This window comes from Citrobacter sp. Cb028 (assembly GCF_030336705.1).
GTDB lineage: Bacteria > Pseudomonadota > Gammaproteobacteria > Enterobacterales > Enterobacteriaceae > Citrobacter > Citrobacter braakii.
The window spans coordinates 56,460-110,174 of the sequence record NZ_JAOWCZ010000030.1 but is presented as its reverse complement, the minus strand read 5'-3'; the positions used below and the strand labels follow the sequence as shown (position 1 = coordinate 110,174).

Annotated in this window: 50 protein-coding genes (1 of these 50 cut by a window edge); 30 read left to right on the top strand and 20 right to left on the bottom strand. The window is 52.3% G+C overall.

All coding sequences use genetic code 11. The annotated features are described in order from the left end of the window. Positions 1 to 215 precede the first annotated feature (215 nt). On the top strand, positions 216 to 920 hold the full coding sequence (locus OGV75_RS07530; RefSeq protein ID WP_016157828.1) for a FadR/GntR family transcriptional regulator: 705 nt from the start codon (positions 216 to 218) through the stop codon (positions 918 to 920). Position 921: 1 nt separating this feature from the next. Beyond that, positions 922 to 2,349: a multidrug transporter subunit MdtD gene (gene mdtD, locus OGV75_RS07525; protein WP_047358449.1), complete on the top strand. Its 1,428-nt coding sequence runs from the start codon at positions 922 to 924 to the stop codon at positions 2,347 to 2,349. Here the strand turns inward: mdtD and rbsR are convergent. The 7 genes from rbsR to kup all read right to left on the bottom strand — a co-directional run bounded on the left by rbsR (position 2,315) and on the right by kup (position 10,261). After that, entirely contained in the window at positions 2,315 to 3,307 is a 993-nt protein-coding gene (gene rbsR, locus OGV75_RS07520) for a ribose operon transcriptional repressor RbsR (RefSeq protein WP_016155093.1), read from the bottom strand. The two genes, mdtD and rbsR, sit on opposite strands and share 35 nt — an antisense overlap. A 3-nt stretch (positions 3,308 to 3,310) precedes the next feature. After that, a complete protein-coding gene (gene rbsK, locus OGV75_RS07515; protein ID WP_181598714.1) occupies positions 3,311 to 4,240 on the bottom strand; it encodes a ribokinase in 930 nt (309 codons plus the stop codon). Between the two features lie 141 nt (positions 4,241 to 4,381). Continuing rightward, positions 4,382 to 5,272, bottom strand: a complete 891-nt coding sequence (rbsB, locus tag OGV75_RS07510; protein ID WP_003023760.1) for a ribose ABC transporter substrate-binding protein RbsB — start codon at positions 5,270 to 5,272, stop codon at positions 4,382 to 4,384. Positions 5,273 to 5,296: 24 nt separating this feature from the next. After that, entirely contained in the window at positions 5,297 to 6,262 is a 966-nt protein-coding gene (rbsC, locus tag OGV75_RS07505) for a ribose ABC transporter permease (protein ID WP_003023762.1), read from the bottom strand. Between the two features lie 5 nt (positions 6,263 to 6,267). Then, positions 6,268 to 7,773, bottom strand: a complete 1,506-nt coding sequence (gene rbsA / locus OGV75_RS07500; RefSeq protein WP_003023764.1) for a ribose ABC transporter ATP-binding protein RbsA — start codon at positions 7,771 to 7,773, stop codon at positions 6,268 to 6,270. A gap of 7 nt (positions 7,774 to 7,780) precedes the next feature. Beyond that, positions 7,781 to 8,200, bottom strand: coding sequence for a D-ribose pyranase (rbsD, locus tag OGV75_RS07495; protein ID WP_016155090.1), 420 nt, complete (start codon positions 8,198 to 8,200; stop codon positions 7,781 to 7,783). A 192-nt stretch (positions 8,201 to 8,392) separates the two neighbouring features. After that, positions 8,393 to 10,261 carry a low affinity potassium transporter Kup gene (gene kup, locus OGV75_RS07490; protein WP_003023768.1) on the bottom strand — a complete coding sequence of 623 codons (1,869 nt, stop codon included), beginning with the start codon at positions 10,259 to 10,261 and terminating at the stop codon, positions 8,393 to 8,395. Positions 10,262 to 10,591: 330 nt separating this feature from the next. Between kup and ravA the strand changes: the two genes are divergently transcribed. After that, the gene (gene ravA, locus OGV75_RS07485) at positions 10,592 to 12,088 is read left to right on the top strand and encodes an ATPase RavA (RefSeq protein ID WP_047358450.1); all 1,497 of its coding nucleotides are present in this window, start codon (positions 10,592 to 10,594) and stop codon (positions 12,086 to 12,088) included. Continuing rightward, positions 12,082 to 13,533, top strand: a complete 1,452-nt coding sequence (gene viaA / locus OGV75_RS07480) for an ATPase RavA stimulator ViaA (protein WP_016155088.1) — start codon at positions 12,082 to 12,084, stop codon at positions 13,531 to 13,533. Before ravA ends, viaA begins: the two co-directional genes overlap by 7 nt. Before the next feature lie 3 nt (positions 13,534 to 13,536). Here the strand turns inward: viaA and asnA are convergent, their stop codons facing one another. Further along, a complete protein-coding gene (asnA, locus tag OGV75_RS07475; RefSeq protein ID WP_016155087.1) occupies positions 13,537 to 14,529 on the bottom strand; it encodes an aspartate--ammonia ligase in 993 nt (330 codons plus the stop codon). Positions 14,530 to 14,680: 151 nt separating this feature from the next. Here asnA and asnC point away from each other — a divergent pair, with 151 nt between their 5' ends. The 20 genes from asnC to phoU all read left to right on the top strand — a co-directional run bounded on the left by asnC (position 14,681) and on the right by phoU (position 35,297). Then, positions 14,681 to 15,139 carry a transcriptional regulator AsnC gene (gene asnC / locus OGV75_RS07470; RefSeq protein WP_003023780.1) on the top strand — a complete coding sequence of 153 codons (459 nt, stop codon included), beginning with the start codon at positions 14,681 to 14,683 and terminating at the stop codon, positions 15,137 to 15,139. A gap of 88 nt (positions 15,140 to 15,227) precedes the next feature. After that, on the top strand, positions 15,228 to 15,677 hold the full coding sequence (mioC, locus tag OGV75_RS07465; protein ID WP_185654888.1) for an FMN-binding protein MioC: 450 nt from the start codon (positions 15,228 to 15,230) through the stop codon (positions 15,675 to 15,677). A gap of 372 nt (positions 15,678 to 16,049) precedes the next feature. Next, the gene (gene mnmG / locus OGV75_RS07460; RefSeq protein ID WP_016155085.1) at positions 16,050 to 17,939 is read left to right on the top strand and encodes a tRNA uridine-5-carboxymethylaminomethyl(34) synthesis enzyme MnmG; all 1,890 of its coding nucleotides are present in this window, start codon (positions 16,050 to 16,052) and stop codon (positions 17,937 to 17,939) included. A 103-nt stretch (positions 17,940 to 18,042) separates the two neighbouring features. Continuing rightward, a complete protein-coding gene (rsmG, locus tag OGV75_RS07455; RefSeq protein ID WP_047358453.1) occupies positions 18,043 to 18,666 on the top strand; it encodes a 16S rRNA (guanine(527)-N(7))-methyltransferase RsmG in 624 nt (207 codons plus the stop codon). Between the two features lie 614 nt (positions 18,667 to 19,280). Then, positions 19,281 to 19,661 (top strand): F0F1 ATP synthase subunit I, encoded by a 381-nt coding sequence (gene atpI, locus OGV75_RS07450; protein ID WP_003023790.1) that lies wholly within the window; start codon positions 19,281 to 19,283, stop codon positions 19,659 to 19,661. A gap of 7 nt (positions 19,662 to 19,668) precedes the next feature. Then, positions 19,669 to 20,484, top strand: coding sequence for a F0F1 ATP synthase subunit A (gene atpB / locus OGV75_RS07445; RefSeq protein ID WP_003023792.1), 816 nt, complete (start codon positions 19,669 to 19,671; stop codon positions 20,482 to 20,484). 46 nt (positions 20,485 to 20,530) lie between these two features. Further along, positions 20,531 to 20,770, top strand: coding sequence for a F0F1 ATP synthase subunit C (gene atpE / locus OGV75_RS07440; protein ID WP_003023794.1), 240 nt, complete (start codon positions 20,531 to 20,533; stop codon positions 20,768 to 20,770). Between the two features lie 59 nt (positions 20,771 to 20,829). Next, positions 20,830 to 21,300, top strand: a complete 471-nt coding sequence (gene atpF, locus OGV75_RS07435; protein ID WP_003827022.1) for a F0F1 ATP synthase subunit B — start codon at positions 20,830 to 20,832, stop codon at positions 21,298 to 21,300. Between the two features lie 14 nt (positions 21,301 to 21,314). Continuing rightward, positions 21,315 to 21,848, top strand: coding sequence for a F0F1 ATP synthase subunit delta (gene atpH, locus OGV75_RS07430; protein WP_006687767.1), 534 nt, complete (start codon positions 21,315 to 21,317; stop codon positions 21,846 to 21,848). 12 nt (positions 21,849 to 21,860) lie between these two features. Further along, positions 21,861 to 23,402 (top strand): F0F1 ATP synthase subunit alpha, encoded by a 1,542-nt coding sequence (gene atpA, locus OGV75_RS07425; RefSeq protein WP_003023802.1) that lies wholly within the window; start codon positions 21,861 to 21,863, stop codon positions 23,400 to 23,402. A gap of 50 nt (positions 23,403 to 23,452) precedes the next feature. Beyond that, entirely contained in the window at positions 23,453 to 24,316 is an 864-nt protein-coding gene (gene atpG / locus OGV75_RS07420) for a F0F1 ATP synthase subunit gamma (RefSeq protein WP_016155083.1), read from the top strand. Between the two features lie 26 nt (positions 24,317 to 24,342). Continuing rightward, complete coding sequence (gene atpD / locus OGV75_RS07415; RefSeq protein ID WP_003023806.1) at positions 24,343 to 25,725, top strand: F0F1 ATP synthase subunit beta; 1,383 nt, start codon at positions 24,343 to 24,345, stop codon at positions 25,723 to 25,725. 20 nt (positions 25,726 to 25,745) lie between these two features. Further along, positions 25,746 to 26,165, top strand: coding sequence for a F0F1 ATP synthase subunit epsilon (locus OGV75_RS07410; RefSeq protein ID WP_003023809.1), 420 nt, complete (start codon positions 25,746 to 25,748; stop codon positions 26,163 to 26,165). A gap of 672 nt (positions 26,166 to 26,837) precedes the next feature. Next, on the top strand, positions 26,838 to 28,208 hold the full coding sequence (glmU, locus tag OGV75_RS07405) for a bifunctional UDP-N-acetylglucosamine diphosphorylase/glucosamine-1-phosphate N-acetyltransferase GlmU (RefSeq protein ID WP_019077996.1): 1,371 nt from the start codon (positions 26,838 to 26,840) through the stop codon (positions 28,206 to 28,208). A 223-nt stretch (positions 28,209 to 28,431) separates the two neighbouring features. After that, positions 28,432 to 30,261 carry a glutamine--fructose-6-phosphate transaminase (isomerizing) gene (gene glmS / locus OGV75_RS07400; protein WP_016155081.1) on the top strand — a complete coding sequence of 610 codons (1,830 nt, stop codon included), beginning with the start codon at positions 28,432 to 28,434 and terminating at the stop codon, positions 30,259 to 30,261. 333 nt (positions 30,262 to 30,594) lie between these two features. Beyond that, positions 30,595 to 31,635, top strand: coding sequence for a phosphate ABC transporter substrate-binding protein PstS (pstS, locus tag OGV75_RS07395; protein ID WP_016155079.1), 1,041 nt, complete (start codon positions 30,595 to 30,597; stop codon positions 31,633 to 31,635). Between the two features lie 192 nt (positions 31,636 to 31,827). Then, positions 31,828 to 32,787, top strand: a complete 960-nt coding sequence (gene pstC / locus OGV75_RS07390; protein ID WP_016155078.1) for a phosphate ABC transporter permease PstC — start codon at positions 31,828 to 31,830, stop codon at positions 32,785 to 32,787. Further along, on the top strand, positions 32,787 to 33,677 hold the full coding sequence (gene pstA, locus OGV75_RS07385) for a phosphate ABC transporter permease PstA (RefSeq protein ID WP_016155077.1): 891 nt from the start codon (positions 32,787 to 32,789) through the stop codon (positions 33,675 to 33,677). The genes pstC and pstA overlap by 1 nt, the downstream gene beginning before the upstream one ends. A gap of 106 nt (positions 33,678 to 33,783) precedes the next feature. Then, complete coding sequence (gene pstB, locus OGV75_RS07380) at positions 33,784 to 34,557, top strand: phosphate ABC transporter ATP-binding protein PstB (protein ID WP_003023821.1); 774 nt, start codon at positions 33,784 to 33,786, stop codon at positions 34,555 to 34,557. 14 nt (positions 34,558 to 34,571) lie between these two features. Continuing rightward, complete coding sequence (phoU, locus tag OGV75_RS07375) at positions 34,572 to 35,297, top strand: phosphate signaling complex protein PhoU (RefSeq protein WP_003023824.1); 726 nt, start codon at positions 34,572 to 34,574, stop codon at positions 35,295 to 35,297. A gap of 83 nt (positions 35,298 to 35,380) precedes the next feature. Here phoU and yieH read toward each other — a convergent pair whose 3' ends face one another. Next, positions 35,381 to 36,046 carry a 6-phosphogluconate phosphatase gene (gene yieH / locus OGV75_RS07370; RefSeq protein ID WP_047358455.1) on the bottom strand — a complete coding sequence of 222 codons (666 nt, stop codon included), beginning with the start codon at positions 36,044 to 36,046 and terminating at the stop codon, positions 35,381 to 35,383. Between the two features lie 167 nt (positions 36,047 to 36,213). Here yieH and adeP point away from each other — a divergent pair, with 167 nt between their 5' ends. Beyond that, on the top strand, positions 36,214 to 37,551 hold the full coding sequence (gene adeP / locus OGV75_RS07365; RefSeq protein WP_016155075.1) for an adenine permease AdeP: 1,338 nt from the start codon (positions 36,214 to 36,216) through the stop codon (positions 37,549 to 37,551). Between the two features lie 115 nt (positions 37,552 to 37,666). Here adeP and OGV75_RS07360 read toward each other — a convergent pair whose 3' ends face one another. The 10 genes from OGV75_RS07360 to OGV75_RS23635 form a co-directional block, all read right to left on the bottom strand. Beyond that, positions 37,667 to 38,233 carry an NADPH-dependent FMN reductase gene (locus tag OGV75_RS07360; protein WP_003827046.1) on the bottom strand — a complete coding sequence of 189 codons (567 nt, stop codon included), beginning with the start codon at positions 38,231 to 38,233 and terminating at the stop codon, positions 37,667 to 37,669. 30 nt (positions 38,234 to 38,263) lie between these two features. Next, a complete protein-coding gene (locus tag OGV75_RS07355) occupies positions 38,264 to 39,010 on the bottom strand; it encodes a 4'-phosphopantetheinyl transferase family protein (RefSeq protein ID WP_016155074.1) in 747 nt (248 codons plus the stop codon). Between the two features lie 166 nt (positions 39,011 to 39,176). Further along, positions 39,177 to 40,136 carry an HTH-type transcriptional regulator YidZ gene (gene yidZ / locus OGV75_RS07350; protein ID WP_016155073.1) on the bottom strand — a complete coding sequence of 320 codons (960 nt, stop codon included), beginning with the start codon at positions 40,134 to 40,136 and terminating at the stop codon, positions 39,177 to 39,179. Further along, on the bottom strand, positions 40,105 to 41,286 hold the full coding sequence (locus tag OGV75_RS07345) for an MFS transporter (RefSeq protein ID WP_049271660.1): 1,182 nt from the start codon (positions 41,284 to 41,286) through the stop codon (positions 40,105 to 40,107). Before OGV75_RS07345 ends, yidZ begins: the two co-directional genes overlap by 32 nt. Before the next feature lie 180 nt (positions 41,287 to 41,466). Then, positions 41,467 to 42,831 carry a tRNA uridine-5-carboxymethylaminomethyl(34) synthesis GTPase MnmE gene (gene mnmE / locus OGV75_RS07340; protein WP_016157817.1) on the bottom strand — a complete coding sequence of 455 codons (1,365 nt, stop codon included), beginning with the start codon at positions 42,829 to 42,831 and terminating at the stop codon, positions 41,467 to 41,469. Between the two features lie 136 nt (positions 42,832 to 42,967). Next, on the bottom strand, positions 42,968 to 44,614 hold the full coding sequence (gene yidC / locus OGV75_RS07335; RefSeq protein WP_003023844.1) for a membrane protein insertase YidC: 1,647 nt from the start codon (positions 44,612 to 44,614) through the stop codon (positions 42,968 to 42,970). A 2-nt stretch (positions 44,615 to 44,616) separates the two neighbouring features. Further along, positions 44,617 to 44,874: a membrane protein insertion efficiency factor YidD gene (gene yidD / locus OGV75_RS07330; protein ID WP_003023846.1), complete on the bottom strand. Its 258-nt coding sequence runs from the start codon at positions 44,872 to 44,874 to the stop codon at positions 44,617 to 44,619. Beyond that, a complete protein-coding gene (gene rnpA, locus OGV75_RS07325; protein ID WP_003844432.1) occupies positions 44,838 to 45,197 on the bottom strand; it encodes a ribonuclease P protein component in 360 nt (119 codons plus the stop codon). The genes yidD and rnpA overlap by 37 nt, the downstream gene beginning before the upstream one ends. Positions 45,198 to 45,214: 17 nt before the next feature. After that, on the bottom strand, positions 45,215 to 45,355 hold the full coding sequence (gene rpmH, locus OGV75_RS07320; RefSeq protein ID WP_003023858.1) for a 50S ribosomal protein L34: 141 nt from the start codon (positions 45,353 to 45,355) through the stop codon (positions 45,215 to 45,217). A 228-nt stretch (positions 45,356 to 45,583) separates the two neighbouring features. Further along, positions 45,584 to 45,664 (bottom strand): hypothetical protein, encoded by an 81-nt coding sequence (locus OGV75_RS23635; protein ID WP_420361643.1) that lies wholly within the window; start codon positions 45,662 to 45,664, stop codon positions 45,584 to 45,586. Between the two features lie 297 nt (positions 45,665 to 45,961). Between OGV75_RS23635 and dnaA the strand changes: the two genes are divergently transcribed. From dnaA to yidA, 5 genes are all read left to right on the top strand, one after another. After that, the gene (gene dnaA / locus OGV75_RS07315) at positions 45,962 to 47,365 is read left to right on the top strand and encodes a chromosomal replication initiator protein DnaA (protein ID WP_016155069.1); all 1,404 of its coding nucleotides are present in this window, start codon (positions 45,962 to 45,964) and stop codon (positions 47,363 to 47,365) included. 4 nt (positions 47,366 to 47,369) lie between these two features. Further along, positions 47,370 to 48,470, top strand: a complete 1,101-nt coding sequence (dnaN, locus tag OGV75_RS07310; protein WP_016155068.1) for a DNA polymerase III subunit beta — start codon at positions 47,370 to 47,372, stop codon at positions 48,468 to 48,470. Next, the gene (gene recF, locus OGV75_RS07305) at positions 48,470 to 49,543 is read left to right on the top strand and encodes a DNA replication/repair protein RecF (RefSeq protein ID WP_016155067.1); all 1,074 of its coding nucleotides are present in this window, start codon (positions 48,470 to 48,472) and stop codon (positions 49,541 to 49,543) included. The genes dnaN and recF overlap by 1 nt, the downstream gene beginning before the upstream one ends. Positions 49,544 to 49,571: 28 nt before the next feature. Continuing rightward, positions 49,572 to 51,986 (top strand): DNA topoisomerase (ATP-hydrolyzing) subunit B, encoded by a 2,415-nt coding sequence (gyrB, locus tag OGV75_RS07300; protein WP_016157816.1) that lies wholly within the window; start codon positions 49,572 to 49,574, stop codon positions 51,984 to 51,986. Between the two features lie 130 nt (positions 51,987 to 52,116). Further along, positions 52,117 to 52,929 (top strand): sugar-phosphatase, encoded by an 813-nt coding sequence (gene yidA, locus OGV75_RS07295; protein WP_016155065.1) that lies wholly within the window; start codon positions 52,117 to 52,119, stop codon positions 52,927 to 52,929. 4 nt (positions 52,930 to 52,933) lie between these two features. On the opposite strand, the gene cbrA is transcribed toward yidA, so the two are convergent. After that, positions 52,934 to 53,715, bottom strand: the 3' portion of a protein-coding gene (gene cbrA / locus OGV75_RS07290; RefSeq protein ID WP_049271669.1) for a colicin M resistance lipid reductase CbrA. The gene runs 337 nt beyond the window's last position; 782 of the gene's 1,119 nt are visible here — the last part of the coding sequence; the start codon falls outside the window, past its right edge — the gene reads right to left on this strand; it ends in the stop codon at positions 52,934 to 52,936.

Below are 53,715 nucleotides of genomic sequence, written 5' to 3'. Positions count from 1 at the left end.
GTTTGTAATCCGTTGTTCCGTGTCAGTGGAGGCGCATTATAGGGAGTTATTTCAGGCTGACAAGGGGAAATTTAAAATAACTTTCCGAGTGCGTGTTTTTTCAGCAAAACCACCATTAACATGCCATAAAATAAGCAAATTGCCGCTTTTGCAGCCGCAATAACGCTTCCAGGTGGCATACTAATGAATAGGAAATAAAGTAAGGAAAACCATTCATGCCGTTAAATGCCCAACAGCTAGCCGCACAGAAAAACCTGTCCTACGTTCTGGCCGAAAAGCTGGCTCAGCGAATATTAAAAGGTGAATACGCACCGGGCGCTATATTGCCTGGCGAAATAGAGCTGGGCGATCAGTTTGGCGTGAGTCGTACCGCGGTAAGAGAAGCGGTAAAGACGTTAACGGCAAAAGGTATGGTATTACCGCGCCCGCGTATTGGTACACGCGTCATGCCGCAGGCAAACTGGAACTTCCTCGACCAGGAGCTGCTCACCTGGTGGATGACAGAAGATAATTTCTCTCAGGTCATTAAACATTTTCTGGTGATGCGTATCAGCCTGGAGCCTCAGGCGTGTTTACTAGCGGCGACTATAGGTACGGCAGAACAGAAAGCGCATCTCAACACGCTGATGGAAGAAATGGTCGAGCTGAAAAGAAACTTCAGACGCGAGCGTTGGATTGAGGTTGATATCGCCTGGCATGAACACATCTATGAAATGAGTGCGAACCCGTTCCTTATCTCCTTCGCATCACTCTTCCATTCCGTTTACCAGACCTACTTTACCTCTATTACCTATAACGACGTGGTCAAGCTGGATTTACACCAGGCCATTGTCGACGCAATAGATGAGAGCGATGGCGATCGCGCCTTCGCTGCCTGTCAGGCATTGCTGATAGCACCGAACGTGCTACCGGATAAATAATATGTCAGAAAAGAAATCACGCAGTATGGCCGGGCTACCGTGGATAGCAGCCATGGCCTTTTTTATGCAGGCACTAGACGCCACGATCCTAAATACCGCCTTACCCGCAATAGCACACAGCCTTAACCGCTCTCCGCTCGCCATGCAGTCGGCCATTATCAGCTACACCCTGACGGTCGCGATGCTGATCCCGGTGAGTGGATGGCTGGCAGACAGGTTCGGTACCCGGCGCGTCTTTATGATAGCTGTTAGCCTGTTTACGCTGGGTTCGCTGGCCTGTGCGCTGTCCAGCACCCTAAGCGAACTGGTGATTTTCCGCGTCATTCAGGGCATTGGCGGCGCCATGATGATGCCCGTTGCCCGTCTGGCATTATTACGTGCTTACCCCCGCAGCGAACTGCTTCCGGTGCTTAACTTCGTAACCATGCCTGGACTTGTGGGGCCGATTTTAGGTCCGGTATTGGGCGGTGTACTGGTCACGTGGGCCAGTTGGCACTGGATCTTCCTGATTAATATTCCAATTGGGGTTGCCGGTATCTTCTATGCCCGCAAATATATGCCGAACTTCACCACGCCGCGCCGCGGTTTTGATATGACCGGTTTCTTTCTGTTTGGTTTGAGCCTGGTGTTGTTTTCCAGCGGGGTAGAGCTGTTCGGTGAGAAGCTTGTCGAGACCTGGATAGCGCTCAGCATTATTCTTGCCAGCATTCTGTTACTGCTCGCCTACATTCGCCACGCGCGTCGTCACCCAACGCCGCTAATATCGCTTCCTATATTTAAGACCCGAACTTTTTCCGTCGGGATCGCCGGAAACCTTGCCACTCGTCTGGGTACAGGGTGCGTGCCCTTCTTAATGCCGCTAATGTTGCAGGTAGGCTTTGGATACCCGGCGCTGATAGCCGGTTGCATGATGGCGCCAACGGCGCTGGGATCAATACTGGCGAAATCAATGGTGACGCAGGTGCTGCGCCGGCTCGGCTACAGAACCACACTGGTGGGTGTTACGGTATTTATCGGCCTGATGATTGCGCAGTTCGCATTGCAATCTCCCGCCATGCCGGTCTGGATGTTGATCCTGCCGTTGTTCATTTTGGGTATGGCGATGTCCACCCAGTTTACCTCCATGAATACCATCACTCTGGCGGACCTGACCGATGAAAACGCCAGCAGCGGCAACAGTGTGCTGGCCGTTACTCAGCAGTTATCAATCAGTTTAGGGGTCGCCATCAGCGCTGCCGTTCTGCGTATCTATGAAGGTATGGAAGGAACCAATACGGTCGAGCAGTTCCACTACACCTTTATGACGATGGGCGCTATCACGGTAGTGTCTGCGCTGATGTTCATGCTGCTAAAAGCAAAAGATGGACGTAATCTGATTAAAGAGCGACATAATCCTAAACCGACCCCCGCTCCATCAAAACAGGAGTAAGTTGCAGGCGCTGTTGCTGTAATGCGGGCTGCGCCATCCGGTGGATTAATACATCGATGGCCAGTTCGCCCAGTTCATCTTTTGGTTGATGGATGGTCGTCAGCGGCGGCGTCATATAGCGCGCTAGCTCGATATCATCATAACCCACCACCGCCATATCCTGCGGAATGCGCAATCCCGATTGGTACAGAGCCTGATACGCGCCAACCGCCATGGCATCATTGCCGGTAAAAACGGCCTGCGGTCGCTGTTTATGCGACAGCAACGTTTGCATTGCTTCAAAGCCGCCGCCGAACTCAAAGTCACCGGTAATCTCGTAACCTTCCGGGACCGGCAACCCCGCCCGCTTCATTGCCGCCCGATATCCTTCCAGACGTAAACGCGCTGGAGTTTTATCCAGCGGCCCGGTGATGCAGGCAATGCGCGTAAAACCTTTTTCGATAAGATGTTGAGTGGCTAAATCCCCGCCCAACAGGGAGTTATCCTGGATCAGATCGCTTTCACCATCAAAAGGCGACCAGTCCATCATGACGGTCGGTATAGAAGGATAGCGTTGCATGATCTCCCTGGAAGGTTGATGAGTTTCCGTGCAGAGCAGCAGCAAGCCGTCCACCCGTTTTTGCATTAACGTTTCCAGATTACGGTTCATGCGCTGTTCATCACCTTCGGTATTGCACAGCACCAGACTGTAGCCGCGTTCAAAACAACTACGTTCAACGCCGCGCACCAGCTCGGAATAAAAGGGGTTGGTACTGGCAGTGATTAACATGCCAATAGTGTGGGTCTGGTTTAACTTGAGACTACGCGCCAGCGCTGAGGGCGCGTAGTTAAGCTCTTTAATCGCCGCTTCAACTTTGTCAGTGACAGACTCACTGACAAAGCGATCTTTATTAATGACGTGAGAAACCGTCGACGTGGAAACCCCCGCCAGGCGGGCGACGTCCTTCATTGTAGCCAAGCGTTACCTCTGTTGACTTAAAAAAGCTTCTATTTCTTCGCGCCATGGAACGGAAGGCTGTGCGCCCTTACGGGTGACCGCAATAGCCGCAGCGGCATGTGCAAATCGGATAGCTTCAGGCAGCGGAGTATCTTCCAGTAACGCTGTAATTAACGCGCCGTTAAAGGTATCCCCAGCGGCGATGGTATCAACGGCGTCCACTTTAAACCCAGGCACACGCTGACCTTCACCATTTACGCTGGCCCACACCCCGCGACTGCCTAAGGTAATCAGTACAGTATGGATCCCCTTCGCGTGCAATGCCTGCGCAGCTTTGGCCGCGTCTTCATCGTTTTCAACCCGGATTCCCGTGAGCTTTTCAGCCTCGGTTTCATTCGGGGTAATAATATCCACCAGCGCCAGCAGTTCGTCAGAAAGTTCACGTGCCGGGGCCGGGTTAAGGGCTACCGTGGTTTTATTTTGATGTGCAATCTTTGCCGCAGCCAGTACGCTTTCGATCGGCGACTCTAACTGCATCAGTAAGGCAGACGCCTGGGCAATACGCTCATGCTGAGCTTCCACCAGCGCAGGCGAAAGTGCCGCGTTCGCACCAGCATGAATGCCGATGACGTTCTCACCTTCACCATTCACAAAAATCAACGCCACACCGGTCGATTCCCCCGAAATTACGCTAATCGGCGCAATATCGATATTATCTTTGGCTAACTGTTTACGAACACTTTCGCCAATATCATCATCACCCGTACAGGCAATAAATGCGATATTCGCGCCACTACGCCCCGCAGCAACAGCCTGATTCGCGCCTTTACCACCAAATGCAACCTGATAATGGTTACCGGTTACGGTTTCACCAGGTGTCGGGAAAGAGTTAAGGTTGAGGATGTGATCGGCATTGATACTGCCAAGAACAACGAGGTTGCCTGCGGTTTTCATATTTGGTGTTCCAAGTCAAAGTGCGCCACCGGATTAGGGTGGCGCGTGCCCTGCTTTTCTTTTTACGCTTTCATCCCCAAAACCCGATACGGGGATGGCGTCTTTATGTCTCCATCAGGCCGCGAGCGACCTGAATCGGTATTACTGCTTGATGACCAGCTTCAGGTCAACCGGATATTTAGCCTGAACCTTCTCGCCTTTCAGGACTTTATCCGCAGTCTCAACGCCTTTCGCGCCGATCTGATCCGGCAACTGAGCAATGGTCGCAGCCAGTTTGCCATCATTTACTGCTTTTTCGCCATCTGGAGTACCGTCAAATCCAACCACCATCACATCAGATTTACCCGCAGTTTGCAGTGCGCGCAGCGCACCCAACGCCATTTCATCGTTCTGGGCAAATACGGCCTGCACGTCAGGATGCGCAGTCAGCAGGTTCTGCATGACGTTCAGACCTTTGGTGCGGTCGAAGTCGGCCGGCTGGCTGGCCAGTACGTTAAATTTGTGTGCCGCAACAGCCTGCTGGAAACCTTCGCCACGCTCACGCGCCGCTGAAGTACCGGCAATACCCTGCAGTTCGATAACCTTCGCGCCTTCACCCGCTTTCTTCGCGATGTAATCGCCCGCAATCTTACCGCCCAGCACGTTATCAGATGCAATATGGCTTACTACTTCGCCTTTGGACGCAACGCGGTCAAGGGTGATAACCGGAATTTTCGCCTGGTTAGCCATCTTCACAGCGTTACCAACAGCATCGGAGTCCGTCGGGTTAATCAGCAGAATTTTAGTTCCACGAACCGTTAAATCCTGAACGTTAGCCAGCTCTTTCGCCGGGTTGTTCTGTGAGTCCAGAATCACCAGGTTGTAGCCCAGCTTATCGGCCTCTTTTTGCGCCCCATCCTTCAAAGAAACAAAGAACGGGTTGTTGAGGGTGGAGACCACCAGCGCAATGGTATCTTTCGCCATCGCATTCGCGCTCACGGTGGCGCTCAGCGCAACAGCAGAAACCAGGGTAGCCAGTTTTTTCATGTTCATATTTAAGATGTCCTGTAATCGTTGTTACTGCTTTTTGTTGTCTACCAGTACCGCCAGCAAAATCACCACCGCTTTGACGATCATCTGGTAATAGGAGGATACACCTAACAAATTCAAACCATTATTGAGGAAACCAAGAATCAATGCGCCGATCAGCGTCCCAACAATACGTCCTTTACCACCCGCCAGGCTGGTACCACCTAACACCACCGCGGCGATAGCATCCAGCTCATAGCCAGTACCTGCCGTCGGTTGCGCAGAGGAGAGGCGCGCTACTTCAATGATGCCCGCCAGCGATGCCAGTAGACCACACAGGGAGTAAACGATAATTTTGATTTTACTTACGCTGATACCGGACAGGCGCGTTGCCGCTTCGTTACCGCCCAGCGCATAGATATAACGACCCAGACGAGTGTGGTGCAGCATGTACCACGCCGCGAGGAAGACAATCCCCATAATCCACACAGGCGTAGGGACGCCTAACGGACGACCAATACCAAACCAGCCAAACAGATCGGCATTGTCAGTAAACCCGGTATTAACCGGACTGCCGTTGGTGTATACCATGGTCACACCACGCAGCAGCAGCATCATCACCAGGGTCGCGATAAACGCCTGTACCCGGCCTTTCGCGACAATCACCCCGGTTACCGCGCCAATAGCAGCACCGAGCGCCAGAGCCGCAGCGACAGCCACCAGCGCATTGACTTCAATCCCTACAATGGAAGCCGCAACCGCACCGGTAAGCGCCAGCAAAGAACCGACAGACAGATCGATCCCCGACGTCAGGATAACCAGCGTCATGCCAACGGCCATGATGGCGTTCACCGACGTTTGCTGGAGAATGTTGAACAGGTTATTAACGGTAAAAAAGTTAGGGCTCATGGTGGAAACAATCGCGATCAGCACTAACAGAGCGATGAGCGACTTTTGCTCCAGAAGCCATGCTTTAGTGAAATAACGGCGACCAGAAACAGCCTGGGTAGTCATCTTTTTTACTCCTGATTCACGCGATTAAGCTTGCCCACAGCGGCAGCCATTAATACTTCCTGAGTGGCCTGCTCGCGAGTGAACTCACCGCCGAGATGCCCTTCATGCATAACGATAATTCGATCGCTCATGCCCAATACTTCTGGCATCTCAGAGGAGACCAGAATGATGCTCAGCCCATCGGCCTTAAACTGGTTGATAAGCTGATAGATTTCTTTCTTAGCCCCAACGTCAACGCCGCGCGTTGGTTCATCGAGGATCAGGACTTTTGGTCGGGTCATCAGACCGCGCGCAATCGCCACTTTCTGCTGATTACCGCCAGAAAGCAGGCCGATAGCCTGTTCCATCGATGGCGTTTTAACATTGAACAGACGAATAAAATCACCTACCGCCTGCTGCTCGTCTTTATGTTTAAGGCTTCCACCAGCGCGACTGAAATAACGCAGCGCGGTTAGTGACATGTTCTCTTTCACCGACATGCCCAGCACTAAACCATCGCGTTTACGGTCTTCAGAAATATAGACGATGCCGTTAGCCAACCCATCCTGCGGCGAACGGGTGACCACTTCATGGCCATCAAGCGTGACGTAACCGCTGGTGCGCGGCAATGCGCCGTACAACACTTTCATCAGCTCGGTACGTCCGGCACCCATCAGCCCCGATACGCCAAGGATCTCGCCTTTACGTAGCGTGAATGAAACATCGTTTACGCCAGGGCCGCACAGGTTATCGACCTTCAGGCGAATATCACCCGGCGCTTTTTCCAGGCGCGGGTATTGATCTTCCAGCTTACGTCCCACCATCATTTCAATCAGCGAGTCTTCGGTCAGCGAGGCGACTTCACGCTCGGCAATAAACTGCCCGTCGCGAAAAACGGTCACGTCGTCACAAATCTCGAAGATCTCTTTCATGCGGTGAGAAATATAGACAATGCCGCGTCCCTGGGATTTCAGTTCGCGAATGACGCGGAACAGGGATTCGGTTTCGGTATCGGTGAGCGCATCCGTCGGTTCATCCATAATGATGACCTTCGATTCAAAGCTCAGCACTTTGGCAATTTCAACCATCTGCTGATCGCCAATCGACAGTTCACCGACCAGTCTGTCGCTTTTAAAGCGCAGATTCAGTTTGGCAAGCAGCAGATCGGCTTCGGCGTACATCTTCTTCCAGTCAATTTTGCCAAAGCGATTAACGAACTCACGGCCAAGAAAAATGTTCTCGGCGATAGTGAGTTGCGGGATCAAATTCAGCTCCTGGTGGATGATACCGATTCCGGCTTCCTGGGAGGATTTAGGGCCGTTAAAGGTGGTCTCTTTTCCCAACCACAATAAAGAACCGGCATCACGGGTATAGATCCCGGTCAGCACTTTCATCATGGTGGATTTGCCCGCGCCGTTTTCGCCCACCAGCGCCATTACGCGGCCTGGGTAGACATTCAGCGCGGCGCCGGATAGCGCTTTTACGCCCGGGAACGCTTTATCGATCCCTTTGAGTTGCAGTAATGCGTTCATGATGGCCTCAGAACGTGACGCCAGCACAGAGAATGATATTCGCATACGGAGAACACTCTCCGCTGCGAATTACCGCCTGACTGTCTGCGGTTTGTTTTTTGAATTGTTCATGCGTGGTGTAACGAATTTCTATGGTGTTTCCCTGGTGTTGTTGCAGTTGCTCAATGTGGCTGAGCAACGTTTCGTGGAGTTGCGGATTATGTTGTTTAATTTCCGTCGCGAGAATGGCCGCCTCGACCTGCATTTCACGTGTCACCACATCCAGTACCTGCATAAAAGAAGGTACGCCCTGGGTTAATGCCATATCGATACGCGTTGTGCTATTCGGGATGGGTAAACCTGCATCACACACCACCAGCGTATCGGTATGCCCCAGACGGGAGATCACCGATGAAATTTCAGAGTTGAGTACCGTGCCTTTCTTCATTTTCTTTCCCCACTAGCGAAACGTTTCGCTGAAGATAAGTGTAGAGCGAAGAGTGGAGATAAAACCACCGCAAAGTTACGAAAATGTGATCGCCATCGAAACGTTTCGCAAGAATTATCATTCGATAAAATGAAAACTGGGAGGGACAAAACAAAACGCCCCCTTTCGCGATGAAAGAGGGCGTCGATGAGATTAAATCTCGACCTGAGTACCGAGCTCAATAACCCGGTTCGGTGGGATTTCAAACTGGTCCGGGGCGCGCAGCGCATTGCGTTGTAGTAACAGATACAGCTTGCCGCGCAGACGCAGATACCATGGTCGTTTGCCAACAATCAACGACTCATGCGACATGAAGAACGAGGTTTCCATCATCCGACAGCTTAAGCCTTCCAGACCGCAGCGATGGAACACTTCTTCAACGTTCGGCGTTTCGCGCCAACCGTAGCTGGCCACCACGCGCCAGAAGGTGGGCGATAACTGCTCAATCTGCACCCTACGCACATTGTGAACATATGGCGCATCTTCCGTGCGCAGCGTCAGCAGAATAACGCGTTCATGCAGGACCTTGTTATGTTTGAGGTTATGCAGTAGCGCAAACGGGATGACGTTCAATGCACGAGACATGTACACCGCCGTTCCCGGCACGCGTACCGGTGGTGATTTCTCCAGAGAGGCAATCATCGCCTCCAGAGAGTTGCCGTGCTCATGCATGCGACGCAGCAGACGGAAACGCTCGCTTTTCCAGGTGGTCATGATGGTGAACATCACCAGACCCAGCGTCAGAGGCAGCCAACCGCCGGAAATCAGTTTATCGAGGTTCGCGGAGAACAGCGGAACATCGACGCACAAGAACGCCACCAGGATCAGGAAGACGAAGTATTTATTCCAGTGCCAGTTTTTGCGCGCCACGGTGGTCGACAGAATTGAGGTCAGCACCATTGTCCCCGTCACCGCAATCCCGTACGCCGCAGCCAGATTGCTGGAGTGTTCAAAGCTCACAATCACAATCACCACTGCAAAATAGAGCATCCAGTTAACGAAAGGAATGTAGATCTGGCCCGATTCCATTTCCGAGGTATGGATGATACGCATCGGCGATAAATACCCCAGACGCACGGCCTGACGCGTCAGTGAGAAGACGCCGGAGATAACCGCCTGTGAAGCGATAACCGTTGCCAGCGCGGCGAGGATCAGGAGCGGTATCAACGCCCAGTCCGGCGCCAGCAGGAAGAACGGGTTTTTAATCGCTTCAGGATGCTTTAACAGCAACGCCCCCTGACCAAAATAGTTCAGTACCAGCGAAGGCAATACCACGGAGAACCATGCCAGGCGAATCGGCAACTTACCGAAGTGGCCCATATCCGCATACAGCGCTTCAACACCGGTAATCGACAACACCACCGCACCCAGCGCAATAAAGGACAACGTTTTGAATTCGAGGAAGAAATGCACCGCCCAATACGGATTGAGCGCCTGCAGCACTTCCGGATTGCCAATAATACTGCGCACGCCTAACACCGCCAGCGTCAGGAACCACAACAGCATAATCGGCGCAAACAGCTTACCGACCATGCCGGTACCGTGTTTTTGAATCAAAAACAGCAGGGTCAGTACGATTATCGAGAGCGGAACAATCCAGGTATCCAGTTGCGGGGCAATGATCTCCAGACCTTCAATCGCCGACATCACCGAGATAGCAGGCGTTATCACCACTTCTCCATAGAAGAAGCTGCCGCCAATCAACCCCATAATCACCAGCATGGAGGTTGTTCGTGCTGAAGTATTACGCCCGGCCAATGACATCAGCGTCAGGATCCCGCCTTCTCCGGCGTTATCCGCGCGCATGACAAACGTCAGGTATTTAATGGAGACAACAAAGATCAGCAGCCAGAAAATCAGCGAGAGAAAGCCAAATACGGCGTCACGTTCAACGCCAAAACCAAACTGGCCGGACAAACATTCACGAAGCGTATAAAGTGGGCTGGTACCAATATCACCGTAGACAACCCCAATGGCTGCAAGGGTAATCGCAGACAATGATTGTTTATTATCAGTGCTCATAGACTCGTCTTTCGTTTATACACATCATCTTTCAAGCCACCTCCGCGTGGGCTGCATTCGTTATTCCCCCCATCCCAGAAGAAAACTCCATTGCCGCCTTGGTGCAGCTTGATTGATTTGGTGTATATATAAGAAATGTGTGCGTCGTCCCTTGGCCCACAAAAAGGCGCACAGTATGCACGATTAATCGCAAAATCGTACCCCTAAATGAGACCAGATTAATCTGGCTCAAAGAAAAATAAGCGCACCTTCAGTCTATTACTGCACTGGTGTGAAGCATCTATACTCGCTGTTTATGCAGTACATTTGGCGAAAGGACGCCACTTCATTATGGCTCACCCACATTTATTAGCGGAAAGAATTTCCCGTCTGAGCAATGCGCTGGAAAAGGGACTTTATGAACGTAGCCACGCCATTCGTCTGTGTCTGCTGGCTGCGCTTAGCGGCGAGAGCGTTTTCTTATTAGGTCCTCCCGGGATCGCGAAAAGCTTAATTGCCCGCAGACTGAAATTTGCCTTTCAAAATGCTCGCGCCTTCGAATATCTGATGACGCGCTTCTCTACGCCGGAAGAGGTTTTCGGCCCGCTGTCCATTCAGGCGTTAAAAGACGAAGGTCGCTATGAACGCTTAACGGCAGGCTATCTCCCTGAAGCTGAAATCGTCTTTCTCGATGAAATCTGGAAGGCGGGACCGGCGATTCTTAACACCCTGCTGACCGCCATCAACGAACGCCACTTCCGCAACGGCGCGCATGAAGAGAAAATCCCGATGCGCCTGCTGGTGGCAGCCTCCAACGAACTGCCTGAAGCAGACAGCAGCCTGGAAGCGCTGTACGACCGTATGCTGATTCGTCTGTGGCTGGATAAAGTCCAGGACAAGGCCAACTTCCGCTCGATGCTGTTAAGTCAGCAGGATGAAAGCGACAATCCGGTCCCGGCATCGTTACAGGTGACGGATGAAGAGTATTACCAGTGGCAAAAGGACATTGGCGCCATCACGCTTCCCGATCGCGTGTTTGAGCTTATTTTCATGTTGCGCCAGCAGCTGGACACGCTACCGAATGCCCCCTACGTGTCCGATCGTCGCTGGAAAAAAGCCATTCGTTTACTCCAGGCCAGCGCCTTCTTTAGCGGACGTGATGCGGTAGTTCCCATCGACCTGATCCTGCTGAAAGATTGCCTGTGGTACGACGCACAAAGCCTGAATCTAATGCAGCAGCAGCTGGAAATATTGATGACCGGACACGCATGGCAACAGCAAGCCATGCTGACCCGTCTGGGCAGTATTGTGCAGCGCCGCATTCAGCTCCAGCAGCAGCAAAGCGATAAAACAGCATTCACCGTGATCCGTCAGGGCGGCATGTTCAGCCGTCGTCCTCATTATGATTTACCGCCGGAGGCCACGTCTTCCGTCGTGACATTACTACTGCAAAAGCCCTTAAAGCTGCATGATATGGAAGTAATCCATATTGCTTTCGAACGTAGCGCGCTGGAACTGTGGTTAACCAAAGGTGGTGAGATCCGCGGAAAATTAAACGGCATCGGTTTTGCCCAGACGCTGAACATGGAAGTGGATAGCGCGCAGCACCTGGTTGTACGCGACGTCAGCTTACAAGGCTCTCGCCTGGCATTGCCCGGAACATCACAAGAGAGTATGCCCGCTGAAATAAAACAGGAGCTTGAAGCGCTCGATAATGAGTGGCATCAGCAGCACAGCGCATTTAGCGAGCAGCAAAAATGTCTGTTTATTCATAGCGACTGGTTAGGCCGCATTGAGGCCAGTCTGCAGGATGTCGGGGCACAAATCCGCCAGGCGCAACAATGCTGACCCTTGATACGCTCAACATCATGCTGGCAGTCAGTGAAGAAGCGATGATCGAAGAGATGATCGTCGCCCTGCTGGCTTCTCCAAAGATGGTGGTATTTTTTAACAAATTCCCTCGCCTTAAAAAAGCGATCACTGACGATATTCCCCGCTGGCGTGAATCTTTGCGTAGCCGCCTCAAAGATACCCATGTACCGCCGGAGTTAGCGGAAGAGGTTATATGCTATCAACAAAGCCAGCTCCTCTCTCATGCGCAGTTTATCGTCCAGCTACCGCAAATATTGTCGCTATTGCACCACCTCCATTCGCCATGGGCCGGACAAGCGCAGCAACTGGTCAATGACAACAGCGCGTTTACGCCTGCCCTACATACGCTTTTTCTCCAGCGCTGGCGCCTGAGCCTGGTGGTGCAAACCACAACGCTGAATCAGCAACTGCTGGAAGAAGAGCGCGAGCATTTGCTCAGTGAAGTACAGGAACGGATGACCCTCAGCGGGCAACTGGAACCCGTACTGGCAGAAAATGACAACGCAGCAGGCCGGTTGTGGGATATGAGCGCAGGTCAAATCAAGCGCGGTGATTATCAGTTGATGGTGAAATATGGCGAATTCCTGACGCAACAACCTGAACTCCAGCGTCTGGCTGAGCAGTTAGGCCGTTCCAGAGAAGCGAAATCCGTACCGCGTAAAGATGCGCCAATGGAAACCTTCCGCACCCTGGTGCGCGAACCGGCAACCGTCCCGGAGCAAGTAGATGGCATCCAGCAAAGCGACGATATCCTGCGCCTGCTGCCGCCGGAACTGGCCACGCTGGGCATTACCGAACTGGAATACGAGTTCTACCGACGACTGGTGGAAAAGCAGCTGTTGACCTATCGCCTGCACGGCGAAGCATGGCGTGAGAAAGTCACGGAACGCCCCGTGGTGCATCAGGATTTTGACGAGCAACCGCGCGGACCTTTTATCGTCTGCGTTGATACTTCGGGATCGATGGGCGGCTTTAATGAGCAGTGTGCGAAAGCCTTTTGCCTGGCGCTAATGCGCGTCGCCCTTGCCGATAACCGACGCTGTTTCATCATGCTGTTTTCAACAGAAGTAGTGCGCTATGAGCTATCCGGCCCGGAGGGCATCGAACAGGCGATCCGTTTTTTAAGTCAGCGCTTTCGCGGCGGTACCGATATTGCCAGCTGTTTTCGCGCCATTACTGAGCGCATGCAGGGTCGGGAATGGTTTGATGCTGATGCGGTGGTGATCTCAGATTTTATCGCTCAGCGATTGCCCGATGAGGTTGTCAGCAAAGTGGGGGAATTACAGCGGGTGCACCAACACCGTTTTCACGCGGTGGCGATGTCAGCACATGGTAAACCCGGCATCATGCGCATTTTCGATCATATCTGGCGCTTTGATACCGGGATGCGAAGCCGCCTGCTCAGACGCTGGCGGCGTTAATTCTTACAACAGAGAGGCGACGCTTTCACGTACCTGTGCCGGCCATACGCCACACTGAACCTGACCAATGTGTGGTAATTGCAGCAACAGCATGGTCAGACGCGACTGCCCAATTCCTCCACCAATCGTCTGTGGCATTTCACCGCGCAGCAGCGCCTGGTGCCATTCCAGACTCAGACGATCTTCATCTCCGGTCAGAGACAGCTGATGTTTCAGAGCGTCAGCATCCACACGGATCCCCATAGAAGACAGCTCAAACGCATCCTCCAGTACCGGGTTCCAGACCAAAATATCACCGTTCAGACCGGCGTGACCCAGCTCGGACGCTGAACTCCAGTCATCATAATCCGGCGCACGTACATCATGGCGGTGACCGTCGCTGAGCTTGCCGCCGATCCCCACTAGGAATACCGCGCCCAACTCTTTAGCAATCGCACGTTCACGACCTTTTGCGTCAAGACCAGGATAACGAGATAACAGTTCCTGGCTATGAACAAAGTGAATCTGCTCTGGCAGGAACGGTGCCAGACCAAACTCTTTGCTCACCGCAGCTTCGGTAGCCTTAATTCCCGCCCAGATAGCCTCTACCGTGCTTTTCAGAGTGGAGAATTGACGCTCGCCGTCGCCCATCACGCGCTCCCAGTCCCACTGGTCAACATACACTGAGTGCAGCGGGGAAAGGCGATCTTCATCGGGACGCAGGGCCTTCATATGCGTGTACAGCCCTTCGCCTGCGCTAAAGTCGTGTTGTCCTAATGTTTGACGCTTCCACTTCGCCAGTGAATGAACCACTTCGAATTGAGCGTCTGGCAATGCTTTAACCTTCACCTGCACCGCTTTTTCACAGCCCGACAAGTTATCTTGCGTGCCATCTCCTACGCGGCTGAGGATCGGAGCCTGAACTTCGATCAGACCTAAACGCTCTTCCAGCTGACGAGAAAAATGAGATTTTACGAAGCTAATTTGACGTTGTTTGGCAATGTAAGCGGTTTTCATTATGTGTACTCCTGTGTCCTGTTGCCTATGATTAAGCAACAGAATGTAGGTAATATTCAATAATCAACAAACAAAAAGCCGTCTTCGATTTTGATTCGTTAAAATTAACGTCTAAAATAGAGGGAATCATTAATCTACATAAGAAAAACCTATGGAAAATTATCAGATCGACAATCTGGACCGCGGCATTCTTGACGCCCTGATGGAAAATGCCCGAACGGCCTATGCCGAATTGGCCAAACAGTTCGGCGTTAGCCCGGGGACAATTCACGTTCGCGTAGAGAAGATGAAGCAGGCCGGGATTATTACCGGCGCACGGATTGATGTTAGTCCCAAACAGTTGGGCTATGACGTCGGCTGCTTTATCGGCATCATCCTGAAAAGTGCGAAAGACTATCCGTCAGCGTTGGCCAGACTGGAAAGCCTCGATGAGGTGACCGAAGCGTATTACACCACCGGGCACTACAGCATCTTTATAAAGGTGATGTGCAAGTCGATCGACGCGTTACAGCAGGTACTTATCAACAAGATCCAAACAATTGATGAAATTCAGTCCACGGAGACCCTGATCGTCCTGCAAAACCCGATCATGCGTACCATCAAGCCATGATCGCTTTTTTTAATCCCCTATTTTTCCACAGGTAGATCCCAGCTCGCTCACAGCGTACAATACGCCCTCTTTATAAAGGTGGGCGATCATGGCAGAAATCACTCTTATCAGCGGCAGCACGCTTGGCAGTGCGGAATATGTAGCAGAGCATCTGGCTGAAAAACTGGACGACGCGGGTTTTTCCAGCGAAATACTGCATGGGCCAATGCTTGAAGAGGTCCCGACTGATGGGATCTGGCTGATTATTAGCTCCACGCACGGTGCGGGAGACATTCCTGACAACCTGCAGCCTTTATATGATGCCTTATGCGAGCAAAAACCGGACTTTTCACAAGTGCATTTTGGTGCAATCGGGATCGGCAGTCGTGAATATGACACCTTTTGCGGCGCAATCGACAAGCTGGAAGCCGAACTGAAAGCCTGCGGGGCAAAACAGATCGGCGAAACGCTCAGGATCAACGTACTGGAACATGAAATTCCGGAAGATCCGGCTGAAATTTGGCTGGGATCCTGGCATCCATTGCTCAGAGATTTGTAAAGATCGTACTTTTTTATGTGGATAACTCTGGTTAAAAGCTTGGATCAACCGGTAGTTATCCCAAGAACAACCGTTGTTCAGTTTTTGAGTTGTGTATAACCTTTCATTCTGCTCCCAGCTTATACGGGCCAGGATCACCGATCATTCACAGCTAATGATCCTCAACAACCTGTTGATCTTATTCAAAGGATCGCCCTTATCCACAGAAAGTTGCGATCCTAATAAGAGATCACAATAAAACAGATCTCTAAATAAAAAGATCTTCTTTTTAATACCCAGGATCCCAGGGCTTTCTCGATCGACTAAAGTTGAGTAGAATCCACGGCCCGGGCTTCAATCCACTTTCACACCGCGTTATGCGAGGCAATTACCATGTTTTATCAGGATCCTTTTGACGTCATCATCATTGGCGGGGGTCATGCAGGCACCGAGGCCGCAATGGCCGCGGCGCGAATGGGTCAACAGACTCTGCTTTTGACACACAATATCGACACACTGGGACAGATGAGTTGCAACCCGGCGATCGGCGGTATTGGGAAGGGACACCTGGTAAAAGAAGTGGATGCGCTTGGTGGGTTGATGGCAAAAGCGATCGACCATGCAGGTATTCAGTTTAGGATACTAAACGCCAGCAAAGGGCCAGCCGTTCGTGCTACCCGAGCTCAGGCCGACCGCGTGCTCTATCGCCAGGCTGTACGCACCGCACTCGAGAATCAACCCAATCTGATGATCTTCCAACAGGCGGTTGAAGATCTGATTGTTGAAAACGATCGTGTTGTGGGTGCAGTGACCCAAATGGGACTGAAGTTCCGTGCCAAAGCGGTTGTATTAACCGTAGGGACTTTTCTTGACGGCAAAATTCATATTGGTCTGGACAACTACAGCGGCGGCCGTGCTGGCGATCCGCCGTCTATCCCGCTGTCACGCCGTCTGCGTGAACTGCCTTTGCGCGTCAGCCGCCTGAAAACCGGTACGCCGCCGCGTATCGATGCACGCACTATTGATTTCAGCGTGCTCGGCCAGCAAAACAGCGATAACCCGATGCCGGTCTTCTCATTCCTGGGCGATGCTTCTCAACATCCGCGTCAGATGCCGTGTTACATCACGCATACCAATGAGAGAACCCATGACGTGATCCGCAATAACCTCGATCGTAGCCCGATGTACGCAGGCGTGATCGAAGGTATCGGTCCGCGCTACTGCCCGTCGATCGAAGACAAAGTGATGCGCTTTGCCGATCGTAATCAGCATCAGATCTTCCTCGAACCGGAAGGACTGACGTCTAATGAAATTTATCCGAATGGTATCTCCACCAGCTTGCCGTTCGATGTGCAGATGCAAATTGTCCGCTCCATGCAGGGAATGGAAAATGCCAGAATCGTCCGTCCTGGCTACGCGATTGAGTATGATTTCTTCGATCCGCGCGACCTGAAACCCACTCTGGAAAGTAAATTCATCCAGGGTCTGTTCTTTGCGGGCCAGATTAACGGTACTACCGGTTACGAAGAAGCTGCCGCGCAAGGGATGCTGGCGGGTCTGAACGCCGCACGCTTGTCTGCTGAGAAAGACGGTTGGGCACCGCGTCGCGATCAGGCTTATCTTGGTGTACTGGTGGACGATCTGTGTACGCTTGGCACCAAAGAACCGTATCGCATGTTCACCTCACGCGCAGAATACCGTTTGATGCTGCGCGAAGATAACGCCGACCTGCGTCTGACCGAAATTGGGCGTGAACTGGGTCTGGTGGACGACGAGCGCTGGGCTCGTTTCAACGAGAAGCTAGAGCGTATCGAACAGGAACGTCAGCGTCTTAAATCAACCTGGGTAAATCCGTTAGCGGAATCTGCAGCAGAAGTGAATGCTCACCTGGCTACGCCTTTGTCTCGTGAAGCCAGCGGTGAAGATCTCCTGCGCCGCCCGGATATGACCTATGCTCAATTGACCTCTTTATCTGCTTTCGCACCAGCGCTCGACGATGCTCAGGCCGCGGAACAGGTTGAGATTCAGGTGAAATACGAAGGGTATATCGCCCGTCAGCAGGAAGAAATCGAAAGACAACAGCGTAATGAGAACACCCTGTTGCCTGCAACGCTGGATTATCGTCAGGTCTCAGGCTTGTCGAATGAAGTTATCGCCAAGCTGAACGATCACAAACCGGTATCGATCGGCCAGGCATCGCGTATTTCTGGCGTAACGCCTGCCGCCATTTCCATTCTGCTGGTATGGCTGAAGAAACAAGGTATGCTGCGCCGCAGCGCTTGATAACACTATTTTGGCGGCGGGCGCTTCGCCTGCCCGCCCTACAAATTTGTAGTCCCGATAAGCTATAGCGCATCGGGAAATTGATTATGAACAGGTAACGACCGTGCTCAACAAACTCTCTCGTCTGCTGGCTGATGCTGGTATTTCTCTTACCGATCACCAGAAAAATCAGCTGATTGCGTATGTCGATATGCTGCACAAATGGAACAAAGCGTACAACTTGACGTCGGTACGGGATCCCAACGAAATGCTGGTGCGCCATATTCTGGACAGTATTGTCGTCGCGCCGTATCTGAAGGGGGAGCGTTTTATTGACGTGGGTACGGGACCGGGCCTGCCGGGTATTCCTCTCTCTATCGTGCGCCCAGAAGCGCATTTCACACTGCTGGATAGTCTGGGAAAACGCGTCCGTTTCTTGCGTCAGGTGCAGCATGAGCTTGCGCTTACTAACATCACTCCTGTGCAAAGTCGCGTTGAAGAATTCCCTTCAGAGCCGCCGTTCGATGGGGTCATTAGCCGTGCGTTCGCGTCACTTACTGATATGGTGAGTTGGTGCCATCATTTGCCTGGCATGGATGGGCGTTTTTATGCGCTAAAAGGGCAGTTGCCAGAAGACGAAATTGCTTCGTTGCCTGCAGAATTCAGCGTCGAGTCGGTCGAAAAATTACGCGTTCCGCAACTGGATGGTGAACGTCATCTGGTGGTTATTAAGCCAAACAAAATTTAATTTTTATCAAAAAAAATAGAAAAAAAACGGCTATTCAGGTGTTAAAAGTCATAGGGAATAGTGTGGTTAAATGTCGTTACAATTCACTAGCGCCTTACGGTTTTGCATCATAACTATAACGTACCGTTTTTTGTTAAAAGCGAAACAAGTCAGCTGTGAAAATATCAGTCTGCTAAAAATAGAACGTAAGAACCACTCGTTATGTTAATTTTTTATTATAAATGTCAATGCGTGGTTTTTTTGTTGTTAGCTGTTGTTTTTGAAAAAGTGGCTATTTTTACGCTTAAATATCAAAAAGATGAAAAGGCATCATTTGCCACGTAAATAAATTATGCGAAGGTGAATATGTTCAATATGTGATCTGGTGCACGCTTTGCCGCCAGTATTTACGCGGCATTTGCAGTTTTGCATGATCGTTCACAGTTTGCTTAAAAGTGATAAATGTGGGGTAGCGAAAAATATTTAAACATTTATTCACTTTTTAGCTACTTATTGTTTGAAATCACGAAGGCGCACCGTATAATTTGACCGCTTTTTGATGCTTGACTCTAAGCCATAAAGAACGTTTTATACGACACGCGGCATACCTCGAAGGGAGCAGGAGTAAAAACGTGATGTCTATGTCGCTCTTGAGTCGAAACGTTGCTCGTAAGCTTTTGCTCACACAGTTTCTGGCGGTAATAGCAAGTGGATTGCTGTTTAGCCTCAAAGACCCTTTCTGGGGCATCTCCGCATTGTGCGGTGGATTGGCAGTGTTACTGCCTAATGTGTTGTTTATGATATTTGCCTGGCGTCACCAGGCGCATACACCAGCTAAAGGCCGAGTAGCCTGGACGTTCGCCTTCGGCGAAGCCTTCAAGGTGTTAGCTATGCTGGTTTTGCTGGTGGTGGCGTTGGCTGTTTTGAAAGCGGTATTCATGCCGCTGATCGTTACGTGGGTTTTGGTGCTGGTGGTTCAGATACTGGCGCCGGCTGTAATTAACAACAAAGGGTAAAGGCATCATGGCTTCAGAAAATATGACGCCGCAGGATTACATAGGACACCATCTGAATAACCTTCAGTTGGACCTACGTACATTCTCGCTGGTGGATCCGCACAACCCCCCAGCCACCTTCTGGACGCTCAATATTGACTCCATTTTCTTCTCGGTGGTTCTGGGTCTGTTGTTCCTGCTTATGTTCCGTAGCGTAGCTAAAAAGGCGACCAGCGGCGTACCAGGTAAATTTCAGACCGCGATTGAGCTGGTAATCGGCTTTGTGCATGGTAGCGTGAAAGACATGTACCATGGCAAAAGCAAGCTGATTGCTCCGCTGGCCCTGACGATTTTCGTCTGGGTATTCCTGATGAACTTGATGGATTTACTGCCTATCGACCTGCTGCCGTACATCGGTGAGCATATCTTTGGCCTGCCGGCTCTGCGTGTGGTTCCGTCTGCTGACGTAAACATCACCCTGTCGATGGCGCTGGGCGTATTTATCCTTATTCTGTTCTACAGCATCAAAATGAAAGGCATCGGCGGCTTCGCGAAAGAGTTGACGCTGCAGCCGTTCAATCACTGGGCGTTCATCCCTGTCAACTTAATCCTTGAAGGGGTAAGCCTGCTGTCCAAACCAATTTCTCTTGGTCTGCGACTGTTCGGCAACATGTATGCCGGTGAGCTGATTTTCATTCTGATTGCTGGTCTGTTGCCGTGGTGGTCACAGTGGATCCTGAATGTGCCATGGGCCATTTTCCACATACTGATTATCACGCTGCAAGCCTTCATATTTATGGTTCTGACGATTGTCTATCTGTCGATGGCATCTGAAGAGCATTAATTTACCAACACTACTACGTTTTAACTGAAACAAACTGGAGACTGTCATGGAAAACCTGAATATGGATCTGCTGTACATTGCTGCCGCTGTGATGATGGGTCTGGCGGCAATCGGTGCTGCGATCGGTATCGGCATCCTCGGGGGTAAATTCCTGGAAGGCGCAGCGCGTCAACCGGATCTGATTCCTCTGCTGCGTACTCAGTTCTTTATCGTTATGGGTCTGGTGGATGCAATCCCAATGATCGCTGTAGGTCTGGGTCTGTACGTGATGTTTGCTGTCGCGTAGTAAGCGTTGCTTGAATTAAGAGCAATATCAGAACGTTAACTAGATAGAGGCATTGTGCTGTGAATCTTAACGCAACAATCCTCGGCCAGGCCATCGCGTTTGTCCTGTTCGTTCTGTTCTGCATGAAGTACGTATGGCCGCCTTTAATGGCTGCCATCGAAAAACGTCAAAAAGAAATTGCTGACGGCCTTGCTTCTGCAGAACGAGCACATAAGGATCTTGACCTTGCAAAGGCCAGCGCGACCGACCAGCTGAAAAAAGCGAAGGCGGAAGCTCAGGTAATCATTGAGCAGGCGAACAAACGCCGTGCTCAGATCCTGGACGAAGCTAAAACTGAAGCAGAGCAGGAACGTACTAAAATCGTGGCACAGGCGCAGGCGGAAATTGACGCCGAGCGTAAACGTGCTCGCGAAGAGCTGCGTAAGCAAGTTGCTATCCTGGCTGTTGCTGGCGCCGAGAAGATCATCGAACGTTCCGTGGATGAAGCTGCTAATAGCGACATCGTGGACAAACTTGTCGCTGAACTGTAAGGAGGGAGGGGCTGATGTCTGAATTTATTACGGTAGCTCGCCCCTACGCCAAAGCAGCTTTTGACTTTGCCGTTGAGCACCAAAGCGTTGACCGTTGGCAGGATATGCTGACGTTTGCCGCTGAGGTGACGAAAAACGAACAAATGGCAGAGCTTCTCTCTGGCGCGCTGGCGCCGGAAACGCTCGCTGAGTCGTTTATCGCCGTGTGCGGTGAGCAGCTGGACGAAAGCGGCCAAAACCTGATTAGGGTAATGGCTGAAAATAACCGTCTGAATGCGCTCCCGGATGTTCTTGAGCAGTTTATTCATCTGCGTGCAGCCAGTGAGGCTATCTCTGAGGTAGAAGTCACTTCTGCCAATGCACTGAGTGATGAACAGCTTACGAAGATTAGTGCAGCGATGGAAAAACGTCTGTCACGCAAAGTTAAGCTGAATTGCAAAATCGATAAGTCTGTAATGGCTGGCGTAATCATCCGAGCGGGTGATATGGTCATTGATGGCAGCGTACGCGGCCGTCTTGAGCGCCTTGCAGACGTCTTGCAGTCTTAAGGGGACTGGAGCATGCAACTGAATTCCACCGAAATCAGCGAACTGATCAAGCAGCGCATTGCTCAGTTCAATGTTGTGAGCGAAGCTCACAACGAAGGTACTATTGTTTCTGTAAGTGACGGTGTTATCCGCATTCACGGCCTGGCCGATTGTATGCAGGGTGAGATGATTTCCCTGCCGGGTAACCGTTACGCTATCGCACTGAACCTGGAGCGCGACTCCGTAGGTGCCGTTGTGATGGGTCCATACGCTGACCTCGCCGAAGGCATGAAGGTTAAGTGTACGGGTCGTATTCTGGAAGTTCCGGTTGGCCGTGGCCTGCTGGGTCGTGTGGTGAACACTCTGGGTTCCCCAATTGACGGTAAAGGTCCGGTTGATAACGATGGCTTCTCGCCAATCGAAGTTATCGCACCAGGCGTAATCGAACGTCAGTCCGTCGACCAGCCAGTACAGACAGGTTATAAATCTGTTGATGCCATGATCCCAATCGGTCGTGGCCAGCGTGAGCTGATCATCGGTGACCGTCAGACAGGTAAAACCGCGATGGCAATCGACGCCATCATCAACCAGCGTGATTCCGGTATCAAATGTGTGTACGTGGCTATCGGCCAGAAAGCGTCCACCATTTCTAACGTGGTTCGTAAACTGGAAGAACACGGCGCACTGTCCAACACCATCGTTGTTGTGGCGACCGCGTCTGAATCTGCTGCTCTGCAATACCTGGCGCCATATGCCGGTTGCGCAATGGGCGAATACTTCCGTGACCGCGGTGAAGACGCGCTGATCGTTTACGATGACCTGTCTAAACAGGCTGTTGCTTACCGTCAGGTTTCCCTGCTGCTCCGTCGTCCACCAGGACGTGAAGCATTCCCGGGCGACGTATTTTACCTCCACTCCCGTCTGCTGGAGCGCGCATCCCGCGTAAACGCGGAATACGTTGAGAAGTTCACCAATGGTGAAGTTAAAGGTAAAACCGGCTCCCTGACCGCTCTGCCGATTATCGAAACCCAGGCGGGTGACGTTTCTGCGTTCGTTCCGACCAACGTAATTTCCATTACAGATGGTCAGATCTTCCTGGAAACCAACCTGTTCAACTCCGGTATTCGTCCGGCAGTTAACCCGGGTATCTCCGTATCTCGTGTAGGTGGCGCAGCGCAGACCAAGATCATCAAGAAACTGTCCGGTGGTATTCGTACCGCACTGGCGCAGTATCGTGAACTGGCTGCGTTTTCTCAGTTCGCTTCCGACCTGGATGAAGCTACTCGTAAGCAGCTGAGCCACGGTCAGAAAGTAACTGAACTGCTGAAGCAGAAACAGTACGCCCCAATGTCTGTAGCACAGCAGGGTGTGGTGCTGTTTGCGGCTGAACGCGGTTACCTCGAAGATGTGGAACTGGCGAAAATCGGTAGCTTCGAAGCCGCTCTGCTGGCTTACGTTGACCGTGACCACGCTCCGCTGATGCAAGAGATCAACCAGTCCGGTGGCTATAACGATGAAATCGAAGGCAAGCTGAAAGCTATCCTCGATTCCTTCAAGGCAACCCAGTCCTGGTAACGTCTGGCGGTCTGCTTTAGGGCGGACCGCAAGGCATTGAGGAGAAGCTCATGGCCGGCGCAAAAGAGATACGTAGTAAGATCGCAAGCGTCCAGAACACGCAGAAGATCACTAAAGCGATGGAGATGGTCGCCGCTTCCAAAATGCGTAAATCGCAGGATCGCATGGCGGCCAGCCGTCCTTATGCAGAGACCATGCGCAAAGTGATTGGTCACCTTGCGAATGGTAATCTGGAATATAAGCACCCTTACCTGGAAGAACGCGACGTTAAGCGCGTGGGCTACCTGGTGGTGTCGACCGACCGTGGTCTGTGCGGTGGCTTGAACATTAACCTGTTCAAAAAGCTGCTGGCGGATATGAAAGCATGGTCCGATAAAGGCGTTCAGTGCGATATCGCAATGATCGGCTCTAAGGGCGTGTCTTTCTTTAACTCCGTTGGCGGTAATGTGATTGCTCAGGTAACCGGTATGGGGGATAACCCTTCCCTGTCCGAACTGATCGGTCCGGTTAAAGTGATGCTGCAGGCCTACGATGAAGGTCGTCTGGACAGACTGTACGTTGTCAGCAACAAATTTATTAACACCATGTCTCAGACGCCAACCATCACCCAACTGCTGCCTCTGCCGGCATCAGATGATGATGAATTGAAGCGTAAATCCTGGGATTACCTGTATGAGCCAGACCCGAAAGCGCTGCTGGATACCCTGCTGCGTCGTTATGTCGAGTCTCAGGTTTATCAGGGCGTGGTAGAAAACCTGGCCAGCGAGCAGGCCGCACGTATGGTGGCGATGAAAGCCGCGACCGACAATGGCGGCAGCCTGATTAAAGAGCTGCAGTTGGTATACAACAAAGCTCGTCAGGCCAGCATTACTCAGGAACTCACCGAAATCGTCGGTGGTGCATCCGCGGTATAACCAGGTTAATTCGTAGAGGATTCAAGATGGCTACTGGAAAAATTGTCCAGGTAATCGGCGCCGTGGTTGACGTCGAATTCCCTCAGGATGCCGTACCGCGCGTGTACGATGCTCTTGAGGTTATGAATGGTAAAGAGAGCCTGGTGCTGGAAGTTCAGCAGCAGCTCGGCGGCGGTATCGTACGTACCATCGCCATGGGTTCTTCCGACGGTCTGCGTCGTGGTCTGGAAGTCAAAGATCTCGAGCACCCGATCGAAGTCCCGGTAGGTAAAGCAACTCTGGGTCGTATCATGAACGTCCTGGGTCACCCGATCGACATGAAAGGCGATATCGGTGAAGAAGAGCGTTGGGCTATCCACCGCGCGGCACCTTCCTATGAAGAGCTGTCCAGCTCTCAGGAACTGCTGGAAACCGGCATCAAAGTTATCGACCTGATGTGTCCGTTCGCTAAGGGCGGTAAAGTTGGTCTGTTCGGTGGTGCGGGTGTAGGTAAAACCGTAAACATGATGGAGCTGATCCGTAACATCGCGATCGAACACTCCGGTTACTCCGTGTTTGCGGGCGTGGGTGAACGTACTCGTGAGGGTAACGACTTCTACCACGAAATGACTGACTCCAACGTTCTGGACAAAGTATCCCTGGTATATGGCCAGATGAACGAGCCGCCGGGAAACCGTCTGCGCGTTGCTCTGACCGGTCTGACCATGGCTGAGAAGTTCCGTGACGAAGGTCGTGACGTTCTGCTGTTCGTTGATAACATCTATCGTTACACCCTGGCCGGTACAGAAGTATCCGCTCTGCTGGGTCGTATGCCATCAGCGGTAGGCTACCAGCCGACCTTGGCGGAAGAGATGGGTGTTCTTCAGGAACGTATCACCTCTACCAAAACCGGTTCTATCACCTCCGTTCAGGCGGTATACGTACCTGCGGATGACTTGACTGACCCATCCCCAGCAACCACCTTTGCTCACTTAGATGCAACCGTGGTACTGAGCCGTCAGATCGCCTCTCTGGGTATCTACCCGGCAGTTGACCCGCTGGACTCCACCAGCCGTCAGCTGGATCCGCTGGTTGTTGGTCAGGAACACTACGACACCGCACGTGGCGTACAGTCTCTGCTGCAGCGTTATCAGGAACTGAAAGACATCATCGCCATCCTGGGTATGGATGAACTGTCTGAAGAAGACAAACTGGTGGTAGCACGCGCACGTAAAATTCAGCGCTTCCTGTCCCAGCCGTTCTTCGTTGCGGAAGTATTCACCGGTTCTCCGGGTAAATACGTATCCCTGAAAGACACCATCCGTGGCTTTAAAGGTATCATGGAAGGCGAATACGACCACCTGCCAGAGCAGGCGTTCTACATGGTTGGTTCTATCGACGAAGCCGTGGAAAAAGCCAAAAAACTTTAACGCCTTAATCGGAGGGTGATATGGCAATGACTTACCACCTGGACGTCGTCAGCGCAGAGCAGCAAATGTTCTCTGGTCTGGTCGAAAAAATCCAGGTAACGGGTAGTGAAGGTGAACTGGGTATTTTCCCGGGTCACGCACCGCTGCTCACCGCCATTAAGCCTGGTATGATCCGCATCGTTAAACAGTTCGGTCATGAAGAGTTTATCTATCTGTCTGGCGGCATTCTCGAAGTGCAGCCTGGCAGCGTGACCGTTCTGGCTGATACCGCGATTCGCGGACAGGATCTCGATGAAGCGAGAGCCCTGGAAGCGAAGCGTAAGGCTGAAGAGCACATTAAGAGCTCTCATGGTGACGTGGATTACGCTCAGGCATCTGCGGAACTGGCCAAAGCGATCGCGAAACTGCGCGTTATCGAGTTGACCAAAAAAGCGATGTAACACCGGCTTGAAAAGCACAAAAGCCAGTCTGGTTGCCAGGCTGGCTTTTTTTATGGTTTTGTTTCAGTGAAAGTGGAACTAAAAAGCTGTTTTATTATTTTGTGATTTGTGTCACAAAAATATTGATCGGTTAAAAAATGAGGCGTAGACTCTTTTTTTTGTGATGTGTGTCACATAATTAACTCAGATAAAAACAGGATAGCAACATGAAACTGATTAATAAAATCATCGCCCTTTTCAGCAGCATGGAAGTTTAGTCTTCCCGACCTGCTCTGTGGCGCGATGCTTCATACGGTTATCAGCACGCGCCAGCTGTTATTAAATCCCCCTCCTCCGCTTTATCGTTTGTCCTCTTCCCTTTTAAAACTCTATTTTCCCTGTCTGTTTTTTCTGCTTCTCGCTGAATCATATTAATAAAATTATACTTTTCTTTTGTAACTCTTTATTCATGCAGTAAAAAAATAGCAAAAACATTAACCTAGGCTTTAATAAGAGCAGTCTCCTGGTTTTTGGGAGACAAAAGACGCCGAAATAGACGAAAATAGAGAGTTATCAGAGGGGAAATTTCCCCGATTGAACGTTTTATCTTCGGTCCATTTCACGATGAAAAAAATGTAGTATTTTCAACGTGAAACGGTATAAATTCGTTCTCAAATTACAGTCAGGACGTGTATGTTGAATAATGCTATGAGCGTCGTGATCCTTGCCGCAGGCAAAGGCACGCGTATGTATTCCGATCTCCCTAAAGTGCTGCATACCCTCGCAGGAAAGCCGATGGTTCAGCATGTCATTGATGCCGCTAATGAATTAGGTGCGACTCACGTACATCTGGTCTACGGGCACGGTGGTGATTTGCTTAAGCAGACGCTGAAAGATGGCAATCTAAACTGGATTCTGCAGGCAGAGCAGTTGGGGACCGGCCATGCAATGCAGCAGGCAGCGCCATTCTTTGGTGATGACGAAGACATTTTAATGCTCTATGGCGATGTGCCGCTGATCTCTACCGATACCTTACGTAGCCTGCGTGATGCTAAACCGCAGGGCGGCATCGGCCTGTTAACGGTAAAACTGGATGATCCATCCGGCTATGGGCGTATTACGCGTGAGAACGGTAACGTCACCGGTATCGTCGAGCATAAAGATGCAACTGACGAGCAGCGCCAAATCCAGGAAATCAACACCGGTATTCTGATTGCCAATGGCGCTGATATGAAGCGCTGGCTGTCCAAACTCACCAATAATAATGCGCAGGGTGAATACTACATCACTGATATCATTGCGATGGCGTATCAGGAAGGACGCGAAATTGCTGCGGTACATCCAGCACGTATTAGCGAAACGGAAGGGGTGAATAACCGTCTTCAGTTATCCCGTCTGGAGCGTGTTTATCAGTCCGAGCAAGCAGAGAAACTGCTGCTGGCGGGCGTGATGCTGCGCGATCCTGCACGTTTTGATCTTCGCGGTACGCTTATTCACGGGCGCGATGTTGAAATTGATACTAACGTTATCATTGAAGGTAACGTAACCGTTGGCGATCGCGTCAAGATTGGTGCTGGCTGTATCATCAAAAACAGCGTGATTGGTGAAGGTTGTGAGCTTAGCCCATACAGTGTGGTGGAAGATGCCCATCTGGAAGCCGCTTGCACCATCGGTCCATTCGCGCGTCTGCGCCCGGGTGCTGAGCTGCAGGAAGGCGCGCACGTGGGTAACTTCGTCGAAATGAAAAAAGCGCGTCTGGGTAAAGGTTCTAAAGCCGGTCATCTGACCTATCTGGGCGATGCGGAAATCGGCGATAACGTGAATATCGGCGCGGGTACGATTACCTGCAACTACGATGGTGCCAATAAGTTTAAAACCATTATTGGTGATGATGTGTTTGTGGGTTCTGATACTCAGTTGGTGGCGCCTGTCACCGTGGGTAAAGGTGCCACCATCGCTGCTGGCACTACCGTAACGCGTAATGTCGCCGATAACGAACTGGTATTAAGCCGTGTACCTCAGGTCCATAAACAGGGCTGGCAGCGTCCGGTGAAGAAGAAGTAAGTGATTTTTGCCGGATGGCGGCCTACGTGCGGTGACGTTCTGTAGGCCTGATAAGCGTAAGCGCCATCAGGCAGACAAGAGATGAGGGGATAACATAATCCTCCGCTCAACAAGCAGTACCATAAAAATAACCCCACTCTCTACAAGGCTCGGGGCGCCCGGAAAGGGCAAATACAGGTCAGCGACAACGACAGGCAAATGCCTAAATTCGGAATCAAAAAATATGTGTGGAATTGTTGGCGCTATCGCGCAGCGTGATGTAGCTGAAATCCTTCTCGAAGGTTTACGTCGTCTGGAATATCGTGGTTATGACTCTGCTGGTCTGGCCGTTGTCGATGCTGAAGGCAACATGACCCGTCTGCGTCGTCTGGGTAAAGTGCAGATGCTGACTGCTGCTGCGGAAGAACATCCGCTGCATGGTGGTACAGGTATCGCTCATACCCGTTGGGCGACACACGGTGAACCTTCAGAAGCGAACGCGCATCCCCATGTTTCTGAACACATTGTTGTTGTGCATAACGGCATCATTGAAAACCATGAACCTCTGCGTGAACTACTGAAAACCCGTGGTTATACCTTTGTTTCTGAAACCGACACCGAAGTGATTGCTCACCTGGTGCATTGGGAACTGGAACAGGGTGGTACGCTGCGTGAAGCTGTACTGCGTACTATTCCACAGTTGCGCGGTGCCTATGGCACGGTGATCATGGATACCCGTAACCCAGAAACGCTGCTGGCGGCCCGTTCAGGTAGCCCGCTGGTGATTGGTCTGGGGATGGGGGAAAACTTTATCGCTTCCGATCAGCTGGCGCTGCTGCCGGTAACCCGTCGCTTTATCTTCCTGGAAGAAGGTGACATCGCAGAAGTGACCCGTCGTTCTGTCTCTATTTTTGACAAGTCTGGCGCACAAGTGAAGCGTCAGGATATCGAATCGAATCTGCAGTATGACGCGGGCGAAAAAGGTATTTATCGCCACTACATGCAGAAAGAGATCTACGAACAGCCGAACGCAATTAAAAATACGCTGACCGGGCGCATTAGTCACGGTGAAGTGGATTTAAGCGAGCTGGGTTCACGTGCCAACGAGTTGCTGTCTCAGGTTGAGCATATCCAGATTATCGCCTGCGGTACGTCCTACAACTCCGGTATGGTGTCCCGCTACTGGTTTGAATCGCTGGCTGGTATTCCTTGCGATGTCGAAATCGCTTCCGAGTTCCGCTATCGCAAATCCGCCGTGCGTCGTAACAGTCTGATGATTACCCTTTCCCAGTCCGGTGAAACGGCGGATACCCTGGCGGGTCTGCGCTTATCTAAAGAGCTGGGCTATCTGGGCTCGCTGGCTATTTGTAACGTACCGGGATCTTCTCTGGTGCGCGAATCCGACCTGGCGATGATGACCAATGCCGGTACCGAAATCGGTGTGGCCTCGACGAAAGCATTTACTACCCAACTGACCGTTCTGCTGATGCTGGTGGCGAAACTGTCTCGTCTGAAAGGCCTGGATGCGTCTATCGAGCAGGAGATCGTTCATGGTCTGCAGGCGCTGCCGAGCCGTATTGAGCAGATGCTGTCTCAGGACAAACGCATTGCCGCTCTGGCGGAAGGTTTCTCAGACAAACACCATGCGCTGTTCCTGGGCCGTGGCGATCAGTACCCGATTGCGCTGGAAGGCGCGCTGAAGCTGAAAGAGATCTCTTATATTCACGCTGAAGCATATGCTGCAGGCGAACTGAAACACGGTCCGCTGGCGCTGATTGATGCCGATATGCCGGTTATCGTAGTTGCACCGAACAACGAACTGTTGGAAAAACTGAAATCCAACATTGAAGAAGTTCGCGCTCGTGGCGGTCAGTTGTACGTCTTTGCGGACCAGGATGCTGGCTTTACCAGCAGCGAAAACATGCACATCATTGAGATGCCGCATGTGGAAGAGGTGATTGCACCGATCTTCTACACCGTTCCGCTGCAGTTGCTGGCGTATCACGTGGCGCTGATTAAAGGCACCGACGTGGACCAGCCGCGTAACCTGGCAAAGTCGGTTACCGTAGAGTAATCCGCACTTAACTGAACTGAAAATGCCCTGCTGCAAGCGGGGCATTTTTTTAGCTTGTTCTGTTTTTAATCAATTATCCCGCCTGCTTTATGTGACAAACCGTCATCTTCAACTACTGTTTTCAGTGTCATAAAAAGAAAATTTCAGCGAAATGTTATTGTCATGATGGTGATTAACATTCTGTTTTAAATGTATTTTTAGATAAAAAACTTCCCAAGTTTTTCATTGTCATAAAACTGTCATATTTCGTACATTTAACTGTCACCTGTTTGTCCTATTTTGCTCACAGTAGCAACTCAAACAACGATTTACGAAAACCGTGCAGGAGACATTATGAAAGTTATGCGTACCACTGTCGCAACTGTTGTCGCCGCGACCTTATCCATGAGCGCGTTTTCTGCGTTTGCAGCAGCGAGCCTGACAGGTGCAGGTGCAACCTTCCCTGCGCCAGTGTATGCCAAATGGGCAGATACCTATCAGAAAGAGACCGGTAGCAAAGTAAACTACCAGGGTATCGGCTCCTCCGGTGGTGTAAAACAAATTACGGCCAATACCGTTGATTTCGGCGCCTCAGACGCACCGTTGTCTGACGAGAAACTGGCGCAAGAAGGCCTGTTCCAGTTCCCGACTGTTATCGGTGGTGTGGTGCTGGCGGTGAACATCCCTGGCCTGAAATCCGGCGAACTGGTGCTGGACGGTAAAACGCTGGGCGACATCTACCTCGGTAAAATTAAGAAGTGGGATGATGAAGCCATCACCAAACTGAACCCGGGTCTGAAGCTGCCTTCTCAGAATATCGCCGTTGTGCGTCGTGCTGACGGTTCCGGTACTTCCTTCGTTTTCACCAGCTACCTGGCGAAAGTGAACGAAGAGTGGAAATCTAAAATTGGTTCCGGCTCTACCGTTAACTGGCCGACCGGTCTGGGCGGTAAAGGTAACGACGGTATCGCTGCGTTCGTACAGCGTCTGCCGGGTTCTATCGGCTACGTTGAGTACGCTTACGCTAAGCAGAACAACCTGGCGTACACCAAGCTGGTCTCTGCTGATGGCAAACCGGTAAGTCCGACCGAAGAAAACTTTGCCAACGCTGCAAAAGGCGCTGACTGGAGCAAAACCTTCGCTCAGGATCTGACTAACCAGAAAGGTGACGATGCGTGGCCGATCACTTCCACCACCTTCATCCTGGTGCATAAAGAGCAGAAGAAACCTGAGCAGGGCGCTGAAGTGCTGAAGTTCTTCGATTGGGCGTACAAAAATGGCGGCAAACAGGCTAATGACCTGGATTACGCCAGCCTGCCGGACAGCGTGGTTGAGCAGATTCGTGCTGCATGGAAGACCAACGTGAAGGACAGCAGCGGTAAAGCGCTGTACTAAATACCCGTCATACTTCGAGCCGCAGCTGTGTTGGCTGTGCTTGTTCACCCCAGTCACATAGTGAATCTATGCTCCTGGGTATTCACAAGCTTGCCGCCTTGCTGCAACTCGAATTATTTAGGGTATGGCATTACGTTAGCCGGGAAGCACGATAAAATGCGTGCTTCCTGGCCCAAACTTAAAGAGTGATTTATGGCTGCAACCAAGCCTGCTTTGAACCCACCGGGTAAAAAAGGTGACATGATATTCAGCGCGCTGGTAAAACTGGCTGCGCTGATTGTGCTATTGATGTTGGGTGGCATTATTGTCTCTCTGGTTATCTCCTCCTGGCCAAGCATTCAGAAATTTGGCTTCTCCTTTCTGTGGACTAAAGAATGGGATGCGCCAAACGATATCTACGGTGCATTGGTCCCGATTTACGGTACGCTGGTCACCTCGCTTATCGCACTGCTGATCGCCGTTCCGGTGAGTTTTGGCATTGCCTTATTCCTGACTGAACTTGCTCCTGGTTGGCTGCGTCGCCCGCTGGGTATCGCTATTGAATTGCTGGCGGCAATTCCGAGTATCGTGTACGGCATGTGGGGCCTGTTTATCTTTGCCCCGCTGTTTGCGACTTACTTCCAGGAGCCGGTCGGGAACATCCTTTCCAACATTCCGTTTGTTGGCGCGCTGTTTGCGGGTCCGGCGTTTGGTATCGGTATTCTGGCCGCTGGCGTGATCCTCGCTATCATGATCATCCCGTACATTGCGGCGGTTATGCGCGATGTGTTCGAACAAACGCCGGTGCTGATGAAAGAGTCAGCCTACGGCATCGGTTGTACTACCTGGGAAGTTATCTGGCGCATCGTCCTGCCGTTCACCAAAAACGGCGTGATCGGCGGCGTGATGCTCGGTCTGGGCCGCGCGCTGGGTGAAACCATGGCGGTGACGTTCATCATCGGTAACACCTACCAGCTCGATAGTGCCTCGCTGTACATGCCGGGCAACAGTATTACTTCTGCGCTGGCGAATGAATTTGCCGAAGCGGAATCAGGACTGCACGTTGCCGCGTTGATGGAACTGGGCCTGATTCTGTTTGTGATTACCTTCATCGTGCTGGCGGCGTCTAAGTTCATGATCATGCGCCTTGCGAAGAACGAGGGGGCACGCTAATGGCTACGCTTGAAATGCAAAACACCGCTGCGCTTGCGGAATCCCGCCGTAAAATGCAGGCGCGTCGTCGTCTGAAGAACCGCATCGCGCTGACGCTCTCTATGGCGACCATGGCATTCGGTCTGTTCTGGCTTATCTGGATCCTGATGTCCACGATCACCCGCGGTATTGACGGTATGTCACTGGCGCTGTTCACCGAAATGACACCTCCGCCGAATACGGCTGGTGGTGGTCTGGCGAATGCCCTGGCCGGTAGCGGACTGTTAATTCTGTGGGCGACCGTGTTTGGTACACCGCTTGGTATTATGGCGGGCATCTACCTGGCAGAGTACGGACGTAAGTCCTGGCTGGCTGAGGTGATCCGCTTTATCAACGACATCCTGCTTTCTGCGCCATCAATCGTGGTCGGTCTGTTCGTTTACACCATCGTGGTAGCAAAAATGGAGCACTTCTCCGGCTGGGCGGGCGTTATCGCGCTGGCGCTGCTGCAGGTGCCCATTGTTATTCGTACCACGGAGAACATGCTCAAGCTGGTACCGGATAGCCTGCGTGAAGCCGCCTATGCGCTGGGTACGCCGAAATGGAAGATGATTTCTGCGATCACCCTGAAGGCCTCTGTCTCAGGCATCATTACAGGCGTTTTACTGGCTATTGCACGTATCGCAGGTGAAACGGCTCCGCTGCTGTTTACGTCGCTCTCCAATCAGTTCTGGAGCACCGACATGATGCAGCCTATCGCCAACCTGCCGGTCACTATCTTTAAGTTTGCGATGAGCCCGTTTGCTGAGTGGCAGCAACTGGCCTGGGCCGGGGTACTGATTATTACCCTGTGCGTACTGCTGCTGAACATTCTGGCGCGCGTCATTTTCGCGAAGAAGAAACACGGTTAAGACGAAGTGCCGGATGGCGGCGTAAACGCCTTATCCGGCCTACGATTGAAGACATTTGTAGGCCTGAAAGCTGCGCGGCATCAGGCATGATGAGGAAAAGATTGAAATGAGTATGGTTGATACTGCCCCGGGTAAGATTCAGGTTCGTGATTTGAACTTCTACTATGGCAAGTTCCATGCCCTGAAGAACATCAACCTGGATATTGCCAAAAACCAGGTAACGGCGTTTATCGGGCCGTCAGGCTGTGGTAAATCGACGTTGCTGCGTACGTTCAATAAAATGTTTGAACTGTACCCGGAACAGCGTGCGGAAGGCGAAATCCTGCTGGATGGCGACAATATTCTCACCAACACTCAGGATATCGCTCTGCTGCGTGCCAAAGTGGGCATGGTATTCCAGAAGCCGACGCCGTTCCCGATGTCCATCTACGACAACATCGCTTTTGGCGTGCGTCTGTTTGAGAAACTCTCTCGTGCGGATATGGACGAGCGTGTGCAGTGGGCATTGACCAAGGCCGCGCTGTGGAACGAAACCAAAGATAAATTACACCAGAGCGGGTACTCTCTCTCCGGTGGTCAGCAGCAGCGTCTGTGTATTGCGCGTGGGATCGCCATTCGCCCGGAAGTGCTTCTGCTTGATGAGCCGTGTTCAGCGCTCGACCCTATTTCTACCGGGCGTATCGAAGAGCTGATCACTGAGCTGAAAGAGGATTACACCGTCGTTATCGTTACCCACAACATGCAGCAGGCTGCGCGTTGTTCCGATCACACGGCATTTATGTACCTGGGCGAGTTGATTGAGTTCAGTAACACGGACGATCTGTTCACCAAGCCCGCGAAGAAACAAACTGAAGACTACATCACCGGTCGTTACGGCTGATTCAGGAGCTTGTTGTGGATAATCTTAACCTTAATAAACATATTTCCGGCCAGTTCAATGCAGAGCTGGAAAGCATCCGTACCCAGGTGATGACCATGGGCGGCATGGTCGAGCAGCAGCTTTCTGATGCGATTACCGCCATGCACAATCAGGACAGTGAGCTGGCGAAGCGCGTCATTGAAGGCGATAAGAACGTCAATATGATGGAAGTGGCGATCGACGAGGCCTGCGTGCGTATCATTGCCAAGCGTCAGCCGACCGCCAGTGACTTGCGTCTGGTGATGGCGATTATCAAAACGATCGCTGAGCTGGAACGTATTGGTGACGTTGCGGATAAAATTTGCCGCACCGCGCTGGAGAAATTTTCTCAACAACATCAGCCGCTGCTGGTAAGCCTGGAATCACTGGGTCGCCACACCGTACAAATGCTGCATGACGTGCTGGATGCGTTTGCGCGTATGGATCTTGACGAAGCGGTACGTATTTATCGCGAAGATAAGAAAGTCGACCAGGAGTATGAAGGTATCGTGCGTCAGCTGATGACCTACATGATGGAAGATCCGCGTACCATTCCAAGCGTGCTGACCGCGCTGTTCTGCGCGCGCTCCATCGAGCGTATCGGTGACCGTTGCCAGAATATCTGCGAATACATCTTCTACTTCGTGAAGGGACAAGACTTCCGTCACGTGGGCGGTGATGAGCTGGATAAGCTGCTGGCGGGCAAAGATCCGAAAGAGTGATATTTGTGGCGGGTGGCGCTAACGCTTACCCGCTCTACGAGACATGCAGGCCGGATCAGCGTTAGCGCCATCCGGCCTTTCAGTTATCGCGTAATATTCCAACCCCGCGCCTTCCATAACGCTGGCAACTGCGCCAGATCGGTAAACGTCGTCACTTTTGGATGATCGATTGGTTTGTTATGCGGATCGGCGCAGAAGTAAAACACTTCCATCCCTGCAGCAATCCCCGCCTGCGCACCTGCGCTGGAGTCATCAACCAGAATGCAGTTCTCAACGTTAACGTCCATCGCTTTCGCCGCATGGAACATCAGGGCCGGATCGGGTTTCCAGCGTTGAATATCGTAGCCGCTGAACAGTAAATCAGGGAAATGGTGCAACATACCCAGCTTACCCAGCGAGTGCTGCATTTTGCTGACCGGACCGTTAGATACCACGCACATAGGGACGGTCATGCTGTCCAGCAGCGCATTGGCTCCGGCAATCACCTCCAGTTCCGTATCGAACAGACGTGCGACCTCTGCGCGGTAAACCGGTTCTAATTCGGCTTTTGCCAGTTCGACACCGTGCTCTTCGTTGATAATGTCGATGATCTCGTACAGCTTTACCCCCTTGAAGCGTTTAAAAGTTTCTTCAAGATCGAGCGTAATGCCGAACGCCTGGAACATGCTGACATACGCGCGAGAACAAATCACTTCACTGTCGACAAGGGTACCGTCACAGTCAAAAAATACGGCTTCTATCTGGGACATGTCATTTCCGTTTTAACAAGTTTAACGTTTTCGTAATGCATTATTGGGCGACGCAATCGTTGCCGTATAAGCAAAATCAATGAAAAAAGTTGCTCATAACCCAACCCTATTGTCGCATTTTGGTATAGGATAGCGACGAATTTTCCCTCCTTGTTCGGAAATTGATAATGAGTCAACAACACACAACCCAGGCTTCTGGCCAGGGGATGCTGGAACGCGTGTTCAAACTGCGCGAACATGGCACGACGGCACGGACCGAAGTGATCGCCGGTTTAACCACCTTCCTGACGATGGTGTATATCGTTTTTGTTAACCCGCAAATTCTTGGCGTGGCTGGCATGGATACCAGCGCCGTCTTTGTAACCACCTGCCTGATTGCTGCATTTGGTAGCATCCTGATGGGCCTGTTTGCCAACCTGCCGGTCGCACTTGCGCCTGCTATGGGTCTGAATGCGTTCTTCGCCTTCGTGGTCGTTGGCGCGATGGGCCTGTCATGGCAGATCGGTATGGGCGCAATCTTCTGGGGCGCGGTAGGTCTGTTGCTACTGACGATTTTCCGCGTACGTTACTGGATGATTGCCAACATCCCGGTTAGCTTGCGCGTGGGGATCACCAGCGGTATTGGTCTGTTCATCGGCATGATGGGGCTGAAAAACGCTGGTGTTATCGTCGCCAACCAAGACACCCTGGTGTCTATTGGTAACCTGACGTCCCACAGCGTACTGCTCGGTATTCTGGGCTTCTTTATCATCGCGATTCTGGCTTCACGTAACATCCATGCGGCGGTACTGATCTCTATCATTGTGACCACGCTGCTGGGTTGGATGCTGGGCGATGTCCATTACAACGGGATCGTCTCCGCGCCGCCGAGCGTAATGTCCGTTATCGGGCATGTTGATCTGGCTGGTTCGTTTAACATTGGTCTTGCGGGCGTAATTTTCTCGTTCATGCTGGTCAACCTGTTCGACTCCTCCGGTACGCTAATTGGCGTCACGGATAAAGCCGGTCTGGCGGATGCGAAGGGTAAGTTTCCGCGTATGAAGCAGGCGCTGTATGTGGATAGCGTGTCATCGGTTGCTGGTGCGTTTATCGGTACTTCTTCCGTTACCGCGTATATCGAGTCTTCTTCCGGGGTTTCTGTCGGTGGACGTACTGGCCTGACCGCGGTAGTTGTTGGCCTGTTGTTCCTGCTGGTTATCTTCCTGTCGCCGCTGGCGGGAATGGTACCGGGATATGCGGCCGCTGGTGCGCTGATTTACGTTGGCGTCCTGATGACATCAAGCCTGTCACGCGTGAAGTGGGATGACCTGACTGAAGCCGTTCCGGCGTTTATTACCGCCGTGATGATGCCGTTTAGCTTCTCGATTACCGAAGGTATCGCGCTGGGCTTTATTTCCTACTGTGTGATGAAAATCGGTACCGGACGTTTCCGCGATCTCAGCCCGTGCGTCATCGTTGTCGCACTGCTGTTTGTGTTGAAGATTGTGTTTATCGACGCACATTAATTGCCGCTGAGACGGTGCTGCGCGAGGCGTGTAGACCTGATAAGCGCAGCGCCATCAGGCAAATTTGATAACCGGATACGGCCCGCCAGGCATTGCAGCCAGCGGGCTTTTTCTTTTAGGCTTTCACACGCTGGATGTAGTCGCCAAATGCGGTCAGCTGGCCGGTTAGATGGTCCAGCGTACTTTGGTCGATCACTTCACCTGTCTGCGGGTCCACTTTGTTCTGAATCACGCCGCCCATAAATTCCGGTTTATTCATTACCATGGCGTCGAGGAACACCAGGATCTGACGCAGATGGTACTGGCAGCGCGCGCCGCCAATGGCGCCCATGGAGCTGGTCTGGATCAGCACCGGCTTACCCGATAATGGCTGATCCGGCAGGCGGGACAGCCAGTCGATGGCGTTCTTCAGTCCGCCAGGCACGGAATAGTTATATTCCGGTGTCACGATGACGACACCGTCAGCCTTCCTGATTTGCTCTGCCAGCGCTTCTACGCTTGCCGGAAAACCTTCTTCCTGCTGGAGGTCGGCATCGTACAGTGGGATATCACCAATTGATGGCAACGCGTTGACTTCCATTCCTGCTGGAGCAATCTTGGGCAGCGTACGGGCAACCATTCCATTAAACGAACCTTTGCGTAGACTTCCCAGTAACGTAACAACATTCAATGTTTCTGACATGGTGACTCCTGTTTCATCATAAAGGTTAAATCAAAGCGTATGGCTCTTCGCTGCGCATAATTGAGAGAACCGGATCAGACGACCCGTAGGCTCATTGGCGCGGGTCTGGATATCAGGCAAACTTTTCCAGTCCTGTTTACCATCAAACTCCCAAACCTTGAGTTTTTCAATGGTTGGCGTAACCGCAACCGACCACACCAGAACATCTTCCGCATCGCAAATGGCTTCAACCTGCGCAACATGGGCACATTTCAGACGTCCTGCGCCGGGTAAAAGCTGGAGTTCGTGTGGATCATCATTGCTTACATCGCCGGTGAGTTTGAGTACGCTCTGGCGCAACGTAATGAGCTGCGCGCGTGCTTCGTTGGGGTCGTTTTGGTTATTGATCCACAGATTTTCGTTGCTGGAGAAGCGCCATGTTTCCGTTGAATGCGGATGGTGAAAGCTGCGGGTAGCTCGCTGCAGTTCCATATCCAGCCCGCACGTTCCTTCAGTTGTTAGCGCAACGCCAACGATATTCCCGGCATAAGAAATCGAAAATCCCGGCAGGTTCTTATCGCGAAAAATGGGCTTACCTTTGGCCTGAGTAACAATCTCGGGCAGCGTACTGGTGCCGTAAAGCATAAACATCAGTTCAGCGAGTAAACTTCGGGAAGCCAGGAAACGTGTTCGGCGATGAGCGGGGAGATCTCTTGCTTCGATATGACATGGAGAAGGGAGGCGAGCTGAAACCAGGTGTCCCTCCGTAAGAATCCCTCTGGCAAAATGTGTCGCCATTTTTCGCTCCGTGATTAATGGTCCGTGATAATTACCAGAGTAACATTTACGCGGCATCCAGGCAGGCTTTGCTGCCCAAAAAGTAAGCTGAAATAGAATACATTACGCGATATTTACATTTCTGTTGCCAGAATAGTCGATTTAGCAACAAAGTGGCGGTGCAACGTCAGGACATGTCGCGATAAAGCGCCTTGATGGTGTCTTTCAACCAGACGATCTTAGGATTATGACTGTTACGTTTGTGCCAAAGAAGGGTGAACGGTACGCGCATTTTTTCCAGCTGCGCGGCATCAAAAGGCATAGGACGCGCCACGAGCGGAAGCTGGTGGAGTTGGTTATAACGCTGGCAATAAACCGGAGCTGTGGCTATTAGCGCGTGATCCGGCTGGGCGGCCATAAACAGCGACTGCTCAAAACCGGGCAGACATAACGCAATATTGCGCGCGCGCCCCATCTCTTGCAGGACTTCATCCAGCGCCCAGGTATCGCTTTGCTCCCAGCTAATGCTGATGTGCGGATAGCGCAGAAATGTGTCCAGATTCCACTCTTCCTGCAATGCCGGATGATCTTCACGTAGCCAGACACAGGGGAGATCGGAAAACAGCACTTCATGGTCGATCGACAACGGCAGCAAACTCAACAGTTCACGCGAACGCGGATGGCTTTCCCGGCCAGTAAAGCCGATATCCACTTCGCCGCGAATAATTGCATCCAGCGAATCATAGTCCCAGTTGCGTATTTTGATCGTCGCCTGGGGATAACGCTGATAGATCTGTCGGGAGAGCGCGTTAAACATGATCATCACCAGCGGCGTTTCGGCCACCAGATCAAACTTCAGCCCGCGCGGCGCTTCATGGTGCGGCTTATCCAGCAACTGGTTGCTCATCTGCATCCACTCTGCCAGGTTCTGTTCCATGCTGACCATCAGCGGTGTTGGCGTTAGCCCCAGCGGGGTGTTTACAAACAGTGGATCGTCAAACCAGGCCCGCAGTTTCGACAGCGACTTGCTGACCGCCGACGGCGTGACGTTCATCCGTTTGGCAGTTTTGGTAACACTGCGTTCCTGCATCAACAGCTGCAGGCAGAGCAATAAATTAAGATCTAGACTGCTGAGGGATTTCTTCATGAGTTGGCGTGGACCGGTTAGGTGCAACAGTGATAATCAGCATGATACTCACTATGCTACAGCCAATCAGAATCCCGATCAGCATATTCAGCGCATCAAGACCGAGCACCGCCGCCAGCCATATCCACAGCGAGGAACCGCAAACCTGCGCAATACCTAACGCCGAGCTGGCAACGCCCGCACGCAGCGAGAAAGGTCCCAGCGCCTGGCTCATCGCGACACCGAAGCCGACCGAGAACCCGGCACAGATTAAGGTCAGCCCAAACAGCGTCACCATGTGCGAACTGGCAAGGGTTAACACCACGCCGGCAGACAGAAACAGCACTTGTGAGGTCAGCATCAGAACACGAGGTTTAAACACGCTCAGGGCGAATGGCGTAGAGAACGAGACCGCCATACTGATGCCTGCGGTCATGGCCATCGTGGTGGCGTACTCACCACGGTCAAAGCCCATCACTTCCATCAACAGCACCGGCGAAGTATTCACGAAGGTCAGGATCACCGACACGCTGAGAGTGGTGATGGCCAGGCGGCTTAAGAAAAAACGGTTCACCAGCGATTCAGATAGGTGGTTCTTCTCTGCAGATGCCGGGAGCGTCGCTGGGCGCGATTCTCGCAAGATAAACACTGACAGCAAGCAAACGGCCACACCCATACCGATCATCGTGTAGAACAGGCTCTGCCACGGGTATTTGAGCATAATCAGATGCCCCATCACCGGCGCCAGTACCGGCACGATACAGGTGATACCGTTCAACAGCGACAGTACCTTCGCCCGGCGGCGATCGTCGAGCGTATCGCGCAGGATGGCGAAAGCCACCACATAGCAGCAGCCTGCGCCTACGCCCTGAATAAAGCGGCCTGTGAGAAACGGCGTACCGCTTTCGGCGAATGAACACAGCGCAGAGGCGAAAATAAAGATGAGGGCGCCGACAATAGCGACGGGTTTGCGTCCTGACTGGTCGGCAATTTTCCCGGCAAACAGCATCGCCGTCGCCATTCCCGCCAGATAAACCGAAAACGCGATATGCAGTTGCGCCTCGCTGGCCTGTAAATCGGCAGCAATACGGGGCAGCCCCACCAGATACATATCAATACCCGCGGGATAGAGTAACACCAGGGCGAAACTGCAGATTAGAAAGCGTGTCATAGCGACCTCATGAGGAATGTGGCGCTAAGCATACGGGCAGAGAGTCAACTGCACGAGTTGCCATTTGGACAACAGTGATTTCCATATGGGAAATTACTTGTAGCCGGATAGCCGCTTTGCTTTATCCGACTTACGGGTACTGTAGGCCCGGTAGGCATCGCACCACCGGGCAACACAACGTTACTTGCCAATACAGAAGCTGGAGAAAATCCTTCCCAGCAGATCGTCGGAGGTAAATTCCCCGGTGATCTCACTGAGGTTCTGCTGCGCCAGACGTAGTTCCTCTGCCAGCAATTCTCCGGCCCATGCTCCGAGCAGTTGGGCTTTACCCTGCTCGAGATGCTCCGCCGCTTCTGCCAGCGCCTGCAGGTGACGACGGCGCGCCAGGAAGCCGCCTTCCATATTGGTTTCAAAGCCCATGCTCTGTTTGAGATGGTTACGCAGCACGTCAACGCCTTCACCGGTACGCGCAGAGAGGCGAACCAGTGAGTGGCCATTTACTTCGCTAAGGCCCAGCGTCTCACCGGTAATATCCGCTTTGTTACGCACCACGGTAATCGGCAGTTTGGCTGGCAGACGGGCAATAAAGTCTGGCCAGATGTCAGCCGGGTCCACGGCGTCGGTGGTGGTGCCATCAACCATAAACAGAACGCGGTCGGCCTGTTCAATTTCCTGCCACGCGCGTTCGATACCAATGCGTTCAACTTCATCGCTGGCATCGCGCAGACCGGCAGTGTCGATGATGTGCAGCGGCATACCGTCGATATGAATATGCTCACGCAGTACGTCGCGAGTCGTACCCGCAATGTCGGTCACAATGGCCGCCTCACGACCTGCCAGCGCGTTCAGTAGGCTTGATTTCCCGGCATTTGGGCGACCGGCAATGACCACCTTCATCCCTTCGCGCAGCAGGCTGCCCTGACGCGCTTCGGCACGAACAGCATCGAGATCGCTGATAACGTTGTTGAGCTGCGCTTCAATCTTACCATCAGACAGGAAGTCGATTTCTTCATCCGGAAAGTCGATCGCCGCTTCCACGTAGATGCGCAGGTGAGTGAGCGCTTCCACAAGATGATTTACCCGTGCAGAAAATGCGCCCTGCAACGAGTTCAGCGCCGAGCGAGCGGCTTGCTCTGAGCTGGCATCGATCAGGTCGGCAATTGCCTCTGCCTGGGCCAGATCAAGCTTATCATTGAGAAACGCACGCTCGGAGAATTCACCCGGTCTGGCAATGCGCAGCCCGGGAATGATCAGAATACGTTTAAGCAGCAGATCGAGAATCACCGGACCGCCGTGGCCCTGAAGCTCTAAAACATCTTCACCGGTAAAGGAGTTCGGACCGGGGAACCACAGGGCAATTCCCTGATCCAGCGTGCTGCCATCCGCGTCTTTAAACGGCAGATAGTCGGCATAGCGCGGTTTTGGTAGTTTCCCCAGTACGGTTTCTGCAACCTCGCGCGCCTTCAGGCCGGAGATGCGCAGGATACCCACGCCACCACGTCCCGGAGGGGTGGCCTGAGCGACGATGGTGTCGTTATGGTTCATGATAGCTCTCTTGTAAATGTAAAAAAGGCGGTCTAACGACCGCCTTCTCTGGCATTAACTTTACCGTGAATACTCGAAATAATTCAAGTTGCAGGAAGGCGGCAAGCAAATGCAGCCAACGCCCCTGCGACTAATATCAGGAGTTTTTCTTCTCGCGGCTATGCAGGCCACGTTTCTCCAGACCACGGTAAATCAGCTGCTGCTGAATAATGGTTACCAGGTTGCTGACGATATAGTACAGCACCAGACCTGACGGGAACCACAGGAAGAACACGGTGAAGATGACCGGCATAAAGGTCATGATCTTCTGCTGCATCGGGTCGGTCACGGTGGTCGGAGACATCTTCTGAATGAAGAACATCGTCACGCCCATCAGGATCGGCAGGATGTAGTACGGGTCCTGTGCAGACAGGTCATGGATCCACAGAGCGAACGGCGCATGACGCAGTTCAATGGAGCCCATCAGCATGTAGTACAACGCCAGGAAGATTGGCATCTGGATGATCAGCGGGAAGCAGCCGCCCAGCGGGTTAACCTTCTCAGCTTTGTACAGGGCCATCATTTCCTGGCTCTGACGCTGTTTGTCATCGCCCAGACGCTCACGCATAGCCTGAATCTTCGGCTGCAGCATACGCATCTTCGCCATGGAGGTGTACTGCGCTTTGGTCAGCGGGTACATGATGCCACGAACGATAAAGGTGATAACGATGATGGAGAAGCCCCAGTTACCCAGGAAGCTATGGATCCACTTCAGCAGTTTGAACAGCGGCTGAGAGATGAACCACAACCAGCCGTAATCCACGGTCAGATCCAGGTGCGGTGCAACTGCCGCCATTTTATCCTGAATTTCCGGGCCGACCCACAGGGTGCTGGTCATCGCGCCAGTCTGGCCAGGCTGAACCAGTACCGGCTGTGATTTATAGCCGATAGCGGCAATGCCGTTACCCAGGTTAGCGGTATAGAAGTTGTTGGTGCCGTCGTTACGCGGAACCCATGCCGTTGCGAAATACTGTTGCAGCATTGCGACCCAGCCGTCTTTAGCATTGACGTTCAGGTTTTCGTTTTCAGCAATGGTGTCGAATTTGTATTTCTCATACTTTTCATCCGGCGTGGAGTACGCCGCGCCACGGAAGGTGTGCAGCGCAAAGTTGCTGCTACCAGTGTCGCGATGAGATGGCAGATTGATGGATTGCTTCAGCTGACCAAAGGTGGAGACTTCCAGCGGTTTTTCGCCGGCGTTCTGCACGCTGTAGTTAACGTTGACAGCATATTCACCGCGCTTGAGTACAAACGTTTTAGTGAATGTGTTACCCGCTGCGTCAGTATAGGTCATCGGGATCTGCAGTTCGTTCTGACCGTCAGCCAGTACAAACGCGTCTTTTTCGACGTTGTACAGCGGACGCGGGCCGTTAGCCGGGTTATCCGGGCCGTCACGACCTGTCAGGCCACTCTGTGCCTGGTAGATGAACTGTGGCGTGGTTTCCAGTAACTGGAACGGTTCGGTAGAACCGAGTTCTTTCGGGTAAGCTGGCAGTGAAGCCTGTTCCACATCACCACCACGGGTGTTGATGGTCAGATCAAGCACGTCAGTTTTAACCGTAATCAGTTTCCCCTGGCCACTGGCCGGTACGCCCTGGTCTGCGGCGCTACCCGCTGCGGTGGTCGTTGTCTGCGTGGTCTGTTGGGCCTGAGGTTGCGGGTTTTTATCCTGCTCCCAGGCTTGCCAGATCATGAAAGACACGAACAGCAAAGCGATGACTAAAAGATTGCGTTGCGAATCCATCGTTAGTGTTCTCTGGTATCAAATGGTCCGGGCGGGACGGGATCGTCACCACCAGGGTGTAAAGGGTGGCATTTTAATACGCGTTTCACCGTCAACCAACTGCCTTTTATCACTCCAAACCTGCGCAATGCCTCAATTCCGTAGCTCGAACAGGTTGGAGTGAAACGGCAATGCGGCCCAAGCAGCGGACTGATCAGGCGTTGATAGACCCGAATAAGGGCTATCAGGACCCGCGAGCCAGGCGACAATGGCGACGCCATAATTTTTCCAACGCTTCCGAGAGAGCACGGTTATCGAGGTCAGCAACCCCTTTTTTCGCCACCACCACGAAATCCATTGCTGGAAGTTCGTGCTGACGTAAACGAAAGCTTTCACGTGTCAGACGTTTAATCCGATTGCGTTCATGCGCGCGTTTAACGTTTTTCTTGGCGACGGTAAGACCGATACGGGGATGCCCCAGCGAATTCAGGCGGCCGAGGATGGTGATTTGCGGCGTGCCAGCCCGTTGTGGCTGCTGGAAGACGAATGTGAAATGAGTGGGAGTTAACAAACGTAACTCCCTGGGAAATGCGAGCTTAACCACTCAGGGGCTAGCTTTTATTACTTAGAAACGGTCAGACGAGAACGGCCTTTAGCACGACGACGTGCCAGAACCTGACGACCATTTTTATTAGCCATACGAGCACGGAAGCCGTGAGAACGGTTGCGCTTCAGTACAGACGGTTGAAAAGTGCGTTTCATGGCGATTTCTACCTAAACTTGAATAAATTCACTGACTTTTGCGTATACCCGAACGAATTTCGAACGACTTACGCCACAGTGTGGGTGATTAAAGAGGCCGGATTGTAATAATTGTACACTCCGGAGTCAATTCTCTTTCCTTATTTCCCGCTTTTTTCCGCATGGTTTCGCGTATAAAACAGGCAGCGTTGACGCCGTAAGGCGACCGTTACTCGCTGGGGGTAAGAATTATACGGGCTGGCGGATAAAGCGCAAGGATCGCTCGGGATCTTTATTAGATCGTTTAAGCAGTAAAGCATCTTTACTCATTAATTTTTTCAATATGCGCGCTAAAACCTGCAGCACTTCTCCAGGATCGTTTACACTTAGCCGATTCTGGATCATCCTGTGGATAAATCGGGAAGAATCTGTGAGAAACAGAAGATCTCTTTCTCAGTTTACGCTATGATCCGCGGTCCTGATCGTTTCAATGGATCCTGATCGGGTAAAAATTGCAGATAGCAATTCGCACGTCACCCTTTGCATAGGGTCTTGTCGATGTGCGTCAACAATCATGAATGTTTCAGCCTTTGTCATTTATCGACTTTTGTTCGAGTGGAGTCCGCCGTGTCACTTTCGCTTTGGCAGCAGTGTCTTGCCCGATTGCAGGATGAGTTACCAGCCACAGAGTTCAGTATGTGGATACGCCCGTTGCAGGCGGAACTGAGCGATAACACGCTGGCTTTGTATGCGCCAAACCGTTTCGTGCTTGATTGGGTAAGGGATAAATACCTTAATAATATTAATGGATTACTCAATAACTTCTGTGGAGCGGATGCCCCGCAGCTGCGCTTTGAAGTCGGTACTAAACCCGTCACGCAAACGCTGAAAACGCCGGTAAACAACGTTGTTGCGCCCGCCTACGTGGCTCAGCAAGTGCAACCGCAACGTGCCGCTCCGGCGGCGCGCTCAGGCTGGGATAACGTCCCGGCACCGGCAGAACCTACCTATCGTTCTAACGTCAACGTCAAACACACGTTTGATAACTTCGTTGAAGGTAAATCTAACCAACTGGCGCGCGCGGCGGCACGTCAGGTGGCGGACAATCCTGGCGGCGCCTACAATCCGTTATTCCTTTATGGCGGTACGGGTCTGGGTAAAACCCACCTGCTGCACGCTGTCGGTAACGGTATTATGGCGCGTAAGCCAAACGCGAAAGTGGTGTATATGCACTCCGAACGTTTTGTGCAGGACATGGTTAAGGCCCTGCAAAACAACGCGATCGAAGAGTTTAAACGCTACTACCGTTCCGTGGATGCGCTGCTGATTGACGATATCCAATTCTTCGCGAATAAAGAACGATCGCAGGAAGAGTTTTTCCACACCTTTAACGCCCTGCTGGAAGGCAATCAGCAGATCATCCTGACTTCGGATCGCTATCCGAAAGAGATCAACGGCGTTGAAGATCGTCTGAAATCCCGCTTCGGCTGGGGACTGACTGTTGCGATCGAGCCGCCTGAGCTGGAAACGCGCGTCGCGATCCTGATGAAAAAAGCCGACGAAAACGACATTCGTCTGCCGGGTGAAGTGGCGTTCTTTATTGCCAAGCGTCTACGCTCTAACGTACGTGAGTTGGAAGGCGCGCTGAACCGTGTGATCGCCAACGCTAATTTTACCGGCCGGGCGATTACCATCGATTTCGTGCGCGAAGCGTTGCGCGATTTGCTGGCTTTGCAGGAAAAGCTGGTCACCATCGACAATATTCAGAAGACGGTGGCGGAGTATTACAAAATCAAAATTGCGGATCTGCTTTCTAAGCGTCGATCTCGCTCGGTAGCTCGTCCGCGCCAGATGGCGATGGCGCTGGCAAAAGAGCTCACTAACCACAGTCTGCCGGAAATTGGCGACGCGTTTGGTGGGCGTGACCATACTACCGTGCTTCATGCCTGTCGCAAGATTGAGCAGTTGCGTGAAGAAAGCCATGATATTAAAGAAGATTTCTCCAATTTAATCAGAACATTATCTTCGTGACGCTATGAAATTTACCGTTGAACGTGAACATTTATTAAAACCGCTTCAGCAGGTCAGCGGCCCGCTGGGTGGACGTCCTACACTGCCTATTCTCGGAAATCTGCTGCTGCAGGTTGCTGACGGTGCGCTTTCTCTGACCGGTACCGATCTCGAAATGGAGATGGTGGCGCGCGTGGCGCTGATCCAGCCTCATGAACCTGGTGCGACCACCGTTCCGGCGCGTAAATTCTTCGATATTTGTCGTGGGTTGCCGGAAGGCGCGGAAATTGCCGTTCAACTGGAAGGCGATCGCATGCTGGTGCGTTCTGGCCGCAGCCGTTTCTCGCTGTCTACGCTGCCTGCCGCCGACTTCCCGAATCTGGACGACTGGCAGAGCGAAGTCGAATTCACGCTGCCGCAGGCCACGATGAAGCGCCTGATTGAAGCCACGCAGTTTTCGATGGCGCATCAGGACGTGCGTTACTACTTAAACGGCATGCTGTTTGAAACCGAAGGGGAAGAGCTGCGTACCGTGGCGACCGACGGTCACCGCCTGGCGGTCTGTTCAATGCCAGTCGGTCAGCAGTTACCCAGCCATTCGGTGATCGTTCCGCGTAAAGGCGTGATTGAACTGATGCGTATGCTCGACGGCGGCGACAACCCGCTGCGCGTGCAGATTGGCAGCAACAACATTCGTGCACACGTGGGTGACTTCATCTTTACTTCCAAGCTGGTTGATGGCCGTTTCCCGGATTATCGCCGCGTATTGCCGAAGAATCCGGACAAACATCTGGAAGCCGGTTGCGATATCCTCAAACAGGCATTTGCTCGTGCGGCGATCCTCTCTAACGAGAAATTCCGCGGCGTGCGTCTGTATGTCAGTGAAAACCAGCTGAAAATAACCGCCAACAACCCGGAGCAGGAAGAAGCGGAAGAAATTCTGGATGTCTCCTATCCTGGTACTGAACTGGAAATCGGTTTTAACGTTAGCTACGTACTGGACGTACTGAACGCGCTGAAGTGCGAGAACGTTCGTATTCTGCTGACCGATTCCGTATCGAGCGTACAGATTGAAGATGCTGCCAGCCAGAGCGCGGCTTATGTTGTTATGCCAATGAGACTGTAATGTCGCTCACCCGTCTGTTGATCCGCGACTTTCGCAATATCGAAAGCGCGGATCTCGCTTTATCCCCTGGCTTTAACTTCCTGGTTGGCGCGAACGGCAGCGGCAAAACCAGCGTGCTGGAAGCCATCTATACGCTCGGCCACGGCCGGGCGTTTCGCAGTTTGCAGATTGGCCGCGTAATTCGCCACGAGCAGGAGTCGTTTGTTTTACACGGGCGTTTGCAGGGGGAAGAGCGTGAGACATCGATTGGCCTGACGAAAGACAAACTGGGCGACAGCAAAGTGCGCATTGACGGCACTGACGGGCACAAGGTCGCGGAACTGGCGCACCTGATGCCGATGCAGCTGATCACGCCAGAGGGGTTTACTTTACTCAATGGCGGCCCCAAATACAGAAGAGCATTCCTTGACTGGGGATGCTTTCACAATGAAGCCGGATTTTTCACCGCCTGGAGCAATCTGAAGCGACTGCTCAAGCAGCGCAACGCGGCCCTGCGCCAGGTGAGTCGTTATGAGCAACTGCGTCCGTGGGATAAAGAACTGATCCCGCTGGCGGAACAAATCAGCACCTGGCGCGCGGAGTACAGCGCCGGTATCGCGCAGGATATGGCGGATACCTGTCAGCAGTTTCTACCCGAATTTTCTCTCTCCTTCTCATTCCAGCGCGGCTGGGAGAAAGAGACCGATTATGCCGAAGTGCTGGAACGCAGTTTTGAACGCGATCGCATGTTGACCTACACCGCGCACGGTCCGCACAAAGCGGATTTTCGCATTCGCGCTGACGGTGCGCCGGTGGAAGACACGTTGTCGCGTGGGCAGCTAAAGCTGCTGATGTGCGCCTTACGTCTGGCGCAAGGGGAGTTCCTCACCCGCGAAAGTGGGCGGCGGTGTCTCTACCTGATAGATGATTTTGCCTCTGAACTTGATGATGCCCGTCGTGGGCTGTTAGCCAGCCGCTTAAAAGCGACGCAATCTCAGGTCTTTGTCAGCGCAATCAGCGCTGAACACGTTCTGGACATGTCGGACAAAAATTCGAAGATGTTCACCGTGGAAAAGGGTAAAATAACGGATTAACCCAAGTTTAAATGAGCGAGAAACGTTGATGTCGAATTCTTATGACTCCTCCAGTATCAAAGTCCTGAAAGGACTGGATGCGGTGCGTAAGCGCCCGGGTATGTATATCGGCGACACGGATGACGGCACCGGTCTGCACCACATGGTATTCGAGGTGGTAGATAACGCTATCGACGAAGCGCTCGCGGGTCACTGTAAAGATATCGTTGTAACGATTCACGCTGACAACTCCGTGTCCGTTACCGATGATGGCCGTGGTATCCCAACCGGTATCCACCCGGAAGAGGGCGTTTCGGCGGCGGAAGTTATCATGACCGTTCTGCACGCAGGCGGTAAATTCGATGATAACTCCTATAAAGTTTCCGGTGGTCTGCACGGCGTAGGTGTTTCCGTAGTAAACGCCCTGTCACAGAAACTGGAGCTGGTGATTCGTCGTGAAGGCAAAGTGCATCAGCAAACTTACGTGCACGGTGTGCCGCAGGCGCCGCTGGCGGTAACCGGCGAAACAGAAGCGACGGGTACTCAGGTACGTTTCTGGCCAAGCCACGAAACCTTTACCAACGTCGTTGAGTTTGAATACGAGATTCTGGCTAAGCGTCTGCGCGAGCTGTCGTTCCTGAACTCCGGCGTCTCTATTCGTCTGCGCGACAAGCGCGATGGTAAAGAAGACCATTTCCACTACGAAGGCGGCATTAAGGCGTTTGTTGAATACCTCAACAAAAACAAAACGCCGATCCACCCGAATATCTTCTACTTCTCCACCGAAAAAGACGGTATTGGCGTTGAAGTTGCGCTGCAGTGGAACGATGGTTTCCAGGAAAACATCTACTGCTTCACCAACAACATTCCGCAGCGTGACGGCGGTACTCACCTGGCAGGCTTCCGTGCGGCGATGACCCGTACCCTGAACGCCTACATGGATAAAGAAGGCTACAGCAAAAAAGCTAAAGTCAGCGCCACTGGTGACGATGCCCGTGAAGGCCTGATTGCCGTTGTTTCCGTGAAAGTACCGGATCCGAAGTTCTCCTCACAGACCAAAGACAAGCTGGTCTCCTCTGAGGTGAAATCGGCGGTAGAACAGCAGATGAACGAACTGCTGAGCGAATACCTGCTGGAAAACCCGTCTGACGCGAAAATTGTCGTTGGCAAAATTATTGATGCTGCACGTGCCCGTGAAGCGGCACGTCGCGCGCGTGAAATGACCCGTCGTAAAGGCGCGCTGGACTTAGCGGGCCTGCCGGGCAAGCTGGCGGACTGTCAGGAACGCGACCCGGCGCTGTCCGAACTGTACCTTGTGGAAGGGGACTCCGCGGGCGGTTCTGCGAAGCAGGGCCGTAACCGTAAAAACCAGGCGATTCTGCCGCTGAAGGGTAAAATCCTCAACGTCGAGAAAGCGCGCTTTGATAAAATGCTCTCTTCTCAGGAAGTGGCAACGCTGATCACCGCGCTCGGCTGTGGCATCGGTCGTGACGAGTACAACCCGGACAAACTGCGTTATCACAGCATCATCATCATGACCGATGCGGACGTCGACGGCTCGCATATTCGTACGCTGCTGTTGACCTTCTTCTATCGTCAGATGCCGGAAATTGTGGAACGCGGCCACGTTTACATTGCACAGCCACCGCTGTACAAAGTGAAAAAAGGCAAGCAGGAACAGTACATTAAAGATGACGAAGCGATGGATCAGTACCAAATTTCTATCGCTCTGGATGGCGCAACGCTACACACTAATGCCAGCGCACCTGCTCTTTCAGGTGAGTCGTTAGAAAAACTGGTTTCTGAATACAACGCGACGCAGAAAATGATTGGCCGTATGGAACGTCGTTTCCCGAAAGCGCTTCTGAAAGAACTGGTTTATCAACCGACGCTGCCGGAAGCTGATTTGGCGAACGAGCAGACCGTTACCCGCTGGGTTAATTCGTTGATTACCGAGCTGAACGAAAAAGAACAGCACGGCAGCCTGTGGAAGTTTGATATCCACCACAACGCAGAGCAGAACCTGTTTGAGCCGATTGTGCGCGTCCGTACTCACGGTGTGGATACCGACTATATTCTGGATCACGAGTTTGTGACCGGTGGCGAATACCGTCGTATTTGTACGCTCGGTGAGAAGCTGCGCGGGCTGATCGAAGACGATGCGTTTATCGAACGTGGCGAGCGCCGCCAGCCGGTTGCCAGCTTTGAGCAGGCGCTGGAATGGCTGCAGAAAGAGTCACGTCGCGGCCTCGCTATCCAGCGTTATAAAGGTCTGGGCGAGATGAACCCGGATCAGCTGTGGGAAACCACCATGGATCCGGAAAGCCGTCGTATGCTGCGCGTTACCGTGAAGGATGCGATTGCCGCCGACCAGCTCTTCACTACGCTGATGGGCGATGCCGTTGAACCGCGTCGCGCGTTTATCGAAGAAAACGCCCTGAAAGCGGCGAACATCGATATCTAACTTGCACCCAGGTCTACAACCGTCCTGCAAAAGGGGAATCTCGATTCCCCTTTCTATCCCCCTTTTCGTAGCTGTTTTTTGAGCGGAATCGCGTTAGCATGAGGACGGACTCATTTAATCCGGGGAACTCATGGCTATCAAACTTATTGCTATCGACATGGATGGCACACTTCTGCTGCCCGATCACACCATTTCACCCGCGGTCAAAACGGCGATTGCCGCAGCGCGCGCGCGTGGCGTAAATGTGGTGCTGACCACGGGGCGCCCGTATGCCGGCGTCCACAGCTATCTGAAAGAATTGCATATGGAAGAACCCGGTGACTACTGCATTACCTACAATGGTGCGCTAGTGCAGAAAGCAGGGGATGGCAGTACTGTCGCGCAAACCGCGCTGAGCTATGATGATTATCGTTATCTGGAGCAGCTCTCCCGGGACGTTGGCTCGCATTTCCACGCACTCGATCGCAACACCCTGTATACCGCGAACCGTGATATCAGCTACTACACGGTGCATGAATCGTTTGTTGCGACGATTCCGCTGGTGTTCTGTGAAGCCGAGAAAATGGATCCCGCAACCCAGTTCCTGAAAGTGATGATGATTGACGAGCCGGAGATCCTCGATAAAGCTATCTCGCGCATACCTGCGGAAGTAAAAGAGAAGTACACCGTGCTGAAAAGTGCACCGTATTTCCTCGAAATCCTCGATAAACGCGTCAATAAAGGGACTGGCGTGAAATCGCTGGCCGATGCGTTGGGTATAAAAGCCGAAGAGGTGATGGCGATTGGCGATCAGGAAAACGACATCGCGATGATTGAATACGCAGGCGTGGGCGTTGCCATGGACAACGCTATTGGATCAGTCAAAGAAATCGCCAACTTTGTGACGAAATCTAACCTTGAAGATGGCGTCGCGTATGCCATTGAGAAGTTTGCGCTGAAATAAGATGTTATGGGCAAATGCCTTGGCGCATTTGCCCTGTTTCAGCAATTAGTTGTGATACTGAGTGGTCACCTTGAGGAATATGCGCCACGCCGCTGCGCATTATCCATTTACGGGAAAACGCCGACGTCAGGGCCCGACTTTTCAGGATCTTGCCAAACAGTTTGAGACGTAACTTGCGGGTGGCTTTGCGGTAAGCGTGATTCATATCTGGTGCATCCCGCAACAATACAGATTTGAGCGCCTCCGCGCTGTCCAGCGCATAGCTAATCCCCTCCAGTGAGCTGGCGCTGATAAAACCGGCCGCTTCGCCAATCAAAAATGCGTTGTCCTTGCCACAGACGAAGTCTTTCCAGCGTGAAGGAAACAGCACCGTACATTTTTCACTTTTCACCGGTTTGCCGAACTGAAATTGGAACGCTTCCATCTTCGCTTTCAGCGCGTCAAAGCGCGCCTGGCCGTCCTTCATCGGGTAGGCACCGCCAAAGATAAAATAGCCATCTTTGCTGATACTCCAGGAATAACAGTCGGTTGCGTCGTTATCAAAAATGCAGGAATAGAACGGGACGGGATGCTTTTCCGCAAACCATTGTTGAATAGCAACATATTTACGGATCTGGTGCCGGGGATAGAGATGACGGCGTACCAGTGAGTTCGCGCCGTCGGCTCCCACCAGATAACGCGCGGTGATCTGCTGCTCCCAACCGTCGGCGCGGAAGATAACATGCCATTTATCGCCCTCGCGCCAGATTTTCCGACACAGGCTGTCGTGGTACACCTGTACATCAT

Excerpts from the sequence above, each read along its gene's own strand:
- OGV75_RS07530 (WP_016157828.1), top strand. The coding sequence starts at position 216 with ATGCCGTTAAATGCCCAACAGCTAGCCGCACAGAAAAACCTGTCCTAC.
- mdtD (WP_047358449.1), top strand. The coding sequence starts at position 922 with ATGTCAGAAAAGAAATCACGCAGTATGGCCGGGCTACCGTGGATAGCA.
- rbsK (WP_181598714.1), bottom strand. The coding sequence starts at position 4,240 with ATGAAAACCGCAGGCAACCTCGTTGTTCTTGGCAGTATCAATGCCGAT.
- rbsB (WP_003023760.1), bottom strand. The coding sequence starts at position 5,272 with ATGAACATGAAAAAACTGGCTACCCTGGTTTCTGCTGTTGCGCTGAGC.
- rbsC (WP_003023762.1), bottom strand. The coding sequence starts at position 6,262 with ATGACTACCCAGGCTGTTTCTGGTCGCCGTTATTTCACTAAAGCATGG.
- rbsA (WP_003023764.1), bottom strand. The coding sequence starts at position 7,773 with ATGAACGCATTACTGCAACTCAAAGGGATCGATAAAGCGTTCCCGGGC.
- rbsD (WP_016155090.1), bottom strand. The coding sequence starts at position 8,200 with ATGAAGAAAGGCACGGTACTCAACTCTGAAATTTCATCGGTGATCTCC.
- kup (WP_003023768.1), bottom strand. The coding sequence starts at position 10,261 with ATGAGCACTGATAATAAACAATCATTGTCTGCGATTACCCTTGCAGCC.
- ravA (WP_047358450.1), top strand. The coding sequence starts at position 10,592 with ATGGCTCACCCACATTTATTAGCGGAAAGAATTTCCCGTCTGAGCAAT.
- viaA (WP_016155088.1), top strand. The coding sequence starts at position 12,082 with ATGCTGACCCTTGATACGCTCAACATCATGCTGGCAGTCAGTGAAGAA.
- asnA (WP_016155087.1), bottom strand. The coding sequence starts at position 14,529 with ATGAAAACCGCTTACATTGCCAAACAACGTCAAATTAGCTTCGTAAAA.
- asnC (WP_003023780.1), top strand. The coding sequence starts at position 14,681 with ATGGAAAATTATCAGATCGACAATCTGGACCGCGGCATTCTTGACGCC.
- mioC (WP_185654888.1), top strand. The coding sequence starts at position 15,228 with ATGGCAGAAATCACTCTTATCAGCGGCAGCACGCTTGGCAGTGCGGAA.
- mnmG (WP_016155085.1), top strand. The coding sequence starts at position 16,050 with ATGTTTTATCAGGATCCTTTTGACGTCATCATCATTGGCGGGGGTCAT.
- atpI (WP_003023790.1), top strand. The coding sequence starts at position 19,281 with ATGTCTATGTCGCTCTTGAGTCGAAACGTTGCTCGTAAGCTTTTGCTC.
- atpB (WP_003023792.1), top strand. The coding sequence starts at position 19,669 with ATGGCTTCAGAAAATATGACGCCGCAGGATTACATAGGACACCATCTG.
- atpE (WP_003023794.1), top strand. The coding sequence starts at position 20,531 with ATGGAAAACCTGAATATGGATCTGCTGTACATTGCTGCCGCTGTGATG.
- atpH (WP_006687767.1), top strand. The coding sequence starts at position 21,315 with ATGTCTGAATTTATTACGGTAGCTCGCCCCTACGCCAAAGCAGCTTTT.
- atpA (WP_003023802.1), top strand. The coding sequence starts at position 21,861 with ATGCAACTGAATTCCACCGAAATCAGCGAACTGATCAAGCAGCGCATT.
- atpG (WP_016155083.1), top strand. The coding sequence starts at position 23,453 with ATGGCCGGCGCAAAAGAGATACGTAGTAAGATCGCAAGCGTCCAGAAC.
- atpD (WP_003023806.1), top strand. The coding sequence starts at position 24,343 with ATGGCTACTGGAAAAATTGTCCAGGTAATCGGCGCCGTGGTTGACGTC.
- OGV75_RS07410 (WP_003023809.1), top strand. The coding sequence starts at position 25,746 with ATGGCAATGACTTACCACCTGGACGTCGTCAGCGCAGAGCAGCAAATG.
- glmU (WP_019077996.1), top strand. The coding sequence starts at position 26,838 with ATGTTGAATAATGCTATGAGCGTCGTGATCCTTGCCGCAGGCAAAGGC.
- glmS (WP_016155081.1), top strand. The coding sequence starts at position 28,432 with ATGTGTGGAATTGTTGGCGCTATCGCGCAGCGTGATGTAGCTGAAATC.
- pstS (WP_016155079.1), top strand. The coding sequence starts at position 30,595 with ATGAAAGTTATGCGTACCACTGTCGCAACTGTTGTCGCCGCGACCTTA.
- pstC (WP_016155078.1), top strand. The coding sequence starts at position 31,828 with ATGGCTGCAACCAAGCCTGCTTTGAACCCACCGGGTAAAAAAGGTGAC.
- pstA (WP_016155077.1), top strand. The coding sequence starts at position 32,787 with ATGGCTACGCTTGAAATGCAAAACACCGCTGCGCTTGCGGAATCCCGC.
- pstB (WP_003023821.1), top strand. The coding sequence starts at position 33,784 with ATGAGTATGGTTGATACTGCCCCGGGTAAGATTCAGGTTCGTGATTTG.
- yieH (WP_047358455.1), bottom strand. The coding sequence starts at position 36,046 with ATGTCCCAGATAGAAGCCGTATTTTTTGACTGTGACGGTACCCTTGTC.
- adeP (WP_016155075.1), top strand. The coding sequence starts at position 36,214 with ATGAGTCAACAACACACAACCCAGGCTTCTGGCCAGGGGATGCTGGAA.
- OGV75_RS07360 (WP_003827046.1), bottom strand. The coding sequence starts at position 38,233 with ATGTCAGAAACATTGAATGTTGTTACGTTACTGGGAAGTCTACGCAAA.
- OGV75_RS07355 (WP_016155074.1), bottom strand. The coding sequence starts at position 39,010 with ATGGCGACACATTTTGCCAGAGGGATTCTTACGGAGGGACACCTGGTT.
- yidZ (WP_016155073.1), bottom strand. The coding sequence starts at position 40,136 with ATGAAGAAATCCCTCAGCAGTCTAGATCTTAATTTATTGCTCTGCCTG.
- OGV75_RS07345 (WP_049271660.1), bottom strand. The coding sequence starts at position 41,286 with ATGACACGCTTTCTAATCTGCAGTTTCGCCCTGGTGTTACTCTATCCC.
- mnmE (WP_016157817.1), bottom strand. The coding sequence starts at position 42,831 with ATGAACCATAACGACACCATCGTCGCTCAGGCCACCCCTCCGGGACGT.
- yidC (WP_003023844.1), bottom strand. The coding sequence starts at position 44,614 with ATGGATTCGCAACGCAATCTTTTAGTCATCGCTTTGCTGTTCGTGTCT.
- yidD (WP_003023846.1), bottom strand. The coding sequence starts at position 44,874 with ATGGCGTCGCCATTGTCGCCTGGCTCGCGGGTCCTGATAGCCCTTATT.
- rpmH (WP_003023858.1), bottom strand. The coding sequence starts at position 45,355 with ATGAAACGCACTTTTCAACCGTCTGTACTGAAGCGCAACCGTTCTCAC.
- OGV75_RS23635 (WP_420361643.1), bottom strand. The coding sequence starts at position 45,664 with ATGAGTAAAGATGCTTTACTGCTTAAACGATCTAATAAAGATCCCGAG.
- dnaN (WP_016155068.1), top strand. The coding sequence starts at position 47,370 with ATGAAATTTACCGTTGAACGTGAACATTTATTAAAACCGCTTCAGCAG.
- recF (WP_016155067.1), top strand. The coding sequence starts at position 48,470 with ATGTCGCTCACCCGTCTGTTGATCCGCGACTTTCGCAATATCGAAAGC.
- gyrB (WP_016157816.1), top strand. The coding sequence starts at position 49,572 with ATGTCGAATTCTTATGACTCCTCCAGTATCAAAGTCCTGAAAGGACTG.
- yidA (WP_016155065.1), top strand. The coding sequence starts at position 52,117 with ATGGCTATCAAACTTATTGCTATCGACATGGATGGCACACTTCTGCTG.